Annotated in this window: 50 protein-coding genes (1 of these 50 running past the window's edge); 31 read left to right on the top strand and 19 right to left on the bottom strand. The window is 64.7% G+C overall.

The window, feature by feature from the left end:
• Positions 1-112: 112 nt before the first annotated feature.
• The 10 genes from AC0L2F_RS22890 to ugpB form a co-directional block, all read right to left on the bottom strand.
• Positions 113-835 carry a GntR family transcriptional regulator gene (locus AC0L2F_RS22890; RefSeq protein ID WP_007615791.1) on the bottom strand — a complete coding sequence of 241 codons (723 nt, stop codon included), beginning with the start codon at positions 833-835 and terminating at the stop codon, positions 113-115.
• 4 nt (positions 836-839) lie between these two features.
• Complete coding sequence (gene hpxZ, locus AC0L2F_RS22885; protein WP_007615793.1) at positions 840-1,232, bottom strand: oxalurate catabolism protein HpxZ; 393 nt, start codon at positions 1,230-1,232, stop codon at positions 840-842.
• Between the two features lies 1 nt (position 1,233).
• On the bottom strand, positions 1,234-2,631 hold the full coding sequence (locus AC0L2F_RS22880; protein WP_473249937.1) for an AtzE family amidohydrolase: 1,398 nt from the start codon (positions 2,629-2,631) through the stop codon (positions 1,234-1,236).
• A 7-nt stretch (positions 2,632-2,638) separates the two neighbouring features.
• Positions 2,639-2,818, bottom strand: a complete 180-nt coding sequence (locus AC0L2F_RS22875) for a DUF4089 domain-containing protein (RefSeq protein WP_473249936.1) — start codon at positions 2,816-2,818, stop codon at positions 2,639-2,641.
• Between the two features lie 19 nt (positions 2,819-2,837).
• Entirely contained in the window at positions 2,838-4,583 is a 1,746-nt protein-coding gene (locus AC0L2F_RS22870; RefSeq protein WP_473249934.1) for a dipeptide ABC transporter ATP-binding protein, read from the bottom strand.
• 103 nt (positions 4,584-4,686) lie between these two features.
• A complete protein-coding gene (locus AC0L2F_RS22865) occupies positions 4,687-5,586 on the bottom strand; it encodes an ABC transporter permease (RefSeq protein WP_473249933.1) in 900 nt (299 codons plus the stop codon).
• A gap of 62 nt (positions 5,587-5,648) precedes the next feature.
• A complete protein-coding gene (locus AC0L2F_RS22860; protein ID WP_007615803.1) occupies positions 5,649-6,662 on the bottom strand; it encodes an ABC transporter permease in 1,014 nt (337 codons plus the stop codon).
• Positions 6,663-6,880: 218 nt separating this feature from the next.
• Positions 6,881-8,503 carry an ABC transporter substrate-binding protein gene (locus tag AC0L2F_RS22855; RefSeq protein ID WP_473249932.1) on the bottom strand — a complete coding sequence of 541 codons (1,623 nt, stop codon included), beginning with the start codon at positions 8,501-8,503 and terminating at the stop codon, positions 6,881-6,883.
• A gap of 382 nt (positions 8,504-8,885) precedes the next feature.
• Positions 8,886-9,845: an aminoglycoside phosphotransferase family protein gene (locus AC0L2F_RS22850; RefSeq protein WP_473249931.1), complete on the bottom strand. Its 960-nt coding sequence runs from the start codon at positions 9,843-9,845 to the stop codon at positions 8,886-8,888.
• A gap of 222 nt (positions 9,846-10,067) precedes the next feature.
• Complete coding sequence (ugpB, locus tag AC0L2F_RS22845) at positions 10,068-11,408, bottom strand: sn-glycerol-3-phosphate ABC transporter substrate-binding protein UgpB (RefSeq protein ID WP_007615810.1); 1,341 nt, start codon at positions 11,406-11,408, stop codon at positions 10,068-10,070.
• Between the two features lie 185 nt (positions 11,409-11,593).
• On the opposite strand from ugpB, the gene AC0L2F_RS22840 reads away from it, so the two are divergent.
• From AC0L2F_RS22840 to AC0L2F_RS22780, 13 genes are all read left to right on the top strand, one after another.
• Complete coding sequence (locus tag AC0L2F_RS22840; RefSeq protein WP_473249930.1) at positions 11,594-12,589, top strand: TRAP transporter substrate-binding protein; 996 nt, start codon at positions 11,594-11,596, stop codon at positions 12,587-12,589.
• A gap of 54 nt (positions 12,590-12,643) precedes the next feature.
• The gene (locus AC0L2F_RS22835; protein WP_063996409.1) at positions 12,644-14,674 is read left to right on the top strand and encodes a sensor histidine kinase; all 2,031 of its coding nucleotides are present in this window, start codon (positions 12,644-12,646) and stop codon (positions 14,672-14,674) included.
• Entirely contained in the window at positions 14,644-16,389 is a 1,746-nt protein-coding gene (locus AC0L2F_RS22830) for an ATP-binding response regulator (RefSeq protein ID WP_063996410.1), read from the top strand. Before AC0L2F_RS22835 ends, AC0L2F_RS22830 begins: the two co-directional genes overlap by 31 nt.
• 10 nt (positions 16,390-16,399) lie before the next feature.
• Positions 16,400-17,134 carry a response regulator gene (locus tag AC0L2F_RS22825; RefSeq protein WP_007615817.1) on the top strand — a complete coding sequence of 245 codons (735 nt, stop codon included), beginning with the start codon at positions 16,400-16,402 and terminating at the stop codon, positions 17,132-17,134.
• A gap of 419 nt (positions 17,135-17,553) precedes the next feature.
• Positions 17,554-18,165, top strand: coding sequence for a sigma-70 family RNA polymerase sigma factor (locus tag AC0L2F_RS22820; protein ID WP_018456005.1), 612 nt, complete (start codon positions 17,554-17,556; stop codon positions 18,163-18,165).
• A gap of 510 nt (positions 18,166-18,675) precedes the next feature.
• Entirely contained in the window at positions 18,676-19,374 is a 699-nt protein-coding gene (locus AC0L2F_RS22815) for a cytochrome c biogenesis CcdA family protein (protein ID WP_063996411.1), read from the top strand.
• 31 nt (positions 19,375-19,405) lie between these two features.
• The gene (locus tag AC0L2F_RS22810) at positions 19,406-19,969 is read left to right on the top strand and encodes a thioredoxin family protein (RefSeq protein WP_473249929.1); all 564 of its coding nucleotides are present in this window, start codon (positions 19,406-19,408) and stop codon (positions 19,967-19,969) included.
• Positions 19,970-20,110: 141 nt separating this feature from the next.
• Complete coding sequence (locus AC0L2F_RS22805) at positions 20,111-21,520, top strand: cytochrome ubiquinol oxidase subunit I (RefSeq protein ID WP_473249928.1); 1,410 nt, start codon at positions 20,111-20,113, stop codon at positions 21,518-21,520.
• Complete coding sequence (cydB, locus tag AC0L2F_RS22800) at positions 21,517-22,527, top strand: cytochrome d ubiquinol oxidase subunit II (RefSeq protein ID WP_063996414.1); 1,011 nt, start codon at positions 21,517-21,519, stop codon at positions 22,525-22,527. Before AC0L2F_RS22805 ends, cydB begins: the two co-directional genes overlap by 4 nt.
• A complete protein-coding gene (locus AC0L2F_RS22795) occupies positions 22,527-22,655 on the top strand; it encodes a DUF2474 domain-containing protein (protein WP_156527192.1) in 129 nt (42 codons plus the stop codon). The genes cydB and AC0L2F_RS22795 overlap by 1 nt, the downstream gene beginning before the upstream one ends.
• Positions 22,656-22,747: 92 nt before the next feature.
• Positions 22,748-23,722 carry a hypothetical protein gene (locus tag AC0L2F_RS22790; RefSeq protein WP_473249927.1) on the top strand — a complete coding sequence of 325 codons (975 nt, stop codon included), beginning with the start codon at positions 22,748-22,750 and terminating at the stop codon, positions 23,720-23,722.
• Between the two features lie 387 nt (positions 23,723-24,109).
• Positions 24,110-24,703, top strand: coding sequence for a L,D-transpeptidase (locus tag AC0L2F_RS22785; protein WP_007597994.1), 594 nt, complete (start codon positions 24,110-24,112; stop codon positions 24,701-24,703).
• A 54-nt stretch (positions 24,704-24,757) separates the two neighbouring features.
• Complete coding sequence (locus AC0L2F_RS22780) at positions 24,758-25,795, top strand: amino acid ABC transporter substrate-binding protein (protein WP_035975288.1); 1,038 nt, start codon at positions 24,758-24,760, stop codon at positions 25,793-25,795.
• Positions 25,796-26,072: 277 nt separating this feature from the next.
• Here the strand turns inward: AC0L2F_RS22780 and AC0L2F_RS22775 are convergent, their stop codons facing one another.
• Together AC0L2F_RS22775 and AC0L2F_RS22770 are read right to left on the bottom strand one after the other, a co-directional pair.
• On the bottom strand, positions 26,073-27,212 hold the full coding sequence (locus tag AC0L2F_RS22775; protein ID WP_473249926.1) for an acyl-CoA dehydrogenase family protein: 1,140 nt from the start codon (positions 27,210-27,212) through the stop codon (positions 26,073-26,075).
• A 143-nt stretch (positions 27,213-27,355) separates the two neighbouring features.
• Entirely contained in the window at positions 27,356-28,570 is a 1,215-nt protein-coding gene (locus tag AC0L2F_RS22770; RefSeq protein WP_473249925.1) for an acyl-CoA dehydrogenase family protein, read from the bottom strand.
• 137 nt (positions 28,571-28,707) lie between these two features.
• Here AC0L2F_RS22770 and AC0L2F_RS22765 point away from each other — a divergent pair, with 137 nt between their 5' ends.
• Positions 28,708-29,253, top strand: coding sequence for a carboxymuconolactone decarboxylase family protein (locus tag AC0L2F_RS22765; RefSeq protein ID WP_473249924.1), 546 nt, complete (start codon positions 28,708-28,710; stop codon positions 29,251-29,253).
• A gap of 90 nt (positions 29,254-29,343) precedes the next feature.
• On the top strand, positions 29,344-29,838 hold the full coding sequence (locus AC0L2F_RS22760; RefSeq protein ID WP_473249923.1) for a VOC family protein: 495 nt from the start codon (positions 29,344-29,346) through the stop codon (positions 29,836-29,838).
• 126 nt (positions 29,839-29,964) lie between these two features.
• Here the strand turns inward: AC0L2F_RS22760 and AC0L2F_RS22755 are convergent, their stop codons facing one another.
• The gene (locus AC0L2F_RS22755) at positions 29,965-31,197 is read right to left on the bottom strand and encodes an MFS transporter (protein ID WP_473249922.1); all 1,233 of its coding nucleotides are present in this window, start codon (positions 31,195-31,197) and stop codon (positions 29,965-29,967) included.
• Positions 31,198-31,338: 141 nt separating this feature from the next.
• A complete protein-coding gene (locus AC0L2F_RS22750) occupies positions 31,339-32,586 on the bottom strand; it encodes an MFS transporter (protein WP_473249921.1) in 1,248 nt (415 codons plus the stop codon).
• Between the two features lie 217 nt (positions 32,587-32,803).
• On the opposite strand from AC0L2F_RS22750, the gene AC0L2F_RS22745 reads away from it, so the two are divergent.
• A complete protein-coding gene (locus AC0L2F_RS22745; RefSeq protein ID WP_473249920.1) occupies positions 32,804-34,873 on the top strand; it encodes a prolyl oligopeptidase family serine peptidase in 2,070 nt (689 codons plus the stop codon).
• A gap of 178 nt (positions 34,874-35,051) precedes the next feature.
• Here the strand turns inward: AC0L2F_RS22745 and AC0L2F_RS22740 are convergent, their stop codons facing one another.
• A complete protein-coding gene (locus AC0L2F_RS22740) occupies positions 35,052-35,723 on the bottom strand; it encodes a DUF938 domain-containing protein (protein WP_473249919.1) in 672 nt (223 codons plus the stop codon).
• Between the two features lie 258 nt (positions 35,724-35,981).
• Between AC0L2F_RS22740 and soxX the strand changes: the two genes are divergently transcribed.
• The 10 genes from soxX (at position 35,982) to AC0L2F_RS22690 (ending at position 43,667) form a co-directional block, all read left to right on the top strand.
• Positions 35,982-36,335 carry a sulfur oxidation c-type cytochrome SoxX gene (gene soxX / locus AC0L2F_RS22735; RefSeq protein WP_007615843.1) on the top strand — a complete coding sequence of 118 codons (354 nt, stop codon included), beginning with the start codon at positions 35,982-35,984 and terminating at the stop codon, positions 36,333-36,335.
• Between the two features lie 38 nt (positions 36,336-36,373).
• Positions 36,374-36,865, top strand: a complete 492-nt coding sequence (soxY, locus tag AC0L2F_RS22730; RefSeq protein WP_473249918.1) for a thiosulfate oxidation carrier protein SoxY — start codon at positions 36,374-36,376, stop codon at positions 36,863-36,865.
• A gap of 15 nt (positions 36,866-36,880) precedes the next feature.
• Complete coding sequence (gene soxZ, locus AC0L2F_RS22725; protein ID WP_063996422.1) at positions 36,881-37,192, top strand: thiosulfate oxidation carrier complex protein SoxZ; 312 nt, start codon at positions 36,881-36,883, stop codon at positions 37,190-37,192.
• Positions 37,192-38,055 (top strand): sulfur oxidation c-type cytochrome SoxA, encoded by an 864-nt coding sequence (gene soxA / locus AC0L2F_RS22720; RefSeq protein WP_473249917.1) that lies wholly within the window; start codon positions 37,192-37,194, stop codon positions 38,053-38,055. The genes soxZ and soxA overlap by 1 nt, the downstream gene beginning before the upstream one ends.
• Positions 38,052-38,357 (top strand): hypothetical protein, encoded by a 306-nt coding sequence (locus AC0L2F_RS22715; protein ID WP_007615846.1) that lies wholly within the window; start codon positions 38,052-38,054, stop codon positions 38,355-38,357. Before soxA ends, AC0L2F_RS22715 begins: the two co-directional genes overlap by 4 nt.
• Before the next feature lie 55 nt (positions 38,358-38,412).
• Positions 38,413-40,164: a thiosulfohydrolase SoxB gene (gene soxB / locus AC0L2F_RS22710; RefSeq protein ID WP_473249916.1), complete on the top strand. Its 1,752-nt coding sequence runs from the start codon at positions 38,413-38,415 to the stop codon at positions 40,162-40,164.
• A complete protein-coding gene (locus tag AC0L2F_RS22705) occupies positions 40,161-40,619 on the top strand; it encodes a DsrE family protein (protein ID WP_473249915.1) in 459 nt (152 codons plus the stop codon). The genes soxB and AC0L2F_RS22705 overlap by 4 nt, the downstream gene beginning before the upstream one ends.
• 288 nt (positions 40,620-40,907) lie before the next feature.
• On the top strand, positions 40,908-41,945 hold the full coding sequence (locus AC0L2F_RS22700) for an MBL fold metallo-hydrolase (RefSeq protein WP_473249914.1): 1,038 nt from the start codon (positions 40,908-40,910) through the stop codon (positions 41,943-41,945).
• A gap of 75 nt (positions 41,946-42,020) precedes the next feature.
• Positions 42,021-42,194, top strand: coding sequence for a hypothetical protein (locus tag AC0L2F_RS22695; protein WP_007615856.1), 174 nt, complete (start codon positions 42,021-42,023; stop codon positions 42,192-42,194).
• 264 nt (positions 42,195-42,458) lie between these two features.
• The gene (locus AC0L2F_RS22690; RefSeq protein ID WP_473249913.1) at positions 42,459-43,667 is read left to right on the top strand and encodes an MFS transporter; all 1,209 of its coding nucleotides are present in this window, start codon (positions 42,459-42,461) and stop codon (positions 43,665-43,667) included.
• Positions 43,668-43,814: 147 nt separating this feature from the next.
• Here AC0L2F_RS22690 and AC0L2F_RS22685 read toward each other — a convergent pair whose 3' ends face one another.
• Entirely contained in the window at positions 43,815-45,245 is a 1,431-nt protein-coding gene (locus tag AC0L2F_RS22685) for an MFS transporter (RefSeq protein ID WP_473249912.1), read from the bottom strand.
• Positions 45,246-45,390: 145 nt separating this feature from the next.
• Here AC0L2F_RS22685 and AC0L2F_RS22680 point away from each other — a divergent pair, with 145 nt between their 5' ends.
• The 4 genes from AC0L2F_RS22680 to AC0L2F_RS22665 are packed head-to-tail and all read left to right on the top strand — an operon-like array spanning position 45,391 to position 49,989.
• Complete coding sequence (locus tag AC0L2F_RS22680) at positions 45,391-46,044, top strand: ABC transporter ATP-binding protein (protein WP_473249911.1); 654 nt, start codon at positions 45,391-45,393, stop codon at positions 46,042-46,044.
• The gene (locus AC0L2F_RS22675) at positions 46,041-48,503 is read left to right on the top strand and encodes an ABC transporter permease (RefSeq protein WP_473249910.1); all 2,463 of its coding nucleotides are present in this window, start codon (positions 46,041-46,043) and stop codon (positions 48,501-48,503) included. The genes AC0L2F_RS22680 and AC0L2F_RS22675 overlap by 4 nt, the downstream gene beginning before the upstream one ends.
• Complete coding sequence (locus AC0L2F_RS22670) at positions 48,493-49,575, top strand: lipocalin-like domain-containing protein (protein WP_473249909.1); 1,083 nt, start codon at positions 48,493-48,495, stop codon at positions 49,573-49,575. Before AC0L2F_RS22675 ends, AC0L2F_RS22670 begins: the two co-directional genes overlap by 11 nt.
• A 27-nt stretch (positions 49,576-49,602) precedes the next feature.
• Entirely contained in the window at positions 49,603-49,989 is a 387-nt protein-coding gene (locus tag AC0L2F_RS22665; RefSeq protein WP_473249908.1) for an MAPEG family protein, read from the top strand.
• 157 nt (positions 49,990-50,146) lie between these two features.
• On the opposite strand, the gene AC0L2F_RS22660 is transcribed toward AC0L2F_RS22665, so the two are convergent.
• The 3 genes from AC0L2F_RS22660 to AC0L2F_RS22650 all read right to left on the bottom strand — a co-directional run bounded on the left by AC0L2F_RS22660 (position 50,147) and on the right by AC0L2F_RS22650 (position 55,896).
• Positions 50,147-51,340, bottom strand: coding sequence for an ABC transporter substrate-binding protein (locus AC0L2F_RS22660; protein WP_473249907.1), 1,194 nt, complete (start codon positions 51,338-51,340; stop codon positions 50,147-50,149).
• 183 nt (positions 51,341-51,523) lie between these two features.
• Positions 51,524-54,688 (bottom strand): efflux RND transporter permease subunit, encoded by a 3,165-nt coding sequence (locus AC0L2F_RS22655; protein ID WP_473249906.1) that lies wholly within the window; start codon positions 54,686-54,688, stop codon positions 51,524-51,526.
• On the bottom strand, positions 54,685-55,896 hold the full coding sequence (locus AC0L2F_RS22650) for an efflux RND transporter periplasmic adaptor subunit (RefSeq protein WP_473249905.1): 1,212 nt from the start codon (positions 55,894-55,896) through the stop codon (positions 54,685-54,687). Before AC0L2F_RS22650 ends, AC0L2F_RS22655 begins: the two co-directional genes overlap by 4 nt.
• 553 nt (positions 55,897-56,449) lie before the next feature.
• Here AC0L2F_RS22650 and AC0L2F_RS22645 point away from each other — a divergent pair.
• Positions 56,450-57,304, top strand: partial view of an iron-containing alcohol dehydrogenase gene (locus AC0L2F_RS22645; RefSeq protein ID WP_473249904.1) — the 5' portion only. The gene runs 300 nt beyond the window's last position; the window shows 855 of its 1,155 coding nt (coding positions 1-855); its start codon is at positions 56,450-56,452; its stop codon lies off the right edge, out of view.

The following is a 57,304-nucleotide window of genomic DNA, read 5'->3' as shown; positions in this document are numbered from 1 at the left end:
CTGCTGAACCGGGACCCATGCGGCAGCTTGCAAGACGGATAGATGGGTCCCGGCTCTGCGGAGCAGCGCCGAAGAGGCGCTGCGCCGCGTCCGGGACACGGCCAGTCAAGCCTTAAACAGACACCGCGTAGATCTCGTACTCCCCGCGCACCAGCTCGATATGCGCACGCATCGCGGCGGCGGCGCCCTGCTTGTCGCCGCGCATGATGGCGACGACGACGCGGTCGTGCTCGGCTTGCGACTTGGCGAGGCGGCCGAGGTTGCGGAACTGGGCGCGGCGAAACGGCTGCACGCGCACGCGCGTCGCCAGCGTGATCTCGGCGATGTAACCGTTCTGCGATCCCGCATAGATCGCATTGTGGAAGCGCTCATTGACTTCGTGGAAGCGGTCGGGATTGCCGGCATAGCTCAGCACCCGCAGCTCTTCGTGGATGGCTTCCAGGCCGTGGCGCTCGGCAGCCGACATGCGTTCAGCGGCAAGACCCGCGCACAGTGCTTCCAGTTCCGCCATCGCCTCGAACATGCCCGTCAGCCGTTCGAACGAAGGCTGCGCTACGACCGCGCCGCGATGGGCGCGCGCTTCGACGAGGCCGCTTGCCACGAGTTGGCGCAACGCTTCCCGCACCGGCGTGCGCGAAACGCTGAAGCGGCGCGCGATGTCGGTCTCGTCAAGCGGCGCGCCGGGCGGCAGAGCTCCGCGCACGATCTCGTCGGCGAGTTGCAGGCGCAATTCCTCGGCGCGCGTGACCTTGTGCACTGATGGCGACGCCCGGTCGACACGCGGCACCGCCGGTTCGGCCGGCAGCGTTCCGGGCGGAAGATCGTCAAGCGTCATACGGTCAGGTCTCTTTCGACTCGTCGATGATGCTGACATGGGCGGCGACGACGCGCCAGCCCTCCGGGAATTTTACCCAGGTCTGCATCTGCCGGCCGACCTTGCCCGGCATCGTGTCGCGATAGAACAGGGTGGAGGCGACAGCGGTGTCGCGGCCATAGCTCGTGATCACGGTTTTCGCAGTGCGGCGGTTGAGGCCGACCGGCGAGCGCCCGGCGCGAAAGCCGGAGATCGCTTCATAGCCGTAGAGGTTCTCGCCGATGCCATAGCGCAGCGTGCGGGGATCGTTGCGAAAGAGCTCGCCGAGCACCGCGACGTCGTTGGTGATCAGGGCCTGCTCATAGCGCTCGAACGCGGCTTTGACGTCCGCGATCACGTCGGGGAGATCGATCTCCATCTCAAAATCCTTTTGGGCAGGGCGCGGCGGCAACGCCCATCTTCTCCAACGCGTACGCGACGCGCAGCGCGATGTCCTCGCGCCATGGCGCGGCGATGATCTGCACGCCGATCGGCAGCGGCTCGAGCGGCACCGGCACGGCGACCACAGGCAAGCCGATGAAGGAGATCGGCTGGGTGTGGATGCCGATATTGGCGCGCACCGGCAGCTCGACGCCGCCAAGATTGAAATCGACCTGGCCGAGTTTTGGCGCCGTGCATGGCGTCGCGGGCGCGATCAGCACGTCGACGGATTTGAAAATCTCCGCGAGTTGCGCGCGATACCAGCGGCGGAATTTCTGCGCGCGGTCGACCAGTGGCGCCGGCACCATGGCGCCCGCGATCAGCCGGTCGCGCACGGCGGCATCGAAATCGTTCGGCCGCTTGCGCAGCCGATCGAGATGCAGCGAGGCGCCCTCGGTGGTGGTGATGACATATGCCGCCGCACGGGCGCGCGCGGCTTCGGGCACATCCACCACGCGCGTTGCGCCCAGCGCCTTGGCGACACGGCTGACGGCTTCGACGGCTTCCGGAAACAGATTCTGCTGGAAGTAGCCGCCGGCGATCGCGATGCGCAGGTCCGAAACCGGATTGGCAAGCAGCGGCAACGTCGGCTCCAGACCACGTGTGGTGGTGCAGGCGGCATCGTCCGCATCCGGTCCCTGCATCGCGTCATAGGCCAGCGCGAGATCGGTGGCGGAGCGCGCGAACGGGCCGAGATGATCGAGGCTCGCGACGAACGGGAAAGAGCGCGCGCGCGAGAGCCGGCCATAGGTGGGCTTCAGGCCGAAGATGCCGCAGAACGAAGACGGCACGCGGATCGAACCGTTGGTGTCGGAGCCGAGCGCGATCGGCACCAGCGCGCCGCCGACGGCGCTGCCCGAACCGCCGGAGGAGCCGCCGCTCATCCGCGTCGTGTCATGCGGATTGCGCGAGGGACCGTCATGGACGTTCTCGCCGGTGAAGTCGTAGGCGTATTCGCCCATGTTGAGCGCACCGACCAGCACGGCGCCGGCCGCTTCCATGCGCTCGATCAGCGTGGCATCGCGCGTGGCGGGCACGCGGTCGCGGTTGATCTTCGAGCCTGCGCGCGTGGCGAGGCCTGCGACGTCGAACAAATTCTTGACCGCGAAGGGCACGCCGGCCAATGGACCGACGGCCTTGCCGGCAGCGATATCGGCATCGATCGCGCGCGCTTTGGCACGGGCGCGATCGGCGGTGATGTCGGTGAAGGCGTTGAGGATGGTGTCGTGCTGCTTGATGCGCGCAAGCGCTGCTTCGGTCGCGTCGAGCGCGGACATCTTGCGGCCCGCAACCGCGCTCGCGATATCGGAGGCCGTCATCTCTGGCTTGGTCGTCATGGCGGCGTCAGACCGTGAACACGGGCGCGGGCTCGGCGTCGTCCGGCAGCGCGAATTCGTCGACGAGGCGGCCAAGCCGCAGCGAAACCTCGAGATTGGAGCGAATGGACGACCTCCATGCTTCCTCGACGGGCAACGCCAACGCTTTCGTGACAGCGTCGATATAATCGTCCAGCGGTTCGGCCATCACGCTCCCAAACAAGCTCTCAGTGTGCGCCCAGGGTCTGCAGCGGCGGATGCGGGATCGCCGTCAGCAGCTCCTTGGTGTAGTCGTCCTGCGGATCGCTCAAGACCCGCTCGGAAGAGCCTTCCTCGACGATTCGACCCGACCGCATGACAATGACACGATCGCACAACAAGCGCACTACGTTCAAATCATGCGAGACGAACAGATAACTCATACCTAGCCGCGCCTTGAGGTCCTGGAGCAGATTGAGGACCACCGCCTGGACCGAAACGTCGAGCGCGGCGGTCGGCTCGTCCAGGATGACGAGTTTCGGGTGCAGGGCGATGGCGCGGGCGATGCCGACGCGGGCCTTCTGGCCCCCCGACAATTGGTGCGGGAAGCGATCCAGCAGATCGTGCGGCAGGCCCACCATGGTGGCGAGCTCCTCGCAGCGGGCGCGGAGCGCGTCGCGCCCCCTGATGTCGCCGAGCTGCATGATGGGATCGGCGATGGCGCGCACGGCGGTGAAGCGCGGGTTGAGGCTGTCGGTCGGATCCTGGAACACCATCTGGATGCGGCTGCGCTGCGGCAGCCGGGCAAAGCCGGCGGGCGCGATGGCGCCGATGTCCTCGCCGTCGAACTGGATCAGGCCCGAGGTCTGGTCCAGGAGCCGCATCACCATCATCGAGGTGGTCGATTTGCCGCAGCCGGACTCGCCGACCAGGCCGACGCTCTCGCCGTGACCGACCGAGAAGCTGATGCCGTCGACCGCGCGGAACACATCCGGCTCCACCGGCGGCTTGCGGCCGAACAATTTGCCGAGCGTGGCCGTGGCGCCCTGACGGGGATATTCCTTGACCAGCTTGTCGATCAGGAGAAGGGGCTGCCCGTCCTTCTTGGCCTCGTCTTGCGAAGCCTGATGGATGGCCGGGTCAGGCCCGGCCACGACAGCTGCGCCCTCCTCCTCCGGCAACAGATCCCGCAGGCTCACGCCGAGCCTGGGCGTCGCGCGCATCAGCTTCTTCGTGTAGGGGTGCTGCGGATTGGCGAAGATGTCGGCGGCTTTCGCGGTCTCGACCACCCGGCCCTTTTCCATCACCACGACGCGGTCGCAATAGGCGGCGGCCAAGCCGAGGTCGTGCGTGATCAGGATGGTGGACATCGCCTTGCGCTTGGTCAGCTCGACGATCAGATCCATCACAGCCTTCTGCGTGGTGACGTCCAATCCGGTCGTCGGCTCGTCCGCGATCAGCAGCTGGGGATTGCAGGCGAGCGCGAGCGCGATGACGACGCGCTGGCACATGCCGCCGGACAATTCGAACGGATAGGCGTGATAGCGCTCGCGCGGGCGGGCGATCTTGACCTGTTCCAGCGCCTCGATCGCCTTCTCGCCGCGGTCCGAAACCATGGCCTGCTGCACATGGGTGCGCAGCACATCCTCGATCTGGTCGCCGACCTTCCGGATCGGGTTGAGCGCGGCGCGCGGATTCTGGAAGATCATCGAGACTTCGCGACCGCGCAGATCGCGCATCTGGTCTTCGGTCGCGGCCTTGACGTCGATGCCGGAGAACATCACCGAGCCCTCGGCGATCCGCCCCGCACGGTCGAGGATGCGCATCACGGCATAGGAGGTCACCGACTTGCCGGAGCCGGACTCGCCGACAATGGCGAGCGTCTCGCCCTTGGCGACGGAAATGTTGACGTGCTGCACCGCTTTCACGATGCCGCGGCGGGTGGTGAATTCGACGGTGAGGTCCTGGACGTCGAGCAGAGGCTGGGCGGTCATGGATGCCTCCCAAACAAAAACATCGAAAACAACCCCATGCACAGTAGAACGGGATTGATTTTATTGGAGAATTTTGAGCGGAAATTCGCGCATAAACCAGCCATCACGTCCTCCGCTGGGGGTCGACGATGTCGCGCAGGCCGTCGCCGAGGAGGTTGAAGCAGAACACGGCGATCATCAAAGCGAGGCCCGGGAATAGCGCGATCCACCATTCGCCTGACACCATGAAGCCGGCACCTTCGGCGACCATGATGCCCCATTCCGCCGTCGGCGGACGGACACCGAGGCCGATGAACGAGAGACCGGCGGCATTGAGGATGGCGTAACCCATGGTCAGCGACATCTGCACGATCATGATCGGCATGATGTTCGGCAGGATATGCACGAGGAGAATGCGGAATTCGCCGTTGCCGGACAGACGCGCGGCCTGCACGAAGCCGGCGTTGCGGCGGACATTGGCTTCGGCGCGCGCGACGCGGGCATAGAGCGGGAAGTTCACGATGGCGGTGGCCAGGATGATGTTCTGCACGGTGTTGCCCAGCGCTGCGACGATGCCCATCGCCAGCACGAACAACGGGAACGCCATGATGGTGTCGGCGATGCGGCCGACGATGCGGTCGGTCCAGCCGCCGAAATAGCCGGCTGCGATGCCGGCGAGCCCGCCCATCAGGAACACCAGCGCGACGGAGGCGACCGCGATGAACGTATCGAGCCGCGTCGCCACCACGACGCGACTGAAGATGTCTCGGCCCAATTGGTCGGTGCCGAACCAATGCGCGGCCGATGGCGGCTTCAGCGACGCCGCGGTGTCGGACGCAAGCGGGTCATACGGCACTACATAGGGGCCGAAGATCGCGGCAAGGAGGATCACGACCAGCAGCGCGAAGGCAAAACCGGTGACCTTGTTCTCGCCGAGCACGTAGCGGGTCTGGTCGAGCAGCGCGACGAACCCTGACGTCCGCGCGGGACCGACGGGTTCAACAGCAGGCGCAACGGTGCTCATGACTCTATCCTTTTGAGCATGATCTGATCGGAAAACCGGTACCCACTTTTCCGGATCATGCTCTACCCTTCCAGCCGCACGCGTGGATCGATCACGCCGTAGAGAATGTCGATCACGAGATTGAGCAGCACGTACATCACCGCCATGGTCAGCACGAAACCCTGCACCGGCGCGAAGTCCGACGAGATCAGCGCTTCGACCGCATAGGAGCCGATGCCGGGCCAGGCGAACACTTTCTCGACCAGCACGTTGGCGCCCAGCAAGAAGGAGAACACCATGCTCAGCGTGGTGATCACCGGGAGCATCGCATTGCGGAAGGCGTAAGTGACGATGACGGTCGCCGGCGACAGGCCGCTGGCGCGCGCGGTGCGCACGAATTCGGACGACAGCACCGCCAGCATCGAGGCCCGCGTCATGCGCGCGATCGGCGCCAGCGAGAAGATCGCAAGCGTCGTCGCCGGCAGGATGAGCTGGCTGCAGGCCGAACGGAACGCCTCGAAGTCGCGCGCGATCAGTGTGTCGATCAGATAGAAGCCTGTGACCGTCGGCGGCGCGCTGTAGAACACATCGAGCCGGCCGAGCGGCGCGGGCGACCAGCCAAGTTGAAAATAGAAGACATAGACCAGCACGAGACCGGTGAAGAACACCGGCAGCGACACGCCGGCCGTCGTCGTGACGCGACAGAGATGATCGACCCACGATCCCGGCCGGGTCGCCGCCAGTACGCCGAGCGGAATCGCGATCACGATCGAGACGATGAGGCCGAGCAGCGTCAGCTCGGCGGAGGCCGGCAGGCGGTTGCGGATCTCGGCCGCGACCGGCTGGCCGGTTGTGAGCGAGTTGCCGAAATCGCCATGGGCGAGATCGTTGGTGTAGCGGAAGAACTGCTCGATCAGCGGCTTGTCGAGGCCGAGCTTTTTCCGGATCTGCTCGACGGCTTCTTTCGTCGCGGCGGGTCCCGCGAAATACGCGGCGGGATCACCCGGCAATGCGCGGGTCAGCAGGAAGGTGACGATGACGACCCCGATCAGCGAGGGAATCGCGAACATCAGGCGCTTGCCGATCATGGTCAGCATGGGGTGCTCCTCCTTCTGCCTTGCAATTGGGAGCAAACTTGAACGGCTTGCGCCGCTGCGTTCCCTCCCCCCTTGTGGGGGAGGGGCAGGGAGGGGGGAGGCTCCGGGAGAGATCTGAGCTTGTGGCTACCCCTCTCCCCAACCCTCCCCCACAAGGGGGGAGGGAGCCTGAAGAGCGTGCCCACCTCACTCTGAAGGACAGCGCCCGCCATCCCCCCTCACCCCTTCGCCATCGCGCGATAATCCAGCCTCCGGTGGAACCAGTATTGGTAGCCGCTGATGTTCTTCTGCATCGCGACGTTGACGAAGGGCTGGTACAGCGGGATGCGGGGGATGTCGCTGTAGGCGAGGTCGACGAAGCCCTTCACGTCGGTGTCGTAGGTCGCGGTGTCGCCGGTCGCGGCGGCTGCGCGTGCGCCGTCGATCAACTTGTCCATCGCCGCCGACTTGTAGCTCATGGTGTTGAAGACGGAATTATTGCCGTGATAGCACCAGTAGAAGAAGTATTCGGGGTAATCGAGCCAGCCCGAGAACACGTTGGTGAAGAGCGGCATCTCCTTCTTGTTCAATTCGGTGCGCCAGTTGGCGCCGGGCACCTTGTTGATGGTGGTCTTGATGCCGATCTGGGCCAGACTCTCCTGCACCAGCACGCAGAGCGGCTCGTTGACGCCGGCGAAATTCAGGTCAAACGAGATCGTGGTGTCGAAGCCGTTGGCATAGCCGGCCTCGGCCATCAGCGCCTTCGCCTTCTCCATGTCGGTGTTGTATTTGTGCGGCTGCGGCCAGGCGACTTCGGTCGGCTTGTCCTTGGCGGCGCCGAACATCGGATTGGCCAGCCCGAACATCACCGCGTCCATGATCTTCTGATAGGGAATCGCATAAGCGACCGCCTGACGGACCTTGGGATTGTCGAACGGCGGCTTGGTCACGTTCATGCCGATATACTGGATGCCGTTGGAGAACGGCAGCGACACCACGTTGAGCTTGCCGCTCGCCTTCATCTCCTGGAAATCCTTGAACGGCAGCTCATAGGAAATGTCGGCGTCGCCGCGCTCCAGCAGCGCGCGGCGATTGCCGGCCTGCGGCACCATGCGCCAGATCACGCGCTTGATCTTCGGCAGCGGGCCGCCGACCCAATCGTCGTTGCGCTCCATCACGACTTCGGTACCGGCGGTCCACTTCGTCACCTTGTAGGCGCCGGAGCCGGCGGTCTGCTGCTTCGTGTACTCAAGACCCCACGGATCTTTTTCGCTGGCGTTCTTCTTCACCAGCTCGGAATTGACGATGCAGGGCACGATCACCGCGAGATCGGGAATCGTCAGCTTGTCCTTCTTCAGGAAGTCGATACGCACCGTGTAGTCGTCGATCACGACGAACTGCTCAGGCTTGGTCAGCGAGCCTGCGCTCATCTGAAAGGTGGGGAAGCCGCCGACGCTGACGGCGCGGTCGAGCGACCACTTCACGTCCTTGACGGTCACAGGCGCGCCGTTGTGGAATTTGGCGTTCTTCTTCAGCTTGAAGGTGACCGACATGTCGTCGATCTTGAAGCTCTCGGCGAGTTCGCCCTTGAACTTGTCGCGGTCGTAATAGGGCACGCCGCCGGGACCGGCCTTCATCTCGTGGCTGATCAGGCGGTCGTAGCAATTCCAGGACACCTCGTAGCCGGGCACATTGGTGCCGACGCCGTGGATATCGAGATTGTTGGGGCCGCCTTCCGAGACGATCAGCAACGTCTCCGAGCGCGCATCGGCCTTGGCCGACGAGATCACGGGCGGCATGGCCGGAAGCGCCGCGCCAGCGGCCAATCCGGAAACGGACTTGAGGAAATCGCGGCGCTTCATGAAATGGCTCCAACACAAGTTTTATGGTTGGAACTGGATTCGCAAGGTTCGTGCCAAGGCTTAAAGAGAGCTTAAAGCGCCATAAGCCTCTGAAATATTTAAAGGAAGCAGCTATTGATCGGGCCGTCGATCCGAGGCCAAGCTTTGGGCATTGCATACAAAGATGCGCATTTGCTCATAAAATAAGCTGAATTAAGTCTCGCTTGTTTGGCAGGCGGCTTATTGAACCGCCGTCGTCCTGGCGAAAGCCAGGACCCATTCCCCCAGGGCGAACTGCGGCGCGAAGCTGGCGACCACGAGTCTTCGCAAAACCCCTCGCTGGGATAATGGGTCCTGGATCTGCGCTTCGCTTGTCCAGGACGACAGCGGGGATCACCGGCACTCATCCCGCCCAGATCAGCTCCTGAAGCTGGACCAGATCGTCGGCCTTGTCCTGCCAGCCGTCGATGCAGATGTGGCTGTTGAGATCGCTGGCGCGGTGCAGCAGCATCAGCGTCATCAGCCGGCGCTTGAGTGAATAGTCGGGCTTCGCATAGCCAAAACCTTCGAGCAGGCTGCGCACGCGACCGGGCCGGCCCGCTGCCATGAAGGCGCTGGGGCCGAGCAGATCGTAGTCGCACCACCCTGCCAGCACGTCGCCGAAGTCGAACAGGCCGGCGAGCGACCATTGATCGTCACGGCAGGTGAGCAGGAAGTTCTCCGGAATGTACTCGCCGATCAGGATCACCGGCGGCGCATCCATCGGTATGAGCGCGGCCGCATCAACCAGGAGGTCGTCGAGGCCTCTGAGGAATTTCGGCGCCAGGCCAAGGCGCGTATGCCGCACCTTGCAGCCCTGCATCTGGGCGCGCATGAAGTCGTCCCAGCGCGGCTGGATCTGTGCGAGCGGGCCGAGCGGGGCGCGCTGCACGGACGCAATGGTCTCGCCGATCTGGCGCAGCACGCGCTCCTTCTGCGCTTCCGCCAATTGCGGCCAGACCTCCGAACCGAGCGCGCCGGCAAGGCGTGTGACGACGAGATAAGGCCAGCCATCGCGCTCGCCTTCGGCGACGATCTCGGGAATCGGCAGATGAAGGCGGCCGGCAAGCTGGGTCAGCGAGCCGCGCTCGGAGACGAATTGCGCGCGAAGCAGCGGCGGGAAGATTTTCAGGATCAGGTGATCGCCGAGCCCCACCACGAGATTGGTGCCGGTGGCAAACACGTGCGGCGCGCTGACATCGAGGCCGTGGCTGCGCGCGATGTCGAGCGCGATCGGCAGCCATCGCGACGCGTCGCAGCGAAAGGCGCGAAAGGCAGCAGCGTCGGTGAAGGTTGGCAAGATTTGCGATGGAACGCTGGTCATGCACGCCCGACCAGGCAAGCGGATTTTGGCTGATTCGATGCAAGCCAAGCAGACGGTGCACCTCTCCCGCTTGCGGGGGAGGTCGGCGCGAAGCGCCGGGTGGGGGTTCTCTCCTCTAGGGGATTATCCCTTTGCGGAGACACCCTCTCCCCAACCCTCTCCCGCAAGCGGGAGAGGGAGCGCACTTCCTTCGCGGTTAAAGAGAGGTCCAATCTGAGAGCTCTACCTATCCGGGCTGGCGCGCTCGAACTGGCGCAGGATCTTGTTGCCGCGCTCGACCGCGGCATCGAGCGCGGCTTGCGCGCTCTTGCGGCCGGCAAAGGCCTGCTCCAGCTCGTCCTCGATGGCGCCGCGGATCAGCACGAAGGAGCCGAGCCGGATGCCCTTCGAATTCTCCGTCGGCGGGTGCAGCGTGATCTCCTCGAACGAGATCGCCGAGCCGGAATTGCGCTCGTAAAAACCTTGCGCGCGCGTCAGCTCGAAGGCGGCGCGGGTCACAGGCAGATAGCCGGTGTTCTGGTGCCAGGCGGCCTGCACGCCGGGCTGCGACAGATAGGCGAAGAACCGCGCCACGCCCTTGTATTCCTCGCGCGGACGGTCGCGCAGCACCCATAGCGTGGCGCCGCCGATGATCGAGTTCTGCGGCGCGCCCTTCACGTCGGGCCAATACGGCATCATGCCGTAGCCGATCTCGAACTTCGAATTCGCCTTGATGTCGGCGCGCGTCGCGGAGGAGCCGATGAAGATGCCGCATTCGCCGTTCTGGAAGCGCGGCTCGGCCGACTGGCCGCGGCCGCTATAGTCGAACACCTTGGTCTTCTGCCACTCGCTGAGCTGGGAGACATGACGCACGAGAGACGGATTGTTGATGGTCAACTCCGCATCGAGCGCGGCGAAGCCGTTGGTCCGCGTCGCCAGCGGCAGGTTGTGGAACGCCGAAAAGTTCTCGACATGGATCCAGGACGGCCAGGACGTGGTGAAGCCGCACACCGCGCCGCGATCTCGCAGGCGTTTTGCAGCAGCGCCAAGCTCCGGCCAGGTCTTCGGCGGCGCCTCCGGATCGAGCCCTGCGTCGCGGAACATGGTCTTGTTGTAATAGAGGATCGGCGTCGACGAATTGAACGGGAATGACAAGAGATTGCCGGCCGCATCGGTGTAGTAGCCGGAGACCGCGGGAAGGTAGTCATTGAGCGAGAACGGCTCGTTCATGTCCCGCATCAGGCTGAACACGGGATAGATCGCGCCCTTGGCCGCGGTCATGGTGGCGGTGGCGACCTCGTTGACCTGGACGATCGCGGGCTGGCTGCGCGAGCGGAAGGCGAAGATCGCGGCCGTCACCGTCTCGGTGTAACTGCCCTTGTAAGTCGGCACGACGCGATAATCCGACTGCGAGGCGTTGAAGTCGGAGGCAAGCTTCTCGAGCTGGCGGCCGAGCTCGCCGGACATGGCGTGCCACCACGCGATGTCGGTCGCGGCACGCACCGGCGCGGCCAATGAGAGGGCCGCAAAGGTGGCAACCACCTGCAAAAGGCGTGATGCTGAAGTCACGATGGCTCTTTCCATGCCGCACGACGAAAGCGGCTGTCCCTGCTTAAGGCGCGGCATTCGCGGTTTCAACCGGGAATGAGCCCCGGCCGCGCCGCACAATCACGCGGCAGTGCCGGGCAGGATGGCCTTCCCACGACCATCTGCTAGATTGCATTGAACCTTTTCCTCCCGCCATAGACTCCACCACTGAGGGGTTGAGTGTGCCAGTGTTGAACCGTGCCGAACGCTCGCGGACCGGGGTGGTTTTCGTCGCGCTTCTGATCGCCATCTGCGCGACGGGAGCCGCTGCGCGAGAATTCCGCGCCGCCGACACCCAGACCGAGGATTATCCGACCGTGCAGGCGCTGCGCTACATGGGCGCCCTGATCGCCGAGCGCAGCGGCGGCCGGCACGAGGTCAAGGTGTTCCACTCCCGCCAGCTCGGCGAGGAGAAGGAGACCATCGAGCAGACCCGGGTCGGCGCGATCGACCTCAACCGGACCAATGTGGCGCTGATCGGCAACTTCGTCCCGGCGATGAACGTGCTGGCGATGCCGTTCCTGTTCCGGTCCATCGAGCACATGCAGAAGGTGCTGGACGGACCGGTCGGCAGCGAGATTCTCGGCAGCTTCGAGCCCTACGGCTTCGTCGGCCTCGCCTTCTACGATTCCGGCGCGCGGTCGATCTACAACGGCGCCCGCCCGGTCAGGAACGTCGCCGACCTCAAGGGATTGCGGATCCGGGTGCAGCAGTCGGAGTTGATGAGCCAGATGATCCGCGCGCTCGGCGCGGAGCCGGTCGAGATGCCCTATGGGCAGGTGCTTGCCGGGCTTGCCAACCATTTGATCGACGGCGCCGAGAACAACTGGCCCTCCTACGTGACGACGGATCATTACAAGCATGCCGGCTATCTCGCGCTCACCGAGCACACGATGAGCCCCGAAGTGCTGGTGATCTCGCTGAAGGCCTGGAAAAGCCTCTCGGCCGACGACCAGACCATCTTCAGGGAAGCCGCGCAGCGCTCCAGCCGCTTCATGCGCGAGAAATGGCGCGATCTAGAGGAGCAGTCGCAGCGCAAGGCGGAAGCAGCGGGCGTCACCGTCGTCAGGGATATCGACCGCAAGCCGTTCGAGGACGCGATGGTCGCGATCTACGCCAAGACCGGGCAAGATCCGGCCGCGGCCGCGCTGATCGAACGCATTCGCAAGGTGGAGTGAGGCCACTTGCCCGGGCTTGGACACAGCGAGCATGCAGACAGGTCGCCCGGCCCGATGGGGCGGCTGCGCGCGCGGCTGGTCGGCGTGCTCCGGGCGGTGCCGATCCGCTGGCGCATCCTGTCGATCGCGGCGCTGAACTCCGCCGTGGTCATCGTGCTGGTCGGGCTGATCTGGAACGGCTCGCAGGTGCTCGGCTCGGCCTGGGACGATGTGCGCCAGGTGCGTGAGTCCGATCGGATCCTGGCGCTGCTCGAAAGCGAGACCGGGCGGCTGCACAATCTGATCCACCGCTACATCAACCAGCCGAGCCCCGACCTGTTCGCCGAGATACTGCTGCTGCGCGAGGCGGTGCTGGGTACGCTGGCCAACCGTGCCGCCAAGGACCCGATGCTGTCGGGCTCGGTCGAGGAGTTGGAGCGCACCACCGAGCGCTTCCTCAACGGCTTCGGCGAGCTGCGCGGCGTGCAGGCCACCATCGCCAGGACCTATGAGGATCAGGTGCAGGGACCTGCCCGGGACATGGCCGGGCTTTACTCTATCATCGAAGGTGCCACCGGCCATCGCGACGCGCTGATCTGGCCTTCGCTGGGCAAGTCGCGCGAGGCCTTCACCGCGATGCTGGTCGCGGCCAATTCCTACTATCTGTCGCTGTCACCGGGTGCGGCCGACGACGCCCGCCGCAACACCGAGACGATCGAGAAGACCATCCCCGTGATGATCGATCTCGCCGACAACGATCTGCAGCGCATGGCGCTGCGACGGCTCGCGGCCCGGACCGCCGCGCTGCGCGAGGGCTTCGCAAAGCTCTCCGAGCAGCTCACGAACCGTACCGAGCTGCTGCGCAACACCATCGACGCCAACCAGGCCGAGGCGATCGGCGCCATCGACGATCTCTCCACCAAGATGCGCCAGCGCGAGCAGAAGGCGCAGGAGACGTTCGACCGCACGCTGGCGGACATCTCCCGCCGTGTTCTTTCCATCGCCGTGATCTTCCTCGGCATCATCCTCACTGCCGGCGTGCTGATTGCGCTGTCGATCCGGCTGCCGCTGCAGCAGATCATGGCGGCTATGCGCGCGATTACGCTCGGCGACCTCGGCCGCGAGGTGCAGGGCACGCGCGCGCGTGACGAAGTTGGCGCCATGGCGCGCGCGGTGGAAGTGTTCCGCGAAAACGCGATCGCGAAGCGCCAAACCGAGGACGAGCTGCGCGCGTCCAAGGAGAAGGCCGAGAGTGCGCTGCTCGAGCTCAACGCCGCGCAGCAGAATCTGATCGATGCCGAGAGGCTCGCCGCCCTCGGCGGCCTCGTCGCCGGCGTCGCGCACGAGGTCAACAATCCGATCGGCATCAGCCTCACCGTTGCGTCCAGCTTTGCCCGGCGCACCGAGATCTTCGAGGCCCAGCTCAAGGGCGACGGCGGCCTGCGCCGCTCGCAGCTGGAAGAATTCGTGCAGTCCTCGCGCGACGCCTCGCAGCAGCTCGTCGCCAATCTGCAGCGCGCCGGCGAACTGATCCAGTCTTTCAAGCAGGTCGCGGTCGACCGCTCGCATGCCGAGCGGCGGCAGTTCTCACTGAGCGAAGCCACCGACCAGATCATCGCGAGCCTGCGCCCGGTACTGAAGCGCTCGCCGATCACGCTCCAAGTCGACATGCCCGAGGGACTGCTGCTCGATGGCTATCCCGGCTCCTATGGCCAGATCCTGACCAACCTGTTCCTCAACGCCGCCAACCACGCCTTTGCCGACGGCCGCGCCGGCACGATCACGATCTCGGCGCGCCCCCGCGGGGCCGACGACGTCGAGATCATCTTCACAGATGACGGCGCCGGCATGACCTCCGACGTGCAGCGCCAGGCCTTTGACCCATTCTTTACCACCAGGCGCAATGAAGGTGGCACGGGACTCGGCCTCCATATCGTCTATAACCTCGTCACCCAGCAGCTCGGCGGGCGCATGATGCTGGAATCCAAGCTGGGACAAGGCACCACATTTCGCATTATCATGCCCCGGGTCGCCAGGGGCGGCGGGCAAAGCACAGAGACTGACGGGACTTCTCAATGGCCGAACAGGACGATGTCCTCCACCTGATCGACGATACCGGTACCGCATCGGAGGATGTTGACGCCCGGAAATGGAAGATCGCCGTCATCGACGACGATCCGGCCGTGCATGACGGCACGCGCTTTGCGCTGTCCGACTACAACCTCAACGGCCAGGGCCTGGAGATCCTTTCTGCCCATTCCGCGGCGGAAGGTCGCAAGCTGATGGCCGCGCACAGCGACATCGCCGCCGTGCTGCTCGACGTCATCATGGAAACGGACGTCGCCGGCCTCGAGCTGGTCGAGTACATCCGCAACGAGCTCAAGAACGAGACCGTCCGCATCATCCTGCGCACCGGACAGCCCGGCCAGGCGCCCGAGCGGCGCGTGATCGTGCAGTACGACATCAACGACTACAAGGCCAAGACCGAGCTCACCGCCGACAAGCTGTTCACCTCGCTGACCGCGGCGCTGCGCTCCTACCAGCAGCTCGAGCGCATGCTGCAGACAAGGCGCGGGCTCGAGATCATCATCGACGCCGCCTCGACGCTGTACGACTTCAAGTCGATGCAGCGGCTCGCCGAGGGCGTGCTGACCCAGCTCGCCTCGCTGCTCAACGTCGATTGCGCCGGCATCCTGGTCTTGCGCGACAATGGCGGCATCGACCCCGAGCTCTCGGTGCTCGCCGGCAGCGGCTGCTACAGCCGCTTCATCGGCACGACCTCGTCGAAGGCGCTCGACCCCGATCTGCGCGCGATGGTGGAAGCCGCTTTCCAGGGCCGCAAGAACGAATTCGCCGACCACCGCAGCGTGATCTATTTGCGCACCGGAAGCGGCCGCGAGGTCGTGGTGCTGCTGCAGGCCGAGCGCGAGCTGTCGGAAACCGACCGCTCGCTGGTCGAGATCTTCTCCAGCCGGCTCTCGATCGCCTTCGACAACGTCATCCTCTACCAGCAGCTCCAGGCCGCCAACACCCAGCTGGAAGACCGCGTCGCCCAGCGCACCCGCGCGCTGATGCAGGCCAACCGCCGCCTCTCGGCGCAATGGCTGCGGCTGCAGCGCGCCAACGGCTTCAAGAACGAAATCCTCGGCACCGTTGCGCACGATCTGAAGAACCCGCTTGGCGTCATCCTCGGCCGCACCGAGATGCTGAAGGAGCTGATCTCAACCGGCGCGTCGTCAGGCGGCGTGGTCGCCCAGGTCGATCACATCCGCGACGCGACCAAGCGCCTGACCACGATGGTCGATCATCTGATCTCGGACGCGATGGCCGATGCCTTCGACATCACCATCCGCCGCGAGCCGGTCGACGTCGCGGCCTTGGTCAAGGAGGTCGCCGAGGCCAACCAGCCGCTCGCCGTCAACAAGCAGCAGGCGATCAGCGTCACCGCGCCCGTCAACATCGTCACCATGTGCGACACCGACCGCATCCGCGAGGCGATCGACAATTTGATCAGCAACGCCATCAAATACTCACCGATCGGCGGCAAGATCGGCGTCGTCGTCAGCCATGAGGGCGGCGACACCATCGTCCGCGTCAGCGACGAGGGCGCCGGCCTCTCGCCGGAGGATCTCGGCCGCCTGTTCGGCCGATTCCAGCGGCTTTCGGCAAAACCGACCGCCGGCGAGAGCTCGACGGGGCTTGGGTTGTCCATCGTCAAGCGTATCATCGACATGCATGGCGGCGAGGTGACCGCCGAAAGCGAGGGCCCCGGCAAGGGCTCGACCTTCACCATCACCCTCCCCGCGACCGAAATCCCGTGATCTCAGGACCATGACCCAAAGCCAGCACATCATGATCGTCGACGACGAGGCCCCGGCCCGGGAGATGGTCGGCGATTACCTCAAGATGCACGGCTTCACCGTGACGCTGTGCGACGGCGGCAAGTCGTTGCGCACGGCGATCGACGGCAGCATGCCCGACCTCGTCGTGCTCGACCTCAACATGCCGGAGGAAGACGGGCTCTCGATCATCCGCGACCTCAAGAGCCGCATCAACGTGCCGGTGATCATGCTCACCGCGACGGCGAGCCCGATCGACCGCGTCGTCGGCCTCGAGCTCGGCGCCGACGATTACGTGGCCAAGCCGTGCGAGCTGCGTGAGCTGATGGCGCGCATCCGCTCGGTGCTGCGCCGGAGCGCACCGGCGAAAGCCGTGGCGGAAACGGCGGCTGCGAAATCGGACAAGGAGCAATTGGTACGGTTCGGGACGAAGTGGCTCGATCTCGAAGCGCAGGCCTTGCGCGACGACGAGGGCAACGAGCACCCGCTGACCGCATCCGAGTTCGGGCTCTTGAAAGTGTTCGCGGCCAATCCGAAGCGCGTGCTGTCGCGCGAGCGCCTGCTGGAATTGGCCAACGCGCGCGACGCCGAAGCCTTCGACCGCGCCGTCGACCTGCGCATCATGCGCATCCGCCGCAAGATCGAGCCCGATCCCACCAAACCCGCCGTGATCCGCACCATCCGCGGCGGCGGCTATTTGTTCTCGCCGTCGGGCGAGAAGGCGTAGGCCCCATCGTCGTCCTGGCGAAAGCCAGGACCCGTTACCCCAAGCAGAAGTTGCTGCGCGAGGCTGGTCCCTCGTGTCTTCGCCAAACCCACTCCGTGGTTATGGGTCCCGGCCCCCCGTGCGCAATTGCGCACTAGGCCAGGACGACAGCTGGGATTGAGGCGACATCGAACGCAAAAGCCCGAAATACGTTCCCGGCCCCTTCGCTCGTCGCCTCATCCCCACCCCCGTATTTTCCGTATATTGAAATTCCACGCTTTTTTGCCCCGAATGTTTCGTCGCGGCTAATTCGACGAAACAATTTGGCGGCGCACGAAACCATTTTCTCCTTTTCGTGCAGACGTCCCGAAACGTTGGCTCATTAACACTTTGGTCCAAGGAAACGCCGCTCGGTTGCGGCGCTACGGGGAGCCAAGTCAATGCCGAACGTCATCGCCATCAACGCCCAAGCCAGCCAGAGCATCATTGCCGCTCAGGCGACCTCGGACGACATGCTTCTCGAAAGCATTGCCGACGGCAACCGGACGTCCATGCACATCCTTTATTGCCGGCACAATGTGCGCGTCTACCGCTTCATCCTGCGGATCGTGCGCGACGCGACTACGGCGGAAGACCTCGTCAGCCAAGTGTTTCTGGACGTGTGGCGGACCGCCGGCCAATTCCAGGGCCGCTCGCAGGTTTCGACCTGGCTGCTCTCGATCGCCCGCTTCAAGGCGCTGACCGCAATGCGCCAGCGTCGCTTCGAGGACATCGATCAGGAAGACGTGCGCCAGATCGCCGACGGTTGCGACACGCCGGAGACCTCGCTCGACCGCAGCGACACCAGCGCCATCCTGCGCGCCTGCGTTCAGAAGCTGTCACCCGCGCATCGCGAAATCATCACCCTCGTCTACTACCATGAGAAGTCGGTGGAGGAGGTCGGACAGATCATCGGCATCCCGCAGAGCACGGTGAAGACCCGGATGTTCTACGCCCGCAAGCAACTCGCCGAATTGCTTAAGGGCTGTGGCGTCGAGCGCTTCGCTGCCTGAAGTTCAGATATTTCAATGGGATAGGGCGTTCGTTTTGGCCCTACCCCGGGCACGGAAGTGTTACCGCCGACGAAACAATTGAAACAAAGCACAACATCAGGCGGAAAAACTTCCCTCCTATAAAGCTCACATACGGTTTCGTTAAACCTCCCAAGACCTCCAACGACCCGGACGGGATGCCCCCCTCCGGGTCGTTTTGTGTTTGGGGTGGACGGCTGCGGCGGTGCGCTTGAGTGAGGCGGGCACGTCTCTCTCGTTCCCTCCCCCCTTGTGGGGGAGGGGCAGGGAGAGGGGGCCACACGGGGACTCTCTCGACTTGCAGGCGCGGCATGATGCCAGACGGGTAGACCATCTCCTGGGCTACCCCCTCCCTAACCCTCCCCACAAGGGGGGAGGGAACGCACCATCGTTGCGGCCCGCAGCCGCGCCCGTCACGAACGTGTGACGCGGCGTAACGTCCGACACATCTATCCCGAACAGCCCTCGTGACCCCCTTCACGAGTGCCCCCGATGCTCGAACTTCTCTTCGCGATTCTCGCCGGCATCCTCACCATCGCCGCGCCCTGCACGCTGCCGATGCTGCCGATCCTGCTCGGCGCCTCGATCGGTCGCAGCTCGCATCTGCGCCCCGCGATGATCGCGCTCGGCTTCGTCGTCTCGTTCTCGGCCGTCGCGCTGCTGTTGGGCGCGCTGACGCGGGCTTTCGATTTCGATCCGAACGTGCTGCGCGAGGCGGCAGCCATCCTGCTGCTCGGCTTCGGCCTGTTGATGCTGTGGCCGGCGCCGTTCGAATGGCTGTCGATCCGGCTCAACGGCTGGCTCGATCTCGGCAACTCCGGCGCCACGCAGCGCGAGGGCGCGCTCGGCGGACTCGTGCTCGGCACCACGCTTGGCCTGGTCTGGACGCCCTGCGCCGGCCCGGTGCTCGGCTCGATCCTGACGCTGGTCGCCACGACGAAGAACGCAACCTGGGCCGGCACGCTGCTGGTGGCCTACGCGATCGGCGCCGCTATTCCGATGCTTGCGATCGCGTATGGCGGGCAGGCCGCCACCACGCGGGTGCGCAGCCTCGCGCGCATTTCGCCGAGGCTGCAGCAGGGCTTTGGCGTCGTCGTGATCGGCTTCGCGCTCGCCGCCTATTTCCAATACGACACGCTGATCGTGGCGTGGCTCACCGGCTTCTATCCCACCGGCCAGATCGGCCTGTGATCATCGCGCATCTCAACCGGAGGACTCGTCCATGACTTTCAAGCTGCTCGCCGTCTCCGCCGCACTGATCGGCATCGCCGTGACAGGCGCCGTCATCCCCGGCATCTGCGACGAGGCCGCGCGCGCCGTCCCTGTCGTCACCGCTGCCGCCAGCCAGCAGACTGCGCCCGACTTTACCGGCATCAACAACTGGTTCAACTCGAAGCCGCTCAGCCTCGCCGACCTCCGCGGCAAGGTCGTGCTGGTCGACTTCTGGACTTATGGCTGCGTCAACTGCGTCAACACGCTGCCGCACGTCACCGACCTCTATGCCAAGTACAAGGACCGGGGTCTCGTCGTGGTCGGCGTGCACACGCCGGAATTCCCGTTCGAGCGCTCGGCCTCCAATGTCCAGGCGGCGCTGAAGAGGCACGGCATCACCTATCCGGTGGCGCAGGACAATGATTCCAGGACCTGGAACGCCTACAGCAACCAGTATTGGCCGGCGCAGTACATCATCGACCAGAACGGCAAGATCGTGTTCCAGCACGCGGGCGAAGGCCGCTATGACGAGATCGACCGCACCGTGGCAAAGCTGCTGAACGCCAATAGCTGATGTCTTACAGCTTAGACAAAGAGTCCTATAGGATGCGCACGCGGCATGAGTCATCCATGCAGTGGCCGGGCGCGATGGCATAGCTGAGCTGCCAGATCGGCGCCCGCGTCGTCACGATTGTCGTGTTGTACGGGAGCGCCGATGCTGTCGAATCTTGATCCCATCGTGCTTGCGCGCGCGCAGTTTGCGTTCACGATGTCGTTCCACATCGTATTTCCGGCGTTCTCGATCGGGCTCGCCAGCTATCTCGCGGTGCTTGAGGCCATCTGGCTGTGGACCGGCCGCGAGGTCTTCCTCAACCTGTTTCACTACTGGCTGAAGATCTTCGCGATCACGTTCGGCATGGGCGTGGTGTCGGGCATCGTGATGTCCTACCAGTTCGGCACCAACTGGTCGGCCTTTGCCGACAAGACCGGACCGGTCATCGGTCCGTTGATGGCCTACGAGGTGCTGACCGCGTTCTTCCTCGAAGCCGGTTTCCTCGGCGTTATGCTGTTCGGTCTCGAACGCGTCGGCCCGAGGCTGCACTTCCTCGCGACGCTGATGGTGGCGATCGGCACGTTGATCTCGGCGTTCTGGATCCTCTCCGCCAATTCATGGATGCAGACCCCGGCCGGCTACGCCGTCAATTCTGATGGCCAGTTCGTGGTCGCCGACTGGTTCGAGGCGATCTTCAATCCATCCTTCCCCTACCGGCTCGTGCACATGGTGCTCGCCGCCTATTTGACGACATCGCTGGTGGTCGGCGCGGTCGGCGCGTTTCATCTGCTGCGCGACCGCCATCTCGCCGGCCCCCGGGTGATGTTCTCGATGGCGATGTGGATGGCGGCACTGGTCGCGCCGATCCAGATCCTTGCCGGCGATCAGCACGGCATCAACACGCTGGCGCATCAACCGGCCAAGGTCATGGCCATGGAGGGGCACTACCAGAGTCACAAGGACGGTGCGCCGCTGATTCTGTTCGGGCTTCCCGATCAGGCCGCCGGCCGGGTCGATTACGCGATCGAGATCCCGAAACTGTCCTCGCTGATCCTCAAGCACTCCCTCGATGCGCCGCTCGCAGGACTTGATACCGTGCCGCGCGAAAACTGGCCGCCGGTGCCGATCACATTCTGGTCGTTCCGCATCATGGTCGGGCTTGGCTTCCTGATCTTCGGCTTGGGGCTGTTCAGCCTCTGGGCACGCTGGCGCGGCACCCTGTTCGACTCCCGTCCGCTGCATATCTTCGCGCTGTACATGGGCCCGGCGGGGTTCATCGCGGTGCTCGCCGGCTGGATCACCACGGAGACCGGCCGACAGCCCTTCACGGTCTACGGCCTGTTGCGAACCGTGGACGCCGTCTCGCCGCTGGCCGCGCCGGCGGTGGGGTCGTCGCTGCTGGCCTTCGTCAACGTCTATTTCATCGTGTTCGCGGCGGGCGCCATTTACATTCTGCGCCTGATGGCGGCCTCGCCTCACCAGGGAGAGCAGGGGCCGCGCGGCGACATACCGGCGCGCGCCGCCGGCATCACGCCGGCCTCGGGCGCTGCGGCACAGGGTGCGCCGTCATGATCGCCGCCGTCGATCTCGCGACCGTCTGGGCCTTCATCATCGCCTTCGCGGTGTTCGTCTATGTCGTGATGGACGGATTCGATCTCGGCCTCGGCATGCTGTTTCCGTTGTTTCCCGCCAAGGCCGACCGCGACGTCATGATGAATAGCGTGGCCCCGGTCTGGGACGGCAACGAAACGTGGCTGGTCCTGGGCGGCGGCGGCCTGATGGCCGCCTTTCCTCTCGCCTATGCGGTGCTGATGCCGGCGCTCTACACGCCCATCATCGCGATGCTGATCGGCCTGGTCTTCCGCGGCGTCGCCTTTGAATTCCGCTGGCGCACCACCGCAGCACGAAACCGCTGGGACATTGCCTTTGCCGCCGGTTCTCTGGTGGCAACGCTGGCGCAGGGGATCGCGCTCGGGGCGATCCTGCAGGGCGTGCAGGTCGAGGCGCGGCATTATGCCGGCGGCTGGTGGGACTGGCTCACGCCGTTCAGCCTCCTGACCGGGATCGCCCTGGTCATCGGCTATTGCGTGCTGGGCGCCAACTGGCTCATCCTGAAGACCGAGGGCGCCCTGCGCGACAAGGCCTACCGGCTGAGTTGGTATCTGCTGTTCGCGATGCTTGCGACCATCGCGTCGGTCAGCATCGCCACGCCTTTTCTCAGCATCCAATACGCACAACGCTGGTTCGCCTGGCCAGGCATCGTCCTGGCCGCGCCGGTTCCGATCGCCGTCGCCGCCGTGAGCGCGCTCCTGATGCGCAGCCTCACCCGAAAGCAGGACTCGCGGCCGTTCTTGCTGTCTCTGGTGCTGTTCGCCTTGTCCTATGCCGGGCTGGGCATCAGCATGTATCCCTATATCGTGCCGCAGAGCATCACCATCTGGCAGGCGGCGGCGCCGCGGAACAGCCAGCTCTTCATGCTGGTGGGCGTGGCCGGACTGGTGCCGCTGATCCTCGGCTACACCGGCTGGGCCTACTGGGTCTTCCGCGGCAAGGTCCGGGCCGGGAGCGGCTATCACTGATGTCACGCAAAGCAGAACTGATGCCGCTGAGGCGGCGGCTGATCTGGTTCGCCGTTCTCTGGCTCGGCGGGGTGAGCGCCGTCACCATCATTTCGTTCGGTCTCAGGCTATGGCTTGCGCCGAATTGATCAGATCGTCCGGCGAGGACCGCTCGCCCGCCGCTGCTTGACTCCACGGACCCGTCCGTGGAGTTTCGCGCCGACAGAGATCAGCGCCCGCGATGGACGACGCCACCAGCAGCCCCGACATTCGCCTTCGTGAAGGCGCCTCGATCGCGCAGCGGCTGGTCATGTCCGGCTTTGCGGCCGCCGTGGCGCTGTGCTTCACGCCGGGCCTGTTCACGCACGACCTCCTAGAAGTGATCATCTCCGTGGTCGCGCTGCTGGTGGGAGCGGCGTTCGTCGGAATCATCATGCTGGCGCCGGCGGTGGTGTGGATCATCACGTCGGACGAGATCCTGATCGGGGAGCAGCGCCCGTTCGGAAAACTGCGGACGCGGATCGTTGCCAAGGACGACATCAGGGGATTGCAGGTTCCCGGCAGCAAGAGGGCGAAAGCCCGCTTCCAGCTCGCCTTCACGCTGGCCTCCGGAGAACGCCTGACATCGCCGCCGATCGCCGATGTCACCCACGTGCACGACACGGTGGCGCGGATCGCCGCGCAATTCGACGTTCCCGATGTCGAGTCTCCGGTCAATCCGCTCGATGCCAGCAATCCCGAGATGCGTCTCGGTGACCCCCTCGAGCCGTTTTCGACGAGGGACATCAGGATCGTCGCGCTGATCGTCGTCGCATTGTGCGCCGTTCCCTACGCCTACAGGCTCTGGCGTGGCCTGTCGCCCGGGCCGGTCGACATCATGCTGCTGCCGGTCGGCGCGCTCGCCGCTTTCGGCGTGCACCGATATGCCAACCTTGTGACCGGCGCCTTCTGGGTCATCCGCCAGGGCGATATCCGAGTCGAACGCCTGTGGGGCGACGGCACGTTGCGCGCCGACCACATCGAAGGGTGCGACGTCAAGACGATCACGGTCGAGCGCCGCGGCCGGTCCGAGGAGGAGCACTGCATCGTCGTGATCCGATCGCAGTCGGGACGACGGTTTCGCAGTCCTCGCATCGGTTCGAGGCCTGAGGCGCGGGCCGTGGGGACGGAGATCGTCCGGCGGCTCGGGATCGCGGCTGAGAACAACAAGATCTAGCTGGCATCTCGTGCGAATTGGCGAAGTTGATCTCGCCGCTAGTTCGGTCTGAGCCTCTCCCGGTTGCGGGAGAGGTCGGCGCGCCCGGGCGATGCGAAGCATCGTCCCGCGCGCCGGGTGAGGGTTCTCTCCTCTGGGGGAGTCTTTCTGCGGAGACACCCTCTCCCCGACCCTCCCCCGCAAGCGAGGGAGGGAGCGCATCGACTTGTCGGCGGTAATCTGAGCTTTTCGCGCCATCCCCCGTTTGTGGTATTGCGTGCCGTCCGTCAAAAAACCAAAGCATTCTCGTGACATATCGTCTAAGGGTGCCTTGAACTTGCCATGAAGATGGCCCTGAGATTTGATGGTTCCAGATGATTTTGGCCTTGGCCGCGGGGAGAGCTTGAAATGACGGATTTTCGTCGCCTGACCGGGATGTTTGTGGCTGCGATCGGCCTGATCCTGTCCGCGCCCCATGCCTACGCCCAGCAGCCCGACCGCGGCGACGAGCCGGGCCTGGTCGCCGACGATGCCTATGAGCTCGATCCGGAATGGCAGAAGCAGGTCGTCTACTTCCGCACCACCGAAGCGCCGGGCACCCTCATCATTTCGACCGCCGAACGGCATCTCTATCTGGTGCAGCCCGGCGGTCGCGCGATCCGCTACGGCATCGGCGTCGGCCGCGATGGTTTTCAATGGCAGGGGCTGGTGAACATCACCAACAAAAAGGAGTGGCCGGACTGGACGCCGCCGCCGGAGATGATCCAGCGCCAGCCCTATCTGCCGCGCTTCATGGCCGGCGGCCCCGGAAATCCGCTCGGCGCGCGCGCCATGTATCTGGGCACCACCGTTTATCGCATCCACGGCACCAATCGGCCCGACACGATCGGCACCAAGGTCTCCTCAGGCTGCTTCCGGCTCGTCAACCGCGACGTCGCCGATCTCTACGATCGCGTCCCTGTCGGCACCAAGGTGGTCATCCGGCAGAAGCCCGAACTCTGATCTTCTCGCCCTGGCGAATATTCCTTTTCCCGATTATTTCGAGAGAGCAACATGATGCGCACTTTTCGTGGCGGCCTGCTGATCGGGCTCGCAGTCGCCGTGCTGGTCGCCGTCCTGGCCATCATCTATGAATTCTACGACACCCGCACCCTGAAGCGCACCGTCCGCCGCGGCGAAGTGCTGTGCGGCGTCAACAAGGGCCTGCCGGGCTTCTCGATCCCCGACGACAAGGGCAACTGGACCGGCTTCGACGTCGATTTCTGCCGCGCGGTGGCCTCCGCGATCTTCAACGACCCGAGCAAGGCGAAATTCGTCGCGCTCGATGCCAGCGAGCGCTTCAAGGAATTGCAGAGCCGGAAAGTGGACATCCTCTCGCGCAACTCGACCTGGAGCATGGCGCGCGAGCTCGACTACGATCTCTATTTCCCCGCGGTCGCCTATTACGACGGCGCAGGCTTCATGCTGCCGCGCGCGCGCAACAAGGAAACCGCGCTGGACCTGACCGGCAGCAAGGTCTGCGTCCAGACCGGGACCACCACGGCGCTCAACGTCGCGGATTACTTCCGTGCCAACAACATGAAGTATGAAGAGATGAAGTTCGACAAGCTGGACGACGTGGTGAAAGCCTACGATACCGGCAAATGCGACACGCTCTCCGCCGACGTCTCCCAGCTCTACGCGCTGCGGATCAACCTGTCGAAGCCCGGCGACCACATGATCCTGCCGGACATGATCTCCAAGGAGCCGCTCGCGCCCGTCGTGCGCCAGCGCGACGACGACTGGATGATGATCGTGAAGTGGACGCTGTACGCGATGATCAACGCCGAGGAGCTCGGCGTCTCCTCGGAGAACATCGACGAGGCCCTGAAGTCGAAGAAGCCGGAAGTGATGCGGCTGGTCGGCACCGAGGGCAATTACGGCGAGCAGCTCGGCCTCACCAAGGATTGGGTGGTCCGCATCATCCGCCATGTCGGCAATTACGGCGAGATGTACGAGCGCAACATCGGAGAGAAGTCGAAGCTGAAGATCCCGCGCGGCATGAACCAGCTGTGGAATGCAGGCGGCGTGCAATACGCGCCGCCGGTGCGGTAAGGAGTATCTCCGCCGTCATTGCGAGCGGAGCGAAGCAATCCAGAGTCTTTCCAAGGCGACAGTCTGGATTGCTTCGTCGCAAGTGCTCCTCGCAATGACGAGCTTGGGGCGGGCGCGCTATCCACACTCTCAACTGTCATCGCCGGCGAAAGCGGGCGATCCAGTATTCCAGAGACGGTTGTGATCAATCGAGAGGCCGCGGCGTACTGGGTCGCCCGGTCAAGCCGGGCGACGACACTGCGTGTGAGGCACGTGCTCGCGTCTCATGTTCGCGACCTCAATATCCCCGCGCCCGCGCCAGCTGCTCGGTGTGGTAATTGGCGTCCCCGAACAATTCCTCGCACACGCGCGCGCGCTTCATGAAGAAGCCGATGTCGAACTGGTCGGTCATGCCCATGCCGCCATGCATCTGCACGCCTTCCTGCACCGCGCGCGCGGCGGTGGTGCCTGCGCGGGCCTTCGCCACTGCGACGGCTGAGGCGGCCTTGGTGACGTCCGCATCGAGCGCTTGCAGCGCCTTCATCACGGCGGCCCGGGTGATCTCGATGTCGACATAGAGCTCGGCGGCGCGGTGCTGCAGCGCCTGGAATTCGCCGATCAGCTTGCCGAACTGCTTGCGGCTCTTCAGGTACTCGACGGTGCGGTTGAACACCTCTTCGCTCAGGCCCACCATTTCGGAGGCCACCGCGCCGCGCCCGATATCGAGCACGCCGTCGAGCAGCCCGCCACCCTGGTCGACTTCGCCGAGCACGCTGTCGGCGTTGACCTCGACATTGGCAAGCTCGATCCGCGCCGCATTGTGCGCGTCGACCATGATGGTGCGCTCGATCGCAACGCCCCTGGCCTTAGGGTTGACCAGGAACAGCGTCAGCCCCTCGCGCTCGCCGGCCGCGCCGGCGGTGCGCGCGGCGACGATGAGGAGATCGGCAACGTGACCGTCGACCACCAGCGCCTTGGCGCCGGAGAGCTTGAAACCGTTGCCGGCACGCACGGCCTGGAGGCTGGTGTGAAGCGGGCGGTGTTTTGCGCCCTCGTCGATCGCGAGCGTCGCCAGCAGGGAGCCGTTGGAAATCTTCGGCAGATATTCCGACTTCTGCGCGGCATTGCCGCCACGGTTCAGCGCCGAGGCCGCGACCACGCTGGTGGCGAGGAAGGGCGACGGCATCAGCGTGCGGCCGATCTCCTCCATCACCACGCCGACCTCGACATAGCCGAGCCCGCTGCCGCCGAACTCTTCCGGCACCAGCAAGCCGGCAAAACCCATCTCGGCGAAGGAATGCCAAAACTCCTTGGAAAAGCCGATGGGGTCCTTGCTGTCGCGCAGATGCCGCAAATGCGACACCGGCGCCTTGTCGCTGATCAGCCCGCGCGCGCTGTCGCGGAGCATCGATTGTTCTTCGGTGAGGACGAGGGCCATGTGCGGGTTCCGATTCGAAATCTGTTTTGTCTTGTCATTCCGGGATGGCCCGAACGGCCAGGCCCGGAATCCATCAGGCGACATATACGCGGTGAAATGGATTCCGGGCTCGCGCTTCGCGCGCCCCGGAATGACGGGAAATCTTACGCCCCTGGCAGATCGAGGATGCGCTTGGCGACGATGCCGAGCATGACCTCGGTCGTGCCGCCCTCGATCGAGTTGGCCTTGGTACGCAGCCAGGCGCGTGGACGGGCGCCCTGCCTGGAGCGCTCGCTCTCCCATTCCAGCGCATCGACGCCGCCGGCCGACATCAGAATCTCGTAACGGCGCTTGTTGAGCTCGGTGCCGTAATATTTCATCGCCGACGAGAACGCCGGATGCGCCTGACCCGCCTTGGCGAGATCGACCGCGCGCTCGGCGCAGGCTGCAAGGGCAGCTTCGTCGACGTCGAAGCTGGCGATCCGGCCACGCAGCAACGCATCGTCGAGCCGTCCCAGCGCATCGGTGCCGACGGAATCGGCCGCGATCTGGCCGAGCGGACGGCCGACGCCGCGCTCGCCCATGCCTGATATCATCGCGCGCTCGTGCTGGAGCAGATATTTTGCGACGTCCCAGCCGCGGTTGACGGTGCCGACCACGTGCGATTTCGGCACGCGGACATTGTCGAAGAACGTCTCGCAGAACGGCGAGTAGCCGGAGATCAGCAGGATTGGCTTGGTGGTCACGCCCTTCGAGGTCATGTCGAACAGGATGAAACTGATGCCGTCATGCTTCTTCGCGGCGGGATCGGTGCGGACGAGGCAGAAGATCCAGTCGGCGTAGTTGGCATAGGACGTCCAGATCTTCGACCCCGTGATGACGAAATCATCGCCGTCGCTCTCGGCGCGGGTCTGGAGCGACGCGAGATCGGAGCCGGCGTTCGGCTCGGAATAGCCCTGGCACCAGCGGATCAGGCCCGCAGCGATTTTCGGCAGATGCTCCTTCTTCTGCGCGTCGTTGCCGTATTTGAGCAGCGCCGGCCCGAGCATCCAGATGCCGAAGCTCGACAGCGGGGGACGCGCGCCGATTCGTCCCATCTCCGCGCGCAGCACCTTGTGCTCGGCCGCGCTGAGGCCACCGCCGCCATACTCCTTCGGCCAATCGGGCACGGTCCAGCCCTTGTCGCGCATGCGCTCGAACCAGATGCGCTGCGGCTCCGACGAGAACTTTGCGTTACGTCCGCCCCAGAACACGTCGGCGTCTGATGTCGCGGGCTTGCGCATTTCCGGCGGGCAGTTGGCCTCGAGCCAGGCACGTGTTTCGCTGCGGAATGTTTCGAGATCGGCGGTCTCAGTCTCGCTGGCCCTGGAGTCAGTCATTGGTCGTTTCCATCATTCAAAATCGGCTTGTTGGGCGCGACTCTGGGCCAAGCTCCCGCGGAATTCAACCACTTCCGTGTCACGCATCCGCTATAGTCGCCGCGACGGCGAAGCTTGAAAACAAAGAGGAAACAACAATGCGCCTGAAGCTTCTTTCGCCTGGCGAAATGAACGAGAGCCAGCGGCAGACCTATGACGAGTCGATTGCCGGCAAGCGCGGCAAGCCGCCGGCGCCGATGATGGCCTGGCTCAACAGCCCCGACATGGCCCGTCACGCTACGCGGCTCGGCGAGGTCCTGCGCTACGACACGATCTTCCCCGCGAAGCTCTCGGAGATCGCGATCCTGGTGACGGCGCGGCACTGGACCGCCCATTACGAATGGTACGCGCACAAGCGGCTGGCGCTTGCCGGTGGCATGGACCCTGACATCATCGACGCCATCCGCGACCGCCGCACGCCCGAGTTCGACGATCCCAAGGGCAAGATGATCTACGACGTCGCAAAGTCGCTGCATGAGGGCCACGGCGTCGAGAAGGGCCTCTATGACGCGGCGGTGAAGCTGCTCGGCGAGCGCGGCGTGGTCGAGGTGATTGGTCTCTGCGGCTATTACACGCTGGTGTCGATGACGCTGAACACGTTCGAGTTCGAGCTGCCGGAGGGCGAGATGCGGGAGCTGTCATAGTTTCGCATATGGAAACGATGGGTTTCAGGATAGGCCAGTGGCACTGTCCCGAGGCAGGGTCTATGTGGGGATTGTCAACGGAGCAGCCAGATGTCGCAGAACCAAGCCGTCGCCGCCGGCACCAGGATCGGCCACGTCCATCTCAAGGTCGCCGACCTCGATCGCGCGCTCGGCTTCTATTGCGGCGTGCTCGGCTTCGAGCTGATGCAGCGCATGGGCTCCGGCGCGGCCTTCATCTCGGCCGGCGGCTATCACCACCACATCGGGCTCAACACCTGGGAGAGCAAGGGCGGCTCGCCGCCACCGCCCGGTACGACCGGGCTCTATCACACCGCGATCCTCTATCCGACGCGACCCGCGCTGGCCGATGCGCTGCACCGCGTGCTCACGGCCGGCATTGCGCTCGACGGGGCGAGCGACCATGGTGTCAGCGAGGCGCTGTATTTGCGCGATCCGGACCAGAATGGCGTGGAGCTGTATTGGGACAAGCCGCGGGAGCAATGGCCGTTCGGGCCGGACGGCAAGCTCGCGATGTTCACGAAGCGGCTGGATGTGGAGGAGCTGCTGAAGCAGCGGGAGGCGTGAGTTCTGCTCCCTCTCCTCGTCATTGCGAGCGCAGCGAAGCAATCCAGACTGTCACCGCGGAGATAGCCTGGATTGCTTCGTCGCAAGGGCTCCTCGCAATGACGGAGTGTGTTGAGGCGCCTTCGCTCACGACTGAGATCTTCGTCCCCGCACCATGATCAACGCCGCCGCCAGCACTTCCAGCGCGATGCAGAGATAGAACGGCAGCTCATAGCCACCGGAGAAATCGCGCAGAAAACCGACCACGCCGGGGCCGAACGCATAGGTCACCTGGTTGATCGCGGTGTTGAGGCTGATCAGCACGCCGAACGAGGCGGAATCGAATTCCTGCTGCACGATCAGCGACGGCAGCGTGATGAGATTGCCGACCGAGAAGCCGAACAATGCGCAGGCCGCGATCAGCACGTAGTCATTGTGCAGATTGATGACGACGAGAAGCGCCACGGCCTGGCTCAGGAACGATAGCGCCGAGGCAAGCCGCTGGTTGAGGCGGTCGATCACCAGCGAAAACAGCACCCGGCCGATCACCGCCATCGCGGTCAGCACCGCAACCGCAACGGCCGCGCGCTCGCGCCCGATCACGGGATCCAGGAACGAGATCAGGTGGACGATGAAGCCGACCTGCGCGAACAGCACCAAAGCAAAGGCAATGGTCACGGTGAGGAAGCCGACATCGCGCAACGCCTGGCTGCGAATCTGCGCCGACGATTGCGGCTTCGTTTTCGTCGCGGCGCGCCGGCCATGGAGATCGGGCGGGCGGCCGACGACGATCAGGATCACCGGCAGGAGCAGCGCCAGCATGGCGCCGGCGACGATATACATCGCGCTGGCGAAGCCGACATGGCCGATCAGGGTCACCAGCAGCGGTACGCCGACGATGCCGCCGAAGCTTGCGCCATTCAGCGCGAGACTGATGGCCATGCCGCGCTTGTGGTCGAACCACAGGCTGATCGTGTTGGTGATCATGGCCAAGCTCGTGCCGGCCCAGCCGAAGGCGAGCACGGCGTTCGCGAGATAAAGCTGCCATGGCTCGCGCACCGCGCCGATCGCAACCGCCGCGACCGACATCGCCAGCGTCCCCGCGATCAGGCCGAGGCGCGGGCCGTATGTGTTGACGGCTTCGCCGACGAAGACCACGAGCAGCGCGCCGAACAGATAGAAGAACGTCGTGCCGGACGAGATCAGCGAGGCCGACCAGCCGTGCGCGCGCTGGAGCTCGGCGACATAGACGCTCTGGCCGTAGAAGCCGAGCCCCCAGCCGAAGGTCGCGAGCAGGAAGCAGACCGCGACGATGCGCCAGCCTTCGTAGCGGAGGGAGGATTCGTCGACGGATGCGTCGTGTCGGGGGTTGTCGAGCATTTGCGCTTGTCCTTCGTTTCCCCCGCGAGCGTCGTGCTTCACGCTCGCCTGTTCATGACGAGCATCATGTAACAACCCAGGCCCCGGAAATCACTTCGACCTTGATCGAAGTGTCAACGTTGCTGACAGCCTCCCGCCATCTCAGATCGCGTCCGGGAACTCGCCCATGGCCGCGTCCAGCCGCGCTTTGCGGCGGCGAGCAAAGGACGCCAGCGAGAGCACGGCGAGGCCGAGCACCACCGGCGGGAACACCACCATGTTCACCGCGGACCAGCCGTAACTGGCGAGCAATTGGCCGGACGAGAACGAGCCGATCGCCATCATGCCGAACACCAGGAAATCATTGAAGGCCTGCACCTTGTTACGCTCCTGCGGCCGGTGCGTCTCCAGCACCAGCGCGGAGGCGCCGATGAAGGAAAAATTCCAGCCCACACCAAGCACGATCAGCGTGGCCCAGAAATGCATCGCGGTGATGCCGGACAGGCCGATGCCGGCGGCGCCGGCCTCCAGCAGCAGGCCGGCGGCAACGACCTTCCGCGCGCCGAAGCGGGCGATCAGCGCGCCTGTGAAGAAGCTCGGCCCGTACATGGCGACGATGTGCCATTGAATGCCGAAATTCGAATCGGAAACGCTCAAGCCGCACAGCTTCATGGCGAGCGGCGCCGACGTCATCACCAGATTCATCATGGGATAGGAGATGACGCCGCACAGCGCCGCCGCAATGAAGCGCGGCTGCGTCACGATCTCGAGCAGCGGCCGCCCGCCATGAAGATCGGCCGGCGCCGGCTTCGGCATGTCGACCCCGGCGACGATGCCCATCGCGATGAGCGCGACAGCGGCCTGGACCAGGAAGCTGAAGGCGAACAGGTAAGGCTGCCAGACATCCATGGTCCACTGCACGAGTTGCGGACCGAGCACGCCGGCGAACACGCCGCCCGCCATCACCCAGGACACCGCCTTGGGCCGGTACGCCGCACTGGCGCCGTCGGCGGCAGCGAAGCGATAGGACTGCGCCACCGCGCCGTAGAGGCCGCCGAGAAAAGTCGCCAGACAGAACAATGGAAACGAAGCGTGCAGGATCGCGAACGAGCCGAGCAGACCGGTCAGCGCGCCCAGACCGGTGCCGACGATGAAAGCGACGCGGCGGCCGAAGCGGCGTGAGATCGCGCCGGTCGGCAGCGTGCCGGCGGCGAGGCCGAGCACATACATCGAGATCGGCACGGTCGCGAACGAGACGTCGGGCGCGAGCGTCGCGCCGACGATCGCGCCGGTGGCGAAGATCACCGCCGAGTTGGCGCCGGTCAGCGCCTGCGCGGCGGCAAGGCGCACCACATTGCCGCGCACGCGGGCGTCGGCGGCGATCTCATTGGCTGCAGTCACATCCAGCATCGGCATTTCCGCCCCAACGGGCTTTCGAGGGGCTTTCAAGACTTTCAAGGGCTCGCTTGATTCCCGGCACTATGGCGGGGCGCGGGAGGGCGGGCAACCGGCGCAAACGGGCGCAGGCCATGTCTCTGACGCAATCGGGCCGATGATAATGGGCCGCGCACTTGACGGCTTGCGCTCGATCAAATCCTATCCGCCGCAACCTTCCGGAGTTTCGTTCATGTCCGTCGACGACAGGCCTACGCTCAGCGCTCCCGACGACGATCCCTGGCTCTGGCTGGAGGAGATCGAAGGCAAGCAGGCGCTCGATTTCGTCACGCGACAGAACAGCCTGACGCTCGAGGCGTTCGGCGGAGCGGCCTTCGCGCGCGACCGCGATATCCTCGCGGCGATCTACGATCGTCCCGACAACATCCCCTATATCAGCCGCCGCGGCACTGAACTGCACAATCTCTGGAAGGATGCCGCCAACCCGCGCGGCCTGTGGCGGAAGACTTCGCTCGCGGAGTTTCGCAAATCGCATCCGGCGTGGGAGATCATGCTGGATGTCGACCAGCTCGCCGCGCGCGAAGGCGAGGACTGGCTGCTGAGCGGCATCACCACGCAGAAGGGAAGCTCGCGCGCCATCTTAAGCCTGTCGCGCGGTGGCAGCGACGCCGTCACCTTGCGGGAATTCGACCTCGATGCGAAGAGTTTCGTTGCGGACGGCTTTGCGCTGTCCGAAGCCAAGGGCGGCGCCGATTGGCTCGATGCCGACACGCTGCTGCTGTCGAGCGCCCATGGCGAGGGCATGGCGACGAGCTCGGGATATTCCCGGACGGTTCGCCTGTGGCGGCGCGGCCAGCCTGTCGATCAGGCGCGGGTGATCATCGAGACCACGGCCGATCATATGGCGATCTCCGGCATCGTCGACGACACCGCTGCGGCCCCGCGCAGCTGGATCGTCGACCAGATCGATTTCTTCAATCATGCGCTCTGGCTGCGCGATGCAGACGGCACGACGACGAAGCTCGATCTGCCGACCGGCATCTGGTTGCAGGCGCATGGCGACTGGTTCGCGATGAAGCTGCGCGAAGCCTGGTCGATCGAGGGCAGAACTTATGCCGCCGACACCGTGCTCGGCATCTCGCTCTCGGCGTTCCTCGCCGGCAGCCGCGATTTCGCGGTGCTGTTCGAGCCGGAAGCTCGCCGCGCCCTGCAAGGTCTGTTTTGGACCGGAGGAAAGCTGGTGCTGTCGATCCTCGACGAGCTCCAGCCGCAATTCGAGATCTGCACGCCGTCCGCCACGAGCTGGAGCCGCGCGTCACTCGGCGGCCTGCCGCAGATCGGCGTGGTCGACATCTGGCCGCTGGATCGCCACCCCTCCGAGAGCAATGGCGACCTGCTTGCGAATGTGCAGGATCCGCTGACGCCGCCGTCGCTGCTGCTGATGGAGCGCGGCGTCGCGAGCCCGACAGTGCTGAAACAGGCGCCGAAAACATTCAACGCCGACGGCCTCGTGGTGACCCAGCACGAGGCGATCTCGATCGACGGCGAGCGTATCCCTTATGTGCAGACGGGCCCCACTGGCGAGACCGGCGATGCACCGGTCTATATGAGCGCCTATGGCGGCTTCGGCCATTCGGTGAAGCCGTATTACAATTCGTCGCTCGGCAAGCTGTGGCTGGAGCGCGGCGGCACGACGGTGCAGGCGAATTTGCGCGGCGGCGGCGAATTCGGCACACGCTGGCACGATGCCGGCCGGCTCGCCGGCAAGAAACTGTCGCACGATGATTTCGCAGCCGTCGCCGCCGATCTCGTCCGCCGCGGCGTGACGACGGCAAAACGCATCGCCGCACAGGGCGGATCAAACGGCGGCATCCTCATCACCAACATGCTGGTGCGATACCCCGAACGTTTCGGCGCGCTGTTCTGCACCATCCCGCTGATCGACATGCGCCGCTACACGAAGCTGCTCGCCGGCGCGAGCTGGATCGCGGAATATGGCGATCCCGACAAGCCCGAGGAGTGGGACTGGCTCAAGACCTACTCCGCCTATCACAACGTCAAGGCCGGCCAGCCCTATCCGCCGATCCTGATCGCCACCACGCGACGCGACGACCGTGTCCATCCCGGGCATGCGCGCAAGATGGCGGCAAAGCTCCAGGCCATGGGCTACGAGGCCTGGTTCTACGAGCCTGAAGCGGGCGGCCACGGCTACGGCAAGGACAACAAGGAGCGCGCCGGGTTCGAGGTGATTGGGTTTCGGTTCTTGAAGGAGAAGATCGGGTGGAAGGACGGCGAGGGTTGACGGGCTCTTGATTGAATCAGTGGGAGCGCAGCAGGCGGTGCACCTCGCCCGCTTGCGGGAGAGGTCGGCGCGAAGCGCCGGGTGAGGGTTCTATCCTCTAGGGGATGCCCCATTGCGGAGACACCCTCTCCCCAACCCTCCCCCGCAAGCGGGGGAGGGAGCGCACCGCCGTCTGAGCTTAGCGCCCAAACACCAGCGTCAAATTGTTCGCGGGCATGTCGATCGTATCAACGAGGCGAAGACCAACGCCGCGGGCGAGGGCCTCGACATCGGCGATGTCACGCACGCCCCAGTCGGGATTGCCTTCACGCAGGGAGGTGTCGAACACGGCGTTGCTGAGCGCGATGTGCTTGCCGCCGCGCTTGAACGGGCCGTAGAGGAACAGCTTGCCGTCAGCCCGCAAATAGCGGCCGGCGCCGGCGAACAGACCTTCGGCGACGCTCCATGGCGCGATGTGGATGACATTGGCGCAGAACAATGCGGCAAGACTTGACGGCGCCTGCCCGCTTTTCATCTCCGGACACCAATCGGGATCGATGAGATCGATCCGCAGCGGCGAGCGGATGTTTTTCAGGCCTGAATGAACGCGCCAGGCCTCGATGCTCTTGAGGTGGCGCTGGTTGAGATCGCTCGGCCACCAGATCAGGCCGGGCGTGTGACGAGCGAAGTAGACCACGTGCTGGCCGGTTCCGCTGCCGAGCTCGACCACGTTGCCGGTGCAGCCGGCGAGATGTTTTTCCAGTGCCGCCCAGAGCGGCTCGTGATTGCGATGAAATGCCGGTGCGTCGAGCCGCCCATCCGACTCGACCCGACCGCCATCCCTGCCGAATTCGACGACATATTCAGCCAAGTGAGGTCCCCTTGAAAAAACGAGAACGCGATGAAAACAGGTTGAGCGCCCAAACGCTCGGGAAACGCCGGCCCGCGCCACGGCCCTTAAGTCTCGGGCCAAATCGGCTGAACAAATAATCTCATTAGTTGCAATGGGGAAGATATTAACTTCATTTTGTCGCGTGCATAGTCTCGATTGTCAGGCGGTGCCCTTTGTGCTTTGGAACGCTTCTATTTCGCGATCTTGACCATCGATATAACGCCTCGGAATGACGCCTTGACCGCCTTTTCCCGGACGCCCGTTCTGTTCATCTTGCTGGCCATTGCGGCCGGCCTCGCCAGCCCCGCGTGGGCGCAGTCCGCTGTGGCAGACGGCCAGAAACTCGCTTTCGACCGCGGCAAGGGCAATTGCCTGACCTGCCATGTCATCCGGGGTGGCGACCTGCCGGGAACGATCGGGCCGGAACTGAAGGACCTCAAGGCCAAATACCCCGATCGCAACGAGCTCGCCGCGATCATCTTCGACGAGACCAAGCGCAATCCGCAGACCATGATGCCGCCGTTCGGCCGGAACCGGATTTTGACCGAACAGGAGATCAGCGCGATCGTTGATTTCCTGCAGACCCTGTGACTTCAGGCACGCCACGAGATTTGGTTGGGAGACCCGAGATGACCACACTCACCGGCCCAAGCGCGACGCGGCGCCTGATGCTTCAGGGCGCAGCCTCGGTCGCGCTGCTCGGCCTCGGCAATCTGCCGTTCGGCGCCGCGCCCGCGCGCGCCGCGGCCAACGACAAATATCCGGAAGAGGCCTTCAAGCAGAAGAGCGAGGCGGACGCCGTCAAGGCGCTGTACGGCAAAACCGCCGAGCCGTCCGACAAGGTCAAGCTGGACGCCCCCGAGATCGCCGAGAACGGCGGTGTCGTGCCAATCTCGGTGACGACGACGCTCGACAAGGTCACCTCGATCTCGTTCTTCGTGGCCGAGAATCCCAGCGCGCTTGCCGCCAGCTACAGGATTCCCGAAGGCACGATCCCTGCCGTCGCCAACCGGCTGAAGATGGCCAAAACCACCAACGTCGTTGCGATCGTGGAGGCCGACGGCAAGCTCTACAGCGCGACCAAAGAGGTCAAGGTCACCGTCGGCGGCTGCGGCGGCTAAGCGAGGAAGATCGAGATGGCATCCAGCATTCGCGTCCGCGCCACCGCCAACGGCGACATCACCGAGGTGCAGGCGCTGATCCAGCACCCCATGGATACCGGCTTCGTCAAGGACGCCAAGGGCGAGCTGATCCCGGCGCATTACATCCAGCAGCTGACATTCGAATGTAACGGCAAGGACGTCTTCGTTGCCGATTGGGGCACCGCGATCTCGAAGGACCCCTATGTCAAGTTCAGCTTCAAGGGGGCCAAGAAGGGCGACGATCTCAAGGTCTCCTGGACCGATAACAAGGGTGCGTCGGACACGACCACCGCGAAGATCTCGTGATGAAGGCCCGCACCTCCATCCTGCTTGGTTCGTTGAGCGCCGCGCTGGTCGCGTTGGCCCTCACCTCTCCGCGCGTGGTGGCGGCCGACAAGGTCGATCCCGTTGCCGATGCCAAGGCGTTCCAGAACTTCTTCTTCCAGAAATTCCCGACCGTGAAGCACGAGGATTTCGTCAACGGTCCCTATTCCATGAACGAGGACATGAAGCGGCAGTGGCAGGAGAAGGAGGAGTTCCCGCCCTACGAGTTCGCGCTCGACGCCGGCAAGGAGATGTTCGCCACCCCGTTCAAGAACGGCAAGACTTATGCCGACTGCTTCCCGAACGGCGGCATCGGCATCCGCCAGAACTATCCTTATTTCGACGAGAAGGAAGGCAAGGTCGTCACGCTGGAGCTGGCGCTCAACCGCTGCCGCGAGGCCAATGGCGAGGCGCCCTACTCCTACGTCAAGGACGAGATGGCCTCGCTCACGGCGTACATGGCCTTCACCTCGCGCGGCAAGCCGATGGACATCAAGATCCCCGACGATCCGCGCGCGCTCGCGGCCTTCGAGAACGGCAAGCGCTATTTCTACACGCGCCGAGGCCAGATGAACTTCTCCTGCGCGAGCTGCCATGTGCAGAGCCCGGGCGAGCGCATCCGCGCCGAGATCCTGGCACCGGCGCTCGGCATTCTGAACGCGATGCCGATCTACCGCTCCGAATGGAGCGGCATGGGCACGACCAGTCGCCGCTTCGTCACCTGCAACAGCCAGACCCGTGCGGTTCCGATGGAGCCGCAGGCCGATGAATACCGCGACGTCGAATACTTCCTGTCCTATGTCGCCAACGGCCTGCCGATATCGGGACCGGGAGCGCGGCCATGAAGCGGTCACTTGCCCTCGCCCTGCTGCTTACCCTCGGCCTCGCGCCGGCGGCGCACGCGGCAAACGAGGCGGATTACAAGACAGCCTATGCCGCCGCCGAAGCCGCCTCCAAGGAGGCTGCCAGCTTGCGCCACCAATGGACCGTGACCGTTTCGGCGCTGGCCGCCGCAAAGAAGGCGGCCGATGGCGGCGATTTCGACCGCGCCGTCGCCGCAGCCAGGGAGGCCGAGGCGCTGGCGAAGGCGTCGATCTTCCAGGCGATGTCCGAAAAAGAAGCCTGGAAGGCGATGGAAATCCGCTAGACTGTTCGCTTGTGCAACAGCCTTGCGACCATGAGAGGGCGCGGAGAATTTCTGGATGGCGATCCGCCGCCGCGATTTCCTGAAGAACGCAGGCCTTGCTGCCGTATCGCTCAGCCTGCCGCGGCTTGCGCGCGGTGCTGAGGCCGCGAGCATTTACGACCTCGAACGGTTCGGCAATGCGCGCATCCTTCACCTCACCGACACGCATGCGCAACTCAATCCGGTCTATTTTCGCGAGCCCAGCGTCAATATCGGGATCGGCGAGATGGCGGGACGGCCGCCGCATCTGGTCGGCCGCGCCTTCCTCGACCGTTTCGGCATCAGGCCCGACAGCGCGGACGCCTATGCCTTCAGCTGCTTCGACTTCGAGAAATCCGCAGGCCGCTTCGGCAAGCTCGGCGGCTTCGCCCATCTGAAGACGCTGATCGACCGCTTGCGCGGCGATGTCGGCGAAAAACGCTCCGTGCTCGTCGACGGCGGCGATCTCTGGCAAGGCACGGGACTCGCCAACACCACGCAGGGCCGCGACATGGTCGAGGCCGCAAACCTGCTCGGTGTCGAGGCGATGACCGGGCATTGGGAATTCACCTACGGCGAGCAGGCGCTGCGCGACAATCTCGCGCGCTTCAAGGGCGAGTTCCTGGCGCAGAACGTTTTCCTGACCGAGGAAGCGGCCTTCAACGACGCCCCCGCCTTCGACAAGGCGACCGGGCGCGTGTTCAAGCCCTCCGTGATCAAGGAGCTCGGCGGCCATCGCGTCGCGATCGTCGGCCAGGCCTTCCCTTACGTGCCGATCGCGCATCCCAGACGGTTCACGCCCGACTGGACCTTCGGCATCCGCGAGGAAGAGCTCCAGAAGCATGTCGACGGCTTGCGCGGCACCGACAAGGTCGATGGGGTCATCCTGTTGTCGCACAACGGCATGGACGTCGATCTCAAGCTCGCAAGCCGCGTCACCGGCATCGACGTCATCCTCGGCGGCCATACCCATGATGCGATCCCGCAGCCCATCGCAGTGAAAAATGCGAGCGGCACGACGCTCGTCACTAATGCGGGCTCCAACGGCAAATTCCTTGCCGTGCTCGATCTCGCGCTCGAAAAAGGCAAGGTCGGCGACGTCAGATATCATCTGCTGCCGGTCTATTCCGAGCTGTTGAAGCCCGATCCTGGGATGGCCGAGCTGATCGGCCGGTTGCGGGCGCCGTACGTCACCGACTGGTCGGAGAAGATTGCGACTCCCGATCGCCTGCTATATCGCCGCGACAATTTCGCCGGCCCGGTCGACGAGCTGATCTGCAGCGCGCTGCGCACCGAGCTCGACGCCGAGATCGCGCTGTCGCCGGGCTTCCGCTGGGGCGTCACCGGGCTGTCCGGCCAGGCGCTGACGATGGAGGATTTGCTCGCGGAAACCGCGATCAGCTATCCCGAGACCTATGTGCAGGAGATGACCGGCGCCCAGATCAAGGACGTGCTGGAAGACGTCTGCGACAACCTTTTCAATACCGATCCCTATTACCAGCAGGGTGGCGACATGGTGCGCGCCGGCGGGCTCAGCTACACCTGTACGCCGACGGCGGCGATCGGCAGCCGCGTCTCGGAGCTGAAGCTCAATGGCGGCAAGGCGCTCAGTGCCAGCCACCGCTACAAGGTCGCGGGCTGGGCCTCGGTCAACGGCCAGCACGGCGCGCCGGTTTGGGATGTGGTGGCAAAATATCTGCGCTCGGGCCGGATGTTTCAGGAGCGGCTCGGCTCCGGCGTCACGCTAAAGGGCGTCGAGGGTAATCCGGGCATTGCGGGACAGGGATGATGCGGTCGCAAACCCTATCCGCGATGCTACTGGCACTGTTCGCCTGGGCGGCGATGCCGCCGGCGTTTGCGCAACAGGTGCCGCTCCAGGACAAGCCGTTCGCCGAGCACAAGATCGTGCTGCAGCTCTCCGATGGCGATGCGAAGAAGCAAGCTCTGGTGCTCAGCGTCGCCAACAATTTGCTGAAGGCCTACGACCCCGACAAGGTCGCGATCGAGGTGGTGGCGTTCGGTCCCGGCATCGATCTCCTGTTCACAGGCAGCGAGCGGCGCAAGCAGGTCGAGAGCCTGATCGCGCAAGGCGTACGCTTCGACATCTGCCTCAACACCGTCGACACGATCGAGCGAGAAACCGGCAAGCGGCCGGAGTTCATCCCCGCCGCCACGCCGGTGCAAGTCGGGGTCGGGCAGATCCTGTTTCTCAGCGAGAACGGGTACACATTGGTGCGGCCGTAATCTTGGGCCCACCCTCGCCTGTCGTCCCGACGCAGGCCGGGCCCCATACCGCGAGGTCTATCGAGTGCGGGCGGTAGGAGCCCTGAACGACGAATCTTCGCCAAATTTCATTCGGTGGCTATGGGTCCCGGCCTTCGCCCGGCCTTCGCCGGGACGACACTGAGTTTGCGGATTGCCCCGAAGCCCAACAATAAAAATCTTCTAAATATTCTCATTTCAACAGCACATTACTTCTCTTTTTGTCCCGCGGCGTAGTAGAATTGGAATCACTCCACGCCGGGTCTTGCCATGATTTTCCGCCAGCTCTTCGACAGTGTTTCGGGTACCTACAGCTATCTCCTGGCGAGCCGCGCCGGCGGCGAGGCGCTGATCCTCGATCCCGTGCTGGAGAAGGTGGACCGCTACTGCCAGCTGCTGCGCGAGCTCGATCTCAAGCTGGTCAAGGCCGTGGACACCCATCTGCACGCCGACCACGTCACCGGCCTCGGCGAGCTGCGCGACCGCACCCATTGCATGACCGTGATGGGCGACCAGACCAAGGCCGACGTGGTGGCGATGCGGGTTGCCGACGGCGACAAGGTGACGATCGAGGGCCTGGCGCTCGACGTGATGTACACGCCCGGCCACACCGACGATTCCTATTCCTATTTGATGGGCGACCGCGTCTTCACCGGCGATACGCTGCTGATCCGCGGCACCGGCCGCACCGATTTCCAGAACGGCTCGTCGCGTGCGCAGTACGATTCGATCTTCAACCGCCTGCTCAAGCTGCCCGACGAGACCATGGTGTTTCCGGCGCATGACTACAAGGGCGACACCGTCTCCACCATCGGCGAGGAGAAGCGCTACAATCCGCGGCTCCAGGTGCGCTCGGTCGACGATTACATCGAGCTGATGGCCAATCTGAAGCTGCCCAACCCGAAGATGATGGACGTCGCGGTGCCCGCCAACATGCATGTCGGCCTGCACCAGGAGGAGCTGGAGAAAGAAGGCCGTGCGCTCCGCGCCGTCGAGGCGATCCGCAGCCTCGGCCGTCCCGATATCCTGCTGGTCGATTTGCGCGAGACCAATGAGCGGACGAAGCACGGCATGCTCGAAGGCGCGCTGCATACGCCCTATCCGTCCGTTGAGGACAGCCTCAAGCCCGGCGGCATGCTGCGCGAGGTCGCGGCCGCCACCGGCCGCCGCGTCGTGTTCTTCTGCGCCTTCGGTGAGCGCTCCGCGATGGCTGTCGCCGCCGCCAAGGAGGCCGGGCTCACCAACACTGCCCACATCGCCGGCGGCATCGATGCCTGGAAGAAGGCCGGCGGGCCGGTGGTGCACTGACGACTTGAGATAAGTCAGGAACCGCACATATCTTCGGGATAGGATCGGGCGCAGCATCACCATCCGGGACCAGCCATGGCCAAGATCGGCAAGCCGAGCGCGCCGCCCAAAATTGCGGACGACACGCCAGCAAAAGACAAGGCGAAGAAGCCTCCGCCTCCGCGCGACACCGACGATGATGATTACGAAGACGGCGACATCGCGACACCAAAGCGCGACCGCTACGGGCCGGATGACGAGCCGTTTTGAGGGCTCGGCTCTTGCCTCGCTCTCAACTGTCGTCCTGGCGAAAGCCAGGATCCATACCGCGTGATCTCTCGATCGTGGATGGTCGCAGTACCGGACCACGAGTTTTCGCCAAACTGCTTCCTGGGGTGATGGGTCCTGGCTTTCGCCAGGACGACGGCGGGGAATCCCCCGCCCCGCGCTACTGCCATGCGCCTGCGTTCATGGACAAATAACCGCTCTGCCCGATAGTTTGCGCGTCTCCAAAGGACGTGAAACGGAACTGCAATGGTCGACGTTCTCGCCGCACCGCAACAAGGCAAGGCGGACAGCGCGCTACGCACGCTGACGGGAATCTCGATCGCGCATTGGGTCAGCCATTTTCATCTGCTGGTCCTGCCGATGCTGTTTCCGTTCCTCAAGAATCAACTCGGCGTCGGCTATGTCGAACTCGGCTTTGCGCTGACGGTGTCGGCCGTGGTGTCGGGGCTGACGCAGGCGCCGACCGGCTATCTCGTCGACCATTTTGGCGCGCGACGGATCCTGCTGGGCGGCCTCACCCTCGGCGGCCTCGCGCTGATCCTGCTCGGCCTGCACCTCAGCTATGCCTCGCTGGTCGCCTGCGCCGTTCTGCTCGGGCTCGCCAACAGCGTCTACCATCCCGCCGATTACGCCATCCTCGCCGAGCACATGGACGAAGGGCGGATGGGCCGCGCTTTCTCGATCCATACCTTTGCCGGCTATTTCGGCGGCGCGGTGGCACCGGCGATCGTCGCCGCGCTGGTCACGGTGTCCGGCGGTACCGGTGCGCTGATCGCATCGGGCGCGATCGGCGTTCTGGTCGCGCTGTTGCTGGTGACCATGAACATTCCCGATGCCGGCGCGCACAAGACCAAGCCAGGCACCGAGAACGCACCCAAACAAGCCGTGATCACGCCGGCGCTGATCACGCTGACGGCACTGTTCATGCTGCTCAGCCTGTCGGTCGCCGGCATCAACAATTTCGGCGTGGTGGCGCTGATGAGTGGCTATGGCGCGACCTATTCCGCGGCCAATGTCGCGCTCACCGCCTTCCTCGGTGCGAGCGCCGCCGGCGTGCTCGCGGGCGGCTTCCTTGCCGACCACACCGAGCGCCACGGCTATGTCGCCGCCGTCTGCTTTGCCGCGAACGCGGCGATCGTGCTGCTGATCGCGCTGGTCACGCTGCCGGGCTGGGCGCTGACCGCCACGATGGCGGCCGCGGGATTCCTCTCCGGCGTGATCGCGCCCTCGCGCGACATGCTGGTGCGCAATGCAGCACCTCCCGGCGCGGCCGGCCGCGCCTTCGGCATCGTCTCCACCGGCTTCAATCTCGGCGGCATCGTCAGCCCGCTGCTGTTCGGCTGGATCATGGACCAGAGCGCGCCGCATTGGGTGTTCGGGGCGTCCGTGATCTTCATGGTCGCGACGGTGGTGCTGTCGCCGTTCACGGAGCGGAAGCGGCCAATCGCGGCTTGAGCAACAAACTCGATGGTCGGGCCATAGCCACCGAAAGGTGTTGTGGCGCGAGCTGGTCAATACCAGTCTTCGCCAAGCTAAAAATCGTGGGTATGGATCCCGGCCTTCGCCGGGATGACAGTTGTGATTGGGTTGGCGGATGCCCCGTTACGTCGGCGACACCGCGCTCTTCAGCGGTGTTGCCTGCGGCGTAGCTCCACCGGTCAGCCTGGCCTTTTCCGTGTTGGGCCAGAGCAGGAGCAGTCCGAGCAGGCCGGAGCCGACCATGATCGCGGCGTTGATGGTGAAGCCGGTCATGTAGCCGTCGAGCATGCTGCCGGCGCGCTGGATCACGCTGCCCATCACCAGCGGCGCGACGATGCCCGAAAGCGTATAGAGCGCACCGTAGATCGCGAGAACCGCGCCGCGCTGCGACGTCGGCGTGAATTCGCCGAGCATGGGCGGGCAGACGACGTAGATCGCGCCGCACAGGCCGGAGCCGACCACAAGCAGGGCGATCTGGAGGCCGGCGCCCTGGACGTGCGGCATCATCGCGAGGATCAGGCCGCCGACGATCAGCGGTACCGAGCCGAGCACGCCGCGCGAAATCCGCGACGTGTAGCCGCGCGCCAGCATCACCTGCGAGATCCAGCCCGTGAGAATGACGATGGTCGCCCCGAACACCCAGGGCAGGATCGAGACGAAGCCCGCCTGAGACTGCGAAAAGCCGAGGCCCTTGACGATGAAGGGCGTGAACCAGGTGAGCCCGAGCGACAGCGCCCAATAGGCGCCGAAGGTCGCGGTCACGCAGCCGATGAACGTGCGCGATGTCAGAAGCTGGAGATAAGGTATTCTAGATTCGATCACGGCCGACGCGTGGGTGTCCAGCGGGCCTTCCTTGCCGAGTGCGAGCCAGGCGGCGACCCAGATCAGCCCTACGATTCCGAGGGCGCCGAATGCATAGTGCCAGGAATGGTTGACGATGATCCAGTTCAGCGCCGGCACCGCCAGGATCACGCCAAAGGCCGAACCCTGCGACAGGATTGCGGTCGGCATCGTGCGCTTCTCGTCGGGGAACCATTTGTAGACTGCGTGCATCGCCACCGAGGCCGCCGGGCCTTCGCCGGCGCCGAGCACGATGCGGCAGACCAGGAGCGTGGTGAACGAGACGGTGCCGACCATCGGAAACTGCGTCAGCGCCCAGATCACCGCGAGCGTCAACAGCACCCAGCGGGTCGGTACCTTGTTGACGATGAAGCCGACCACGATCGCCGAGATCGAGAACAGGAAGAAAAACGACGAGCCAAGCAGGCCGAACTGCTCGGGCTCGAGCTTCAGCTCCGTCATGATCGGAACGCCCGCAAGACCGACGACGATCTTGTCGGCGAAGTTCACCAGCATGAAAAGAAACAGAAGAAATGTAACGGTCCAGGCACCCTTCGGCGTTTCCTTCGGCGTTTCCTTGGGCGTTTGCTTGGGCGTTTGCTTGGGCGTTTGCTTGGGCGTTTGCTTGGGCGTTTGCTTGGGCGTTTGCTTTTGCGCTTCCTTGGACGTCCCCGTCATCTTGCCCGCCGCGGGCTGCGTTGCCTGAGCGCTCATCGTTCTCCCCGTCGTCCCTTTTTGGCACTTTTTTGATGTGATCCTCTTGGGAGCTAACAACGGCTTCAATAGCAACGCAACCCGGCATTTCCGCAGCAAGTGTGCTACGCAGCAATTCCGCTAATTCCGTCCGGCGCCATTCATCGTGCTGAGCATCCGAAACCTCTCCAAGACGTTCTCTTCGGCCGGTGAGCCGGTCCATGTCCTGCGCGGCGTCGATCTCGACCTCAAGGCCGGCGAACGCGTCGCACTGACCGGCGAGTCCGGCAGCGGCAAGAGCACGCTGCTGCACCTGATCGCAGGGCTCGATACCGCCGATGGCGGCACGATCCGGCTGGAAGACACCGAGGTCACCAAATTGTCGGATGCGGGACGCGCGGGCCTGCGGCGCGACCGGATCGGCCTGGTGTTTCAACAATACAACCTGATCCCGAGTTTGTCGGTCGGGGATAATCTGGTGTTTCAGGCGCGGATCGCCGGCCGGTACGACGAGGCTTGGTATAACGAGCTGATCGAGCGTCTCGGGCTTGGCGGGCTGCTCAAGCGTTATCCAGAACAATTATCGGGCGGACAGCAGCAACGGGTCGCGATCGGCCGGGCCCTGGCAACAAAGCCGTCGTTGCTGCTGGCGGACGAGCCGACCGGCAATCTCGACGAGGCCACCGCCGAGGACGTGCTGGCGCTGACGGGCGACCTCGTCACGCGCACCGGCTGCGGCTTTCTGATGGTGACGCACAGCCTGCATCTGGCCGCGACACTCGATCGCCACGTCAACCTGCATGCCGGGCGGATCGCATGAGGCGCGCGCTCTGGGTCCTCGCCGTGCTGCTCAGCCACTGGCGGCGCCACAAGATGCAGTTCGCGACGCTCCTGATCGGGCTGATCGCGGCGACTGCGCTGTGGAGCGGCGTGCAGGCCATCAATCAGCAGGCCCGCAACGCCTATGACCGCGCCGCGGCAACCTTCGGCGGCGCGCGGACGCCGATGCTGGTCGCGCCTGATGCCGCGACTTTTCCGCAGGAGCTGTTCGTCAAGCTCCGCCGCGCCGGCTGGCCGGTCTCGCCGATGCTGGAGGGCCGGGTCCAGGTCAACGGGCGTTCGGTCCGGCTGCTCGGCATCGAGCCGGTGACGCTGCCGGTCGATGTCGGCAACGCACCCCGCCTAGGCGCCGGCGATCTGAGCAGCTTCGTCGCGCCGCCTGGCCAGACGTTGGTGGCGAAGGAAACGCTGAACGACTTGCAGGAGCAGGAGGGCGCGGCACCGGCGATCAGCAACGGCGCAAAACTGCCGCCGCTGCGCGTGCTGCCGCAGCTCGTGCCCGACGTGCTGGTGGTCGATATCGGCGTGGCGCAGCGGCTGCTGAACAAGCCGGACCAGATCTCGCGGCTTCTGATCGGCAAACCGAAGGGCAAGCCTGCGCCATTGGCGAGCGTCGTCGGCGACCGCTTGCAGCGGGTCGAGCCGGATGCGGAGACCGAGCTGGAGCGCCTCACCGACAGCTTTCATCTCAACCTCACCGCGTTCGGCCTGCTGTCGTTCTTCGTCGGTCTCTTCATCGTCAATTCGGCCGTCGGCCTCGCCTTCGAGCAGCGGCTGCCGATGCTGCGTACGCTGCGGGCCTGCGGTGCCTCGGCGCGACTCGTCAACACCGTGCTGGTTGTCGAGCTCGTGGCGCTGTCGCTGGTCGCAGGCCTGATCGGGCTAGCCTGCGGCTATTTCATTGCAGCCGCGCTCTTGCCCGACGTCGCAGCATCCCTGCGGGGACTCTATGGCGCGCAAATCCCGGGGCAGCTCAGCTTGCGACCTGAATGGTGGCTCGCCGGAATCGGCATCAGCATTGCGGGCGCGCTGGTCGCGGCCGCGACCAGCCTGATCAAGGCTGTCAGGATGCCGGTGCTGGCGACCGCGCAGCCGCGCGCCTGGCAACAGAGGCAGCGCCGTTGGCTGATCCTGCAAAGCGGGGCTGCCTGCGCCGTGTTCGCGGTCGCGCTGTTGCTGCTCCAGTACGGGCAATCGCTGATCGCGGGCTTTGGCGTGCTGGCAGCGCTGATGCTCGGCGCCGCGTTGATCCTGCCGGCGTTCCTCGACATCATCTTGCGCGTCGGGCAGCGTTTCGCACGACAGCCGCTTGCCCTGTGGTTCTGGGCGGACAGCCGGCAGCAGCTCTCGGGTTTGTCGCTGGCGCTGATGGCGCTGCTGCTCGCGCTCGCCGTCAATGTCGGGGTGTCCACCATGGTGGAAACGTTCAGCCGCACGTTCATCGGTTGGCTCAACGGGCGGCTCGCGGCCGACGTCTACATCAGCGCCTCCGACAATGCCAAAGGCGTCGCGATCCGCAACTGGCTGAAGGAGCGCAGCGATGTCGAGGCGATGCTGTCGGGCGGACGCGCCGAGGCGCAGGTACATGGGCAGCCGGTGGAATTGCTTGGCCTGCCCGATCACGCGCTCTATCGCGAGCGCTGGCCGCTGCTGGAAGCCGCGCCGCGTGCCTGGACCCGGCTCATACCCGGCAATGCCGCGTTCATCAGCGAGCAGTTGAGCCGCCGCCTCAACGTCCGCGTGGGCGATGTCGTTGACGTTCCGGCGCCGGGCGGAACCTGGGAGCTCGACATCGTCGGCATCTATGCCGACTACGGCAACCCCAAGGGCCAGCTTGCGGTGAACGTCGCGGCGCTGATCCGGCAATTTCCGCAGACGCCGCAGACACGCATCGGCCTGATCGTCGCGAAGGAAAACATCCCCGTCCTAATTGCGGCGCTGCAGAAGCAGTTTGCGCTCGACGACCGCAGCGTCGCCGACCAGGCGACGGTGAAGGCCGAGTCGATCCGGATCTTCAATCGCACCTTTGCGGTGACGTCGGCGCTGAACGCATTCACGCTCGGCGTCGCCGGGATTGCGCTTCTGACCAGCCTTCTCACACTGGCGAACTCGCGCCTGCCGCAGCTTGCGCCGCTCTGGGCGATCGGCATCACGCGGTCGCGCCTTGCCGCGATCGAATTGACCAAGACGCTGTCGGTTGCGCTGTTCACGTCGCTCCTGGCCGTACCGCTCGGGCTGCTGGTGGCGTGGTGCCTGATCGCGATCGTCAACGTCAAGGCGTTCGGCTGGCGGCTGCCTTTCCATGTGTTTCCGTTGCAACTCGTCGAGCTGGTCGCGGTCGCGCTGTTCGCCTCGTTGCTTGCCGCCCTGCTGCCGATGATCCGACTGGCCCGAATGCAGCCGGCTAGCCTCGTCAAGGTGTTTGCCAATGAGCGCTGACAGGATCTCGCGGCGCACCTTCGCCGGTGGAATCGCCGCCCTCGCGGCTGTTCGCCGTGCGGGCGCGCAAGGCTACGCGGGGCTCGGCGAGAACGCCGACGGCTTTGCTAAAGTGACGCCGGGAAAGACGTTCGCCTTTCCGGGCGATCACGGGCCGCATCCGGAGTTTCGGATCGAGTGGTGGTATCTCACGGCGAATCTCGTAGACGCCAGTGGCGCCGCGTGCGGCCTGCAATGGACGCTGTTTCGCCAGGCAACGCAGCCGGGGCCGCAGGGTGAACGCTGGGCCAATCAACAGGTGTGGATGGCGCATGCGGCGGTGACGCGCGCCGACACCCATCGTTTCAGCGAGCTGTTTTCCCGCGGCGGTGTGGGGCAGGCCGGCGTCACGGCGAAGCCGTTCTCAGCCTGGATCGACGATTGGGAGATGAACGGATCCGAGCACACCGGCGATCGAACCCTCGCGCCGCTGACGCTGAAGGCCTCCGGCGCCGACTTCAGTTACGCGCTGACGCTCGAGACCGATCGTCCAGTGGTGTTGCAGGGCGACGGCGGCTACAGCCGCAAGTCGGAGCGCGGGCAGGCTTCCTACTATTACAGCCAGCCGTTCTATCGCGCCCGTGGCACCCTCACCATCGACGACAGGCCGGTCGATGTTTCCGGCCAGGCCTGGATGGACCGCGAATGGAGCAGCCAACCGCTCGACGCCGACCAGACCGGCTGGGACTGGCTGTCGCTGCATCTCGCGTCCGGCGACAAGCTGATGCTGTACCGGTTGCGCCAGAAGGATGGCAGGGACTATCCATTCGGCAACTGGATCAGCGCGACAGGCGAGACGCAGATGATCGCGGGTGCCGATATCCAGATGATTCCAAAGGCGACGGCTGAGGTGGCAGGGCGCGAGCTGCCGGTCGAATGGCAGATCGCGGTCCATTCGCGCTCGTTCTCGATCCAGTGCAAGCCGCTCAATCCAAAGGCGTGGATGGGGACCGGTTTTTCCTATTGGGAAGGACCGATCAGCTTTGCCGGCACCCATGACGGCGTTGGCTATCTCGAGCTGACCGGGTATTGAACCGGGACCTCTTCGAAGGGACTAGCGATGTATCACCTCACCGCCCTCGTCACGCTGCTGGCGATCCTGTTCTACTTCTTCACCACCATCAACGTGTCGCGCTCGCGCACCAAAACCGGCGTCAAGGTGCCGGCAATGTCGGGCCATCCGGATTTCGAGCGCGCGTTCCGGATCCAGATGAACACGCTGGAATGGATGCCGATCTTCCTGCCGTCGCTCTGGCTGTTCGCGATTTACATCAATGATGCCGGTGCAGCAGCGATCGGTGCGATCTGGATTGCCGGCCGCATCGTCTACTTCATCGGCTATTCGAAGGCCGCCGCAAAACGCGGCCCGGGATTTTTCATTCAGGGCATCGCGGCCATTGCGCTGTGGGCGGGGGCGCTGGGAGCGGCGGTGCTGCGGCTGGTGTGAGGGGCGGGCCGTTCCTACACACTCGGCGTCGTCCTGGCGAAAGCCAGGACCCATAGCCGCGGGATGTGGTTATGGGCACGATGGTGGCACAATTTGTTTCAACAATTGCCGGCTGGGGTAATGGGTCCTGGCTTTCGCCAGGACGACATAAATAGTCTCACTTCGTCAGCGGGCAGCCGCTCTCCTTGGCGGTGAAGAACGCCTTCTCGCCGGGAACGACCGCGAGCTGCTTGTAATAGTCCCAGGGCTTCTTCGATTCGGAGGGCTTCTTGACTTCGAACAGATACATGTCGTGCACCATGCGGCCGTTCTCGAGCACCTTGCCGCCTTGCGCGAAGTCGTCGTCGACCGGCAGTTCCTTCAGCTTCTTGGCGACCGCATCCGGATCCTTGGTGCCGGCGGCCTTCACTGCTTTGAGATAGCTCAGCGTCGCCGAATAGGTGCCGGCCTGGATCATGTTCGGCATCCGGCCGGTGCGCTTGAGAAAGCGTTCGCCGAGATTGCGGGTGCGGTCGTTGATATCCCAGTAATAGCCCTCGGTCAGCACCAGGCCCTGCGCGGCCTGCAAGCCGAGGCCGTTCACTTCGGCGAGCGTCATCAAGAGGCCCGCGAGCTTCTGGCCACCGGAGACGATGCCGAACTCGGACGCCTGCTTGATCGAGTTGGTGGTGTCGAGGCCGGCATTGGCAAGGCCGACGATCTTCGCCTTCGAGCTCTGGGCCTGGAGCAGGAAGGAGGAAAAGTCCGAGGAGTTGAGCGGCACGCGCACCGAGCCAAGCACCTTGCCGCCATTGGCCGTGACGATCTCGCTGGTGTCCTTTTCCAGCGCGTAGCCGAAGGCGTAGTCCGCGGTCAGGAAGAACCAGCTATCGCCGCCGGCCTTGGTCAGCGAGCCGCCGGTGCCGACACCGAGCGCACGGGTGTCATACGCCCAGTGGAAACCGTAGGGCTGGCAGGCATCGCCGGTGAGGCGCGAGGTCGCAGCGCCGACGACGATGTCGATCTTCTTCTTTTCCTTGGAGAGCTCGTGGATCGCGAGCGCGACCGACGAGGTCGTCAGCTCCGTGATCATGTCGACGTTCTCGACGTCGTACCAGCGGCGCGCGATCGAGGTGGCGAGATCCGGCTTGTTCTGGTGGTCGGCGGTGACGAGTTCCACCTTCTGGCCGAGCACCTCGCCGCCGAAATCCTCGATCGCCATCCTGGCGGCCTCGACCGACCATTTGCCGCCGTAATCGGCATAGACGCCGGACTGGTCGTTGAGGATGCCGATCTTGACGCCTTGCGCGGAGGCCGGCGCGGCCAGCAGCAAAGCCGAAATTGCGACAGCGGCCAAAAGTGTTGATTTCATAGGTTAGCTCCCAGCAGTTTTCTGTTTTGAAATCGCGCGGATACTAGTGAAGAACCCCGGCGGTGCCCATCCATTGCATGTTGGTCGTTAGTATGGAGGTGTGCACCAAAGAAGCGGTGTCGTCCCGGCGAAGGCCGGGACGACACTGTGGGTGTTGATGCGATGGCGCTGCACTGACTACGATCAGCCCACCGCCTTCGGCTTCCCCTCGTTCTTCCCCTCGGCCAGGTTCCTCACCACCACGTAGAAGATCGGCGTGAACAACAGCCCGAACAGGGTGACACCGATCATGCCGAAGAACACGGCGACGCCGACGGCTTGCCGCATCTCCGAGCCGGAGCCGGACGAGATCACCAGCGGCAGCACGCCGAGGATGAAGGCGAAGGACGTCATCAGGATCGGCCGCAGGCGCAGGCGGCAGGCATCGATCACGGCCTCCAGCCGCGGCTTGCCTTCTTTCTCGATGTCGCGGGCAAACTCGACGATCAGGATCGCGTTCTTTGCCGCCAGCCCCACCAGCACGACGAAACCGATCTGGGTGAGGATGTTGACGTCCTGCCCCATGATGCGCACGCCGATGGTGGCGGCCAACAGGCACATCGGCACGATCAGGATCACCGCGAACGGCAAGGTCCAGCTGCCATATTGCGCGGCGAGCACGAGATAGACGAACAGCACGCAGATCGGGAACACGTAGAGACCCGCATTGCCGCCAGTGATCTGCTGGTAGGACAGATCGGTCCATTCGAAGCTGAAGCCGCTTGGCAGGGTGTCATCGGCGAGCTTCTTGATCGCGTTGAGCGCGGTGGTCGAGCTGGTGCCCGGCGCCGGCTCGCCCTGGAGCTCGGATGCCGCATAGAGATTGTAGCGAGCGACGCGGTCGGGGCCGGAGATGTCCTTGAAGTCGACCACGCTGCCGAGCATCACCATGTCGCCGGAGGCGTTGCGCGTCCGCAGCCGCGCAAGATCGCTCGGCTCTTTTCGGAACGGGAAGTCGGCCTGTGCGGTGACGTGGTAGGTGCGGCCGAACAGGTTGAAGTCGTTGACATAGGTCGATCCGAAATAGGTCTGGATCGTGTCGTTGATGTTGGCGATGGGGACGCCGAGCTTCTGCGCCTTGGTGCGGTCGATATCGACGAAGAGCTGCGGCGTATTGGCCGAGAATGGCGAGAACACCGTGGGAGCGAGCAGCGCGGGCGATTTTCGCGCCGCGGCGACAAGCTCGTCGGTGGCCGCGGCGAGCAGCTCCGGCCCGCGGCCTTGGCGGTCCTGGATGCGGATGGCGAAGCCGCCGCCGGTGCCGATGCCGGGCACGGCCGGTGGCGGAATGACAATGATGAACGCGCCCTGGATTGCAGCGAGCCGCTTGCGCAGCTCGCCCGTGATGGCGTTCGCAGTCAGCCCCTTCTTGATCCGCGCCTCGGGCTCGTCGAACACCGGGAAGAGCGCCGCCGCGTTGCCGGCCTGCGTCCGCGTCGCGCCGGAGAAGCCGGCGAAAGCGGCGACGCGGATGATACCCGGCGTATCCAGCGCGATCCGCTCGATCTCGCGCACGACCTCGGTGGTGCGTGCCAGCGAAGCGGCACCCGGCAATTGCACGGAGATGATGACGTAGCCGCGGTCCTGCGCCGGAATAAAGCCTTGCGACGTGGTCCCGATCAGCCAGCCGGCGCTGCCGATCAGCACGACGTAGATCAGGATCATCACCGCGGAATGGCGGATCACGAAATTGGCGAGGCCGGCATAGCCATGCGCGAGCCGGTCGAACACGCGGTTAAACACGCCCGTGAAAGCGTTCCAGCCGCGTGCAACAAGATTCCAGCGCGCCGGCGGCCGTTTCTCCTCATGCGGGACGAGGAGAAGCGAGGCCAGCGCCGGCGATAGCGTCAACGAGCAGAAACAGGAGATTGCGGTCGCGACCGCAATGGTGACGGCGAATTGCTGAAAGAACTGCCCTGAGATGCCGCCCAGAAACGCAGTCGGGACGAACACCGCGCACAGCACCAGCGCGATCGACACCAATGCGCCGCCCACCTCCTCCATCGTCTTCAGCGCGGCATCGCGCCGGCTCATGCCATGCTCGAGATGCCGCTCGACATTCTCGACCACCACGATGGCGTCGTCGACCACGATACCGACGGCGAGAACGAGCCCGAACAGCGTGAGATTGTTGATCGAGAAGCCGAGCGCCGCCATCACCGCGAAGGTGCCGACCAGTGAAACCGGGATCGCGATGATCGGGATGATCGCGGGCCGCCATCCCTGCAGGAACACCAGCACCACGACGACCACGAGCAACATGGCCTCGTAGATGGTCTTGATCAGCTCATGGACGGATTGCGCGATGAACTCGGTCGGGTTGTAGCCGATATTGAAGTCGAGGCCCTTCGGAAAGGTCTCCTTCAGCTTCGTCATCGTGTCCGAAATGTGCTTCGCGGTCGCGAGCGCGTTCGATCCCGGTCGCTGCGTCACCAGCATCGCGACCGCCGATTTGCGCAGCAGGAAGCTGTTGGTGGAGTAGGCGAGAGCACCGAGCTCGATACGGGCGACGTCGCGCAGGCGCACCGTGCGGCCGTCGGAGCCGGCCTTGATCAGGATGTCCTCGAACTGCTTCTGGTCTTTCAATCGCCCCGTGAAGGTGAGGTTCGGCTGGAAGGCGCGGTCGGCGATCGGCGGTTCGGCGATCTGGCCGCCCGCGATCTGCACGTTCTGCGCACGGATCGCGGCGAGCACTTCGGCCGACGTCAGGCCGAGATTGGCGATCCGGTCAGGATCGAGCCATAGCCGCATCGAATAATCGCGTGCACCGAAGATCTGGATGTCGCCGACGCCGTCGATCCGGAGCAGCTGGTCGCGGACCTGGAGCAGCGCGTAGTTGGAGATGTAGAGCTGGTCGAAGGTGTCGTCCGGCGACAGCATGAACACGACCATCAGAATGTCAGGCGAGTTCTTGCGCGTCGTGACGCCGTTGCGCTGAACCTCTTCAGGCAGGCGCGGCTGCGCGATGGCAACGCGGTTCTGCACCAGCACCTGAGCCTTGTCGAGATCGGTGCCGAGCTTGAAAGTGACGGTGATGGTGAGCTGGCCGTTCGAGGTCGCCTGGCTGTAGAGATACAGCATGTCCTCGACGCCGTTGATCTCCTGCTCGATGGGAGCTGCAACCGTGTCGGACACCGTCTGCGCGGAGGCGCCCGGATATTGCGTGGTGACGACGACGGTCGGCGGCACCACTTGCGGATATTCGGAGACAGGCAGCGTGGTGTAAGCGAGCGCGCCGACGATCAGCAGCACGATCGACAGCACCATCGCGAGAATGGGCTGGTTGATGGAGAGACGGCCGAGGTTCATGACTTGTCACCGGGCTTGCCGCCGGCTGGCGCAGTCTGCGGGGCGACCTTGGCGCCGACACGGGCGCGCTGGATGCCGTTGACGATGACACGGTCCTCCGCCTTCAGCCCTTCGCGGATCACGCGCAGGCCGTCGTCGAGCGGCCCTAGAGTCACGGGACGCGCCTCGACAGTGTCGTCCGGCTTCACCACGAACACGATCTTGCGGGACTGGTCGGTCGCAACCGCGACGTCGGGAATCAGAAGCGCCTCATATGGCGCGCTGCCGATCAGGCGGACGCGACCGAACTGACCCGGCAGGATCGACAGATCGGTGTTCTTGATCACGGCGCGGCTGCGCAGCGTGCCGGTGGAGACATCGAGGCGGTTGTCGAGGAAATTGATGCTGCCTTCACGGGATGGTTTCGTCTCGCCCGCGAGCGTCACCTGCACAGGGTTCGCCGTATCGCGCGAACTCGGGCGGCGGCCTTCGAACCACAGCTTGCTGTATTTGATGAAGGTCGCCTCATCCATGTCGAAATAGATATAGATCGGGTCGAGCGTCACGATCGAGGTGAGCAGCGTCGACGTTCCGGTATCGCTGCCCTGCACGAGATTGCCAGGGCTGACAAGGTGGCGGCTGACGCGACCGGTCAGCGGCGCCGTCACATGCGTGAATTCGATGTTGAGCTTGGCGACTTTGAGCGCACCCTCGGCCTGTGTTTCGGCAGCGTGCGCGGCCTGCAAGGCCTGACGGCGCTGATCGACCACCTGCTCGGAGACGGCGCTGGTCTGCACCAGGCTCAAACCGCGATCGAGCTCACGCTTTGCAAGCTCTACCTTGGCACGCGCATCGGAAAGCTGCCCCTCGGCCTGCGTGGCCACCGCCTCGAATGGACGCGGGTCGATGACGTAGAGCAGATCGCCCTGATGCACGATGGCGCCATCCTGGAATTCGACAGAGTTGACGAACCCGCCGACGCGCGGGCGGACCTGCACCTCCTCCATCGCCTCGAAGCGGCCGGTGAACTCGTCCCAATCGGTGACAGTGCGCTTGACCGGCTGGGCGACGGTCACCGGCGCGGGCGGCGGCGCGGCCGCTTGCGGGGTCGGCTGACCACAGCCCGCAAGACCGAATGCCGCGGCGAGTAGCCCGGCGATCACGCGAGGTCGAGGCGAAACGAAATCGTGCTTTTTGACAAACTGCTCGCTTCCGTCCGGTCCGTTCATCCCAGGTCCTCGCATAAAAACCGCGGAAATAGCAGGGTACGCCTGTACCCGCGGGCGCCACAAGATGGGTTTCAATGATGAACTCTTCAAGACCACCGCACGCGCAATGCTCGGAGGAATGCCCCGGCCGGATGACGGGTTGACAGGGCTTGTTCGCCTCTCCCGGTAAACCGCAAGGCAATCGCATATGGATTTCACGAGGACCGCGCGGGCTTGCTCCGCCTCTCCCGCTTGCGGGAGAGGCCGACGCGCCCCGGGCGATGCGCAGCATCGTCCCACGCGCGGCGGGTGAGGGCTCTCACCACACAGGGACATCCACTGCAATTCTCGATAATCCCGACGCGGAGACACCCCCACCCCAGCCCTCCCCCGCTAAGCGGGAGAGGGAGCCCACTGCCAATGCTGCCGCATCGCGAACGTCATATGCAATTGCCCGGCGGTAAACCGGGGGAGGAAGATGAGAGAGCGACAGCGTCTTCGCACATGACGGGCGGAGCCGGCTCAGCTAGATTACCCCTCATAAAACAAGACGAATTGTCCGGGGAGGACTGGTGTGCACCAGGGACGTGTCGTTTACGGCGCGATCGAGGAAGTCGTGTTCGGCCACCCCGCGGCCGAGGCCGTGGTCGCGCAGATGGATCGGCTGGGGACGCGCCACGCCTTCCTGATGGTGTCGGGCACGCTCAACCGGCAGACCGACGAAATCGCGAAGATCAAACAGGCCCTGGGCACACGCTGCGCGGGCGTCTTCGACGCCATGCCGGCGCACACCCCGCGCGAGGCGGTGATCGCCGCCACCAATGCGGCGCGCGAAGCGGGCGCCGACCTGATCGTCACCGTGGGCGGCGGCTCGATCACCGACGGCGCCAAGGCGGTGCAGCTCTGCCTCGCCAACGGCATCGACGATGTCGACGGCATCGAGCGCATCCGCGTGCACAAGGGCGTCGCGCCCGAGATGACGGCGCCGACCGTGCGTCAGATCAGCGTCCCGACCACGATCGCCGGCGGCGAGTTCAGCTCGATCGCAGGCGTCACCGACCGCACCGCCCATGTGAAACAGATGCTACGGCATCCACTCAGCGTTCCGCGCGCGACCATCCTCGATCCCGCCATCACCGTGCACACGCCGGAATGGCTGTTCCTCTCGACCGGCATCCGCGCCATCGATCATTGCGTCGAGGCGATCTGCTCGCGCGAGACGCATCCCTATGCCGACGCGCAGTCGGTCAAGGGCCTCGCCATGCTCGCCGACGCGCTGCCACGGGTGAAGGCTGACCCTGCTGACCTCGACGCGCGAATGGATGCGCAGATCGGCACCTGGCTGTCGATGGGCGCGCTCGCCGCCGGTGTGCCCATGGGCGCGAGCCACGGTATCGGCTACGTGCTGGGCGCGGCCTTCGACGTGCCG

Source organism: Bradyrhizobium sp. Ken64, assembly GCF_055807555.1.
The sequence above is the reverse complement of the archived record's forward strand: the minus strand, read 5'-3'. Positions and strand labels throughout refer to the sequence as shown.

Coding starts and splice junctions, on each gene's coding strand:
- AC0L2F_RS22890 (WP_007615791.1), bottom strand. CDS start 835: ATGACGCTTGACGATCTTCCGCCCGGAACGCTGCCGGCCGAACCGGCG.
- hpxZ (WP_007615793.1), bottom strand. CDS start 1,232: ATGGAGATCGATCTCCCCGACGTGATCGCGGACGTCAAAGCCGCGTTC.
- AC0L2F_RS22880 (WP_473249937.1), bottom strand. CDS start 2,631: ATGACGACCAAGCCAGAGATGACGGCCTCCGATATCGCGAGCGCGGTT.
- AC0L2F_RS22875 (WP_473249936.1), bottom strand. CDS start 2,818: ATGGCCGAACCGCTGGACGATTATATCGACGCTGTCACGAAAGCGTTG.
- AC0L2F_RS22870 (WP_473249934.1), bottom strand. CDS start 4,583: ATGACCGCCCAGCCTCTGCTCGACGTCCAGGACCTCACCGTCGAATTC.
- AC0L2F_RS22865 (WP_473249933.1), bottom strand. CDS start 5,586: ATGAGCACCGTTGCGCCTGCTGTTGAACCCGTCGGTCCCGCGCGGACG.
- AC0L2F_RS22860 (WP_007615803.1), bottom strand. CDS start 6,662: ATGCTGACCATGATCGGCAAGCGCCTGATGTTCGCGATTCCCTCGCTG.
- AC0L2F_RS22855 (WP_473249932.1), bottom strand. CDS start 8,503: ATGAAGCGCCGCGATTTCCTCAAGTCCGTTTCCGGATTGGCCGCTGGC.
- AC0L2F_RS22850 (WP_473249931.1), bottom strand. CDS start 9,845: ATGACCAGCGTTCCATCGCAAATCTTGCCAACCTTCACCGACGCTGCT.
- ugpB (WP_007615810.1), bottom strand. CDS start 11,408: ATGGAAAGAGCCATCGTGACTTCAGCATCACGCCTTTTGCAGGTGGTT.
- AC0L2F_RS22835 (WP_063996409.1), top strand. CDS start 12,644: ATGGGGCGGCTGCGCGCGCGGCTGGTCGGCGTGCTCCGGGCGGTGCCG.
- AC0L2F_RS22830 (WP_063996410.1), top strand. CDS start 14,644: ATGGCCGAACAGGACGATGTCCTCCACCTGATCGACGATACCGGTACC.
- AC0L2F_RS22825 (WP_007615817.1), top strand. CDS start 16,400: ATGACCCAAAGCCAGCACATCATGATCGTCGACGACGAGGCCCCGGCC.
- AC0L2F_RS22820 (WP_018456005.1), top strand. CDS start 17,554: ATGCCGAACGTCATCGCCATCAACGCCCAAGCCAGCCAGAGCATCATT.
- AC0L2F_RS22815 (WP_063996411.1), top strand. CDS start 18,676: ATGCTCGAACTTCTCTTCGCGATTCTCGCCGGCATCCTCACCATCGCC.
- AC0L2F_RS22810 (WP_473249929.1), top strand. CDS start 19,406: ATGACTTTCAAGCTGCTCGCCGTCTCCGCCGCACTGATCGGCATCGCC.
- AC0L2F_RS22805 (WP_473249928.1), top strand. CDS start 20,111: ATGCTGTCGAATCTTGATCCCATCGTGCTTGCGCGCGCGCAGTTTGCG.
- cydB (WP_063996414.1), top strand. CDS start 21,517: ATGATCGCCGCCGTCGATCTCGCGACCGTCTGGGCCTTCATCATCGCC.
- AC0L2F_RS22795 (WP_156527192.1), top strand. CDS start 22,527: ATGTCACGCAAAGCAGAACTGATGCCGCTGAGGCGGCGGCTGATCTGG.
- AC0L2F_RS22790 (WP_473249927.1), top strand. CDS start 22,748: ATGGACGACGCCACCAGCAGCCCCGACATTCGCCTTCGTGAAGGCGCC.
- AC0L2F_RS22785 (WP_007597994.1), top strand. CDS start 24,110: ATGACGGATTTTCGTCGCCTGACCGGGATGTTTGTGGCTGCGATCGGC.
- AC0L2F_RS22780 (WP_035975288.1), top strand. CDS start 24,758: ATGCGCACTTTTCGTGGCGGCCTGCTGATCGGGCTCGCAGTCGCCGTG.
- AC0L2F_RS22775 (WP_473249926.1), bottom strand. CDS start 27,212: ATGGCCCTCGTCCTCACCGAAGAACAATCGATGCTCCGCGACAGCGCG.
- AC0L2F_RS22770 (WP_473249925.1), bottom strand. CDS start 28,570: ATGACTGACTCCAGGGCCAGCGAGACTGAGACCGCCGATCTCGAAACA.
- AC0L2F_RS22765 (WP_473249924.1), top strand. CDS start 28,708: ATGCGCCTGAAGCTTCTTTCGCCTGGCGAAATGAACGAGAGCCAGCGG.
- AC0L2F_RS22760 (WP_473249923.1), top strand. CDS start 29,344: ATGTCGCAGAACCAAGCCGTCGCCGCCGGCACCAGGATCGGCCACGTC.
- AC0L2F_RS22755 (WP_473249922.1), bottom strand. CDS start 31,197: ATGCTCGACAACCCCCGACACGACGCATCCGTCGACGAATCCTCCCTC.
- AC0L2F_RS22750 (WP_473249921.1), bottom strand. CDS start 32,586: ATGCTGGATGTGACTGCAGCCAATGAGATCGCCGCCGACGCCCGCGTG.
- AC0L2F_RS22745 (WP_473249920.1), top strand. CDS start 32,804: ATGTCCGTCGACGACAGGCCTACGCTCAGCGCTCCCGACGACGATCCC.
- soxY (WP_473249918.1), top strand. CDS start 36,374: ATGACCACACTCACCGGCCCAAGCGCGACGCGGCGCCTGATGCTTCAG.
- soxZ (WP_063996422.1), top strand. CDS start 36,881: ATGGCATCCAGCATTCGCGTCCGCGCCACCGCCAACGGCGACATCACC.
- soxA (WP_473249917.1), top strand. CDS start 37,192: ATGAAGGCCCGCACCTCCATCCTGCTTGGTTCGTTGAGCGCCGCGCTG.
- AC0L2F_RS22715 (WP_007615846.1), top strand. CDS start 38,052: ATGAAGCGGTCACTTGCCCTCGCCCTGCTGCTTACCCTCGGCCTCGCG.
- soxB (WP_473249916.1), top strand. CDS start 38,413: ATGGCGATCCGCCGCCGCGATTTCCTGAAGAACGCAGGCCTTGCTGCC.
- AC0L2F_RS22705 (WP_473249915.1), top strand. CDS start 40,161: ATGATGCGGTCGCAAACCCTATCCGCGATGCTACTGGCACTGTTCGCC.
- AC0L2F_RS22700 (WP_473249914.1), top strand. CDS start 40,908: ATGATTTTCCGCCAGCTCTTCGACAGTGTTTCGGGTACCTACAGCTAT.
- AC0L2F_RS22695 (WP_007615856.1), top strand. CDS start 42,021: ATGGCCAAGATCGGCAAGCCGAGCGCGCCGCCCAAAATTGCGGACGAC.
- AC0L2F_RS22690 (WP_473249913.1), top strand. CDS start 42,459: ATGGTCGACGTTCTCGCCGCACCGCAACAAGGCAAGGCGGACAGCGCG.
- AC0L2F_RS22685 (WP_473249912.1), bottom strand. CDS start 45,245: ATGAGCGCTCAGGCAACGCAGCCCGCGGCGGGCAAGATGACGGGGACG.
- AC0L2F_RS22675 (WP_473249910.1), top strand. CDS start 46,041: ATGAGGCGCGCGCTCTGGGTCCTCGCCGTGCTGCTCAGCCACTGGCGG.
- AC0L2F_RS22670 (WP_473249909.1), top strand. CDS start 48,493: ATGAGCGCTGACAGGATCTCGCGGCGCACCTTCGCCGGTGGAATCGCC.
- AC0L2F_RS22665 (WP_473249908.1), top strand. CDS start 49,603: ATGTATCACCTCACCGCCCTCGTCACGCTGCTGGCGATCCTGTTCTAC.
- AC0L2F_RS22660 (WP_473249907.1), bottom strand. CDS start 51,340: ATGAAATCAACACTTTTGGCCGCTGTCGCAATTTCGGCTTTGCTGCTG.
- AC0L2F_RS22655 (WP_473249906.1), bottom strand. CDS start 54,688: ATGAACCTCGGCCGTCTCTCCATCAACCAGCCCATTCTCGCGATGGTG.
- AC0L2F_RS22650 (WP_473249905.1), bottom strand. CDS start 55,896: ATGAACGGACCGGACGGAAGCGAGCAGTTTGTCAAAAAGCACGATTTC.